Annotated in this window: 53 protein-coding genes and 2 pseudogenes (2 of these 55 running past the window's edge); 28 read left to right on the forward strand and 27 right to left on the reverse strand. The window is 35.4% G+C overall.

Translation table 11 applies throughout. The features are described from left to right. From QM746_RS10805 to QM746_RS10905, 21 genes and pseudogenes are all read right to left on the reverse strand, one after another. Positions 1 to 21, reverse strand: the beginning of a protein-coding gene (locus QM746_RS10805) for a BT4734/BF3469 family protein (protein WP_414984235.1). Its footprint begins 1062 nt before the window's first position; only the first 21 of its 1083 coding nucleotides appear in the window; its start codon is at positions 19 to 21; its stop codon lies off the left edge, out of view. After that, positions 9 to 281: a helix-turn-helix domain-containing protein gene (locus tag QM746_RS10810; RefSeq protein ID WP_414984236.1), complete on the reverse strand. Its 273-nt coding sequence runs from the start codon at positions 279 to 281 to the stop codon at positions 9 to 11. The genes QM746_RS10805 and QM746_RS10810 overlap by 13 nt, the downstream gene beginning before the upstream one ends. A 101-nt stretch (positions 282 to 382) precedes the next feature. Continuing rightward, positions 383 to 1510 (reverse strand): hypothetical protein, encoded by a 1128-nt coding sequence (locus tag QM746_RS10815; RefSeq protein ID WP_414984237.1) that lies wholly within the window; start codon positions 1508 to 1510, stop codon positions 383 to 385. Positions 1511 to 1523: 13 nt separating this feature from the next. Beyond that, positions 1524 to 2663 (reverse strand): tyrosine-type recombinase/integrase, encoded by a 1140-nt coding sequence (locus QM746_RS10820; protein ID WP_414984238.1) that lies wholly within the window; start codon positions 2661 to 2663, stop codon positions 1524 to 1526. Positions 2664 to 3578: 915 nt separating this feature from the next. Further along, positions 3579 to 3944: a helix-turn-helix domain-containing protein gene (locus tag QM746_RS10825; RefSeq protein WP_414984239.1), complete on the reverse strand. Its 366-nt coding sequence runs from the start codon at positions 3942 to 3944 to the stop codon at positions 3579 to 3581. A gap of 620 nt (positions 3945 to 4564) precedes the next feature. Then, positions 4565 to 5794 (reverse strand): type II toxin-antitoxin system HipA family toxin, encoded by a 1230-nt coding sequence (locus QM746_RS10830; RefSeq protein WP_414984240.1) that lies wholly within the window; start codon positions 5792 to 5794, stop codon positions 4565 to 4567. Continuing rightward, positions 5791 to 6096 (reverse strand): helix-turn-helix domain-containing protein, encoded by a 306-nt coding sequence (locus tag QM746_RS10835; protein WP_414984241.1) that lies wholly within the window; start codon positions 6094 to 6096, stop codon positions 5791 to 5793. The genes QM746_RS10830 and QM746_RS10835 overlap by 4 nt, the downstream gene beginning before the upstream one ends. A gap of 842 nt (positions 6097 to 6938) precedes the next feature. Then, a pseudogene (locus QM746_RS10840) lies at positions 6939 to 8447 on the reverse strand (helicase-related protein); the annotation flags it as partial. A 627-nt stretch (positions 8448 to 9074) separates the two neighbouring features. Continuing rightward, complete coding sequence (locus tag QM746_RS10845) at positions 9075 to 10307, reverse strand: efflux RND transporter periplasmic adaptor subunit (RefSeq protein WP_414984242.1); 1233 nt, start codon at positions 10305 to 10307, stop codon at positions 9075 to 9077. A gap of 16 nt (positions 10308 to 10323) precedes the next feature. Continuing rightward, positions 10324 to 11568: an efflux RND transporter periplasmic adaptor subunit gene (locus tag QM746_RS10850; RefSeq protein ID WP_414984243.1), complete on the reverse strand. Its 1245-nt coding sequence runs from the start codon at positions 11566 to 11568 to the stop codon at positions 10324 to 10326. A 2-nt stretch (positions 11569 to 11570) separates the two neighbouring features. After that, positions 11571 to 12833, reverse strand: a complete 1263-nt coding sequence (locus QM746_RS10855; RefSeq protein WP_414984244.1) for a TolC family protein — start codon at positions 12831 to 12833, stop codon at positions 11571 to 11573. Between the two features lie 5 nt (positions 12834 to 12838). After that, the gene (locus QM746_RS10860) at positions 12839 to 14788 is read right to left on the reverse strand and encodes an efflux RND transporter permease subunit (protein ID WP_414984245.1); all 1950 of its coding nucleotides are present in this window, start codon (positions 14786 to 14788) and stop codon (positions 12839 to 12841) included. Further along, positions 14772 to 16079 carry an efflux RND transporter permease subunit gene (locus tag QM746_RS10865; RefSeq protein ID WP_414984246.1) on the reverse strand — a complete coding sequence of 436 codons (1308 nt, stop codon included), beginning with the start codon at positions 16077 to 16079 and terminating at the stop codon, positions 14772 to 14774. The genes QM746_RS10860 and QM746_RS10865 overlap by 17 nt, the downstream gene beginning before the upstream one ends. 17 nt (positions 16080 to 16096) lie before the next feature. Beyond that, positions 16097 to 16708 carry a DUF3347 domain-containing protein gene (locus QM746_RS10870; protein WP_414984247.1) on the reverse strand — a complete coding sequence of 204 codons (612 nt, stop codon included), beginning with the start codon at positions 16706 to 16708 and terminating at the stop codon, positions 16097 to 16099. A 228-nt stretch (positions 16709 to 16936) separates the two neighbouring features. Beyond that, complete coding sequence (locus QM746_RS10875; RefSeq protein WP_414984248.1) at positions 16937 to 17110, reverse strand: hypothetical protein; 174 nt, start codon at positions 17108 to 17110, stop codon at positions 16937 to 16939. Further along, on the reverse strand, positions 17095 to 17385 hold the full coding sequence (locus QM746_RS10880) for a DUF3347 domain-containing protein (RefSeq protein WP_414984249.1): 291 nt from the start codon (positions 17383 to 17385) through the stop codon (positions 17095 to 17097). Before QM746_RS10880 ends, QM746_RS10875 begins: the two co-directional genes overlap by 16 nt. A gap of 93 nt (positions 17386 to 17478) precedes the next feature. Further along, positions 17479 to 17787, reverse strand: a complete 309-nt coding sequence (locus tag QM746_RS10885; RefSeq protein WP_414984250.1) for a heavy-metal-associated domain-containing protein — start codon at positions 17785 to 17787, stop codon at positions 17479 to 17481. A gap of 138 nt (positions 17788 to 17925) precedes the next feature. Then, positions 17926 to 18327 carry a hypothetical protein gene (locus QM746_RS10890; protein WP_414984251.1) on the reverse strand — a complete coding sequence of 134 codons (402 nt, stop codon included), beginning with the start codon at positions 18325 to 18327 and terminating at the stop codon, positions 17926 to 17928. A gap of 450 nt (positions 18328 to 18777) precedes the next feature. Next, entirely contained in the window at positions 18778 to 18921 is a 144-nt protein-coding gene (locus QM746_RS10895) for a hypothetical protein (protein WP_414984252.1), read from the reverse strand. A 40-nt stretch (positions 18922 to 18961) separates the two neighbouring features. Then, positions 18962 to 20050 (reverse strand): nucleotidyl transferase AbiEii/AbiGii toxin family protein, encoded by a 1089-nt coding sequence (locus QM746_RS10900; RefSeq protein WP_414984253.1) that lies wholly within the window; start codon positions 20048 to 20050, stop codon positions 18962 to 18964. Positions 20051 to 20077: 27 nt separating this feature from the next. Further along, the gene (locus QM746_RS10905; protein ID WP_414985144.1) at positions 20078 to 20821 is read right to left on the reverse strand and encodes a DUF6577 family protein; all 744 of its coding nucleotides are present in this window, start codon (positions 20819 to 20821) and stop codon (positions 20078 to 20080) included. Between the two features lie 122 nt (positions 20822 to 20943). Here QM746_RS10905 and QM746_RS10910 point away from each other — a divergent pair. The 28 genes and pseudogenes from QM746_RS10910 to QM746_RS11045 form a co-directional block, all read left to right on the forward strand. Continuing rightward, positions 20944 to 22164: pseudogene (locus tag QM746_RS10910) on the forward strand (TraM recognition domain-containing protein); the annotation flags it as partial. Between the two features lie 149 nt (positions 22165 to 22313). Next, positions 22314 to 22688 (forward strand): ArsR/SmtB family transcription factor, encoded by a 375-nt coding sequence (locus QM746_RS10915; RefSeq protein WP_414984254.1) that lies wholly within the window; start codon positions 22314 to 22316, stop codon positions 22686 to 22688. Next, positions 22685 to 23287: a mercuric transport protein MerTP gene (gene merTP / locus QM746_RS10920; protein WP_185229391.1), complete on the forward strand. Its 603-nt coding sequence runs from the start codon at positions 22685 to 22687 to the stop codon at positions 23285 to 23287. Before QM746_RS10915 ends, merTP begins: the two co-directional genes overlap by 4 nt. Then, on the forward strand, positions 23287 to 23493 hold the full coding sequence (locus tag QM746_RS10925; RefSeq protein ID WP_081457773.1) for a GDCCVxC domain-containing (seleno)protein: 207 nt from the start codon (positions 23287 to 23289) through the stop codon (positions 23491 to 23493). The genes merTP and QM746_RS10925 overlap by 1 nt, the downstream gene beginning before the upstream one ends. A gap of 79 nt (positions 23494 to 23572) precedes the next feature. Continuing rightward, a complete protein-coding gene (locus QM746_RS10930) occupies positions 23573 to 23911 on the forward strand; it encodes a hypothetical protein (RefSeq protein ID WP_185229390.1) in 339 nt (112 codons plus the stop codon). Between the two features lie 6 nt (positions 23912 to 23917). Then, positions 23918 to 24325, forward strand: a complete 408-nt coding sequence (locus QM746_RS10935) for a Fur family transcriptional regulator (protein WP_414984255.1) — start codon at positions 23918 to 23920, stop codon at positions 24323 to 24325. A gap of 59 nt (positions 24326 to 24384) precedes the next feature. Continuing rightward, positions 24385 to 24711: a DUF6660 family protein gene (locus tag QM746_RS10940; protein ID WP_274779629.1), complete on the forward strand. Its 327-nt coding sequence runs from the start codon at positions 24385 to 24387 to the stop codon at positions 24709 to 24711. A gap of 234 nt (positions 24712 to 24945) precedes the next feature. Then, positions 24946 to 29313 carry a CusA/CzcA family heavy metal efflux RND transporter gene (locus QM746_RS10945; RefSeq protein ID WP_414984256.1) on the forward strand — a complete coding sequence of 1456 codons (4368 nt, stop codon included), beginning with the start codon at positions 24946 to 24948 and terminating at the stop codon, positions 29311 to 29313. A 6-nt stretch (positions 29314 to 29319) separates the two neighbouring features. Then, positions 29320 to 30606, forward strand: a complete 1287-nt coding sequence (locus QM746_RS10950) for an efflux RND transporter periplasmic adaptor subunit (RefSeq protein WP_414984257.1) — start codon at positions 29320 to 29322, stop codon at positions 30604 to 30606. A 165-nt stretch (positions 30607 to 30771) separates the two neighbouring features. Further along, on the forward strand, positions 30772 to 31218 hold the full coding sequence (locus QM746_RS10955) for a methyltransferase family protein (RefSeq protein WP_198418292.1): 447 nt from the start codon (positions 30772 to 30774) through the stop codon (positions 31216 to 31218). Then, on the forward strand, positions 31218 to 33257 hold the full coding sequence (locus QM746_RS10960; RefSeq protein WP_414984258.1) for a heavy metal translocating P-type ATPase: 2040 nt from the start codon (positions 31218 to 31220) through the stop codon (positions 33255 to 33257). Before QM746_RS10955 ends, QM746_RS10960 begins: the two co-directional genes overlap by 1 nt. A 225-nt stretch (positions 33258 to 33482) precedes the next feature. Then, on the forward strand, positions 33483 to 34307 hold the full coding sequence (locus QM746_RS10965) for an RteC domain-containing protein (RefSeq protein WP_414984259.1): 825 nt from the start codon (positions 33483 to 33485) through the stop codon (positions 34305 to 34307). Positions 34308 to 34422: 115 nt separating this feature from the next. Then, the gene (locus QM746_RS10970) at positions 34423 to 34986 is read left to right on the forward strand and encodes a helix-turn-helix domain-containing protein (RefSeq protein ID WP_414984260.1); all 564 of its coding nucleotides are present in this window, start codon (positions 34423 to 34425) and stop codon (positions 34984 to 34986) included. A gap of 88 nt (positions 34987 to 35074) precedes the next feature. Further along, positions 35075 to 37486, forward strand: coding sequence for a heavy metal translocating P-type ATPase (locus QM746_RS10975; protein WP_414984261.1), 2412 nt, complete (start codon positions 35075 to 35077; stop codon positions 37484 to 37486). A gap of 99 nt (positions 37487 to 37585) precedes the next feature. After that, positions 37586 to 37807 (forward strand): heavy-metal-associated domain-containing protein, encoded by a 222-nt coding sequence (locus QM746_RS10980; RefSeq protein WP_002981097.1) that lies wholly within the window; start codon positions 37586 to 37588, stop codon positions 37805 to 37807. A gap of 264 nt (positions 37808 to 38071) precedes the next feature. Beyond that, positions 38072 to 38251 carry a hypothetical protein gene (locus QM746_RS10985; protein WP_414984262.1) on the forward strand — a complete coding sequence of 60 codons (180 nt, stop codon included), beginning with the start codon at positions 38072 to 38074 and terminating at the stop codon, positions 38249 to 38251. Between the two features lie 268 nt (positions 38252 to 38519). Then, positions 38520 to 39395 carry a DUF3347 domain-containing protein gene (locus tag QM746_RS10990; RefSeq protein ID WP_034735069.1) on the forward strand — a complete coding sequence of 292 codons (876 nt, stop codon included), beginning with the start codon at positions 38520 to 38522 and terminating at the stop codon, positions 39393 to 39395. Between the two features lie 14 nt (positions 39396 to 39409). Continuing rightward, positions 39410 to 39715 (forward strand): hypothetical protein, encoded by a 306-nt coding sequence (locus QM746_RS10995; RefSeq protein ID WP_002981094.1) that lies wholly within the window; start codon positions 39410 to 39412, stop codon positions 39713 to 39715. Positions 39716 to 39733: 18 nt separating this feature from the next. Continuing rightward, positions 39734 to 40933 (forward strand): HAD-IC family P-type ATPase, encoded by a 1200-nt coding sequence (locus QM746_RS11000; protein WP_414984263.1) that lies wholly within the window; start codon positions 39734 to 39736, stop codon positions 40931 to 40933. Between the two features lie 29 nt (positions 40934 to 40962). Continuing rightward, positions 40963 to 41382, forward strand: a complete 420-nt coding sequence (locus tag QM746_RS11005) for a hypothetical protein (RefSeq protein WP_371463846.1) — start codon at positions 40963 to 40965, stop codon at positions 41380 to 41382. Continuing rightward, positions 41379 to 42290, forward strand: coding sequence for an IS3 family transposase (locus tag QM746_RS11010; protein WP_414984264.1), 912 nt, complete (start codon positions 41379 to 41381; stop codon positions 42288 to 42290). Before QM746_RS11005 ends, QM746_RS11010 begins: the two co-directional genes overlap by 4 nt. 77 nt (positions 42291 to 42367) lie before the next feature. Then, a complete protein-coding gene (locus QM746_RS11015) occupies positions 42368 to 43297 on the forward strand; it encodes an HAD-IC family P-type ATPase (protein ID WP_414985145.1) in 930 nt (309 codons plus the stop codon). Between the two features lie 6 nt (positions 43298 to 43303). Next, a complete protein-coding gene (locus tag QM746_RS11020; RefSeq protein ID WP_414984265.1) occupies positions 43304 to 43969 on the forward strand; it encodes a DUF3347 domain-containing protein in 666 nt (221 codons plus the stop codon). An 11-nt stretch (positions 43970 to 43980) separates the two neighbouring features. After that, positions 43981 to 44505 carry a DUF305 domain-containing protein gene (locus QM746_RS11025; protein WP_414984266.1) on the forward strand — a complete coding sequence of 175 codons (525 nt, stop codon included), beginning with the start codon at positions 43981 to 43983 and terminating at the stop codon, positions 44503 to 44505. A gap of 24 nt (positions 44506 to 44529) precedes the next feature. Then, positions 44530 to 44946 carry a hypothetical protein gene (locus QM746_RS11030; protein WP_078797523.1) on the forward strand — a complete coding sequence of 139 codons (417 nt, stop codon included), beginning with the start codon at positions 44530 to 44532 and terminating at the stop codon, positions 44944 to 44946. A gap of 32 nt (positions 44947 to 44978) precedes the next feature. After that, a complete protein-coding gene (locus QM746_RS11035) occupies positions 44979 to 45434 on the forward strand; it encodes a heme-binding domain-containing protein (protein WP_414984267.1) in 456 nt (151 codons plus the stop codon). A gap of 13 nt (positions 45435 to 45447) precedes the next feature. Beyond that, positions 45448 to 47721, forward strand: a complete 2274-nt coding sequence (locus QM746_RS11040) for a multicopper oxidase family protein (protein ID WP_414984268.1) — start codon at positions 45448 to 45450, stop codon at positions 47719 to 47721. A gap of 261 nt (positions 47722 to 47982) precedes the next feature. Next, a complete protein-coding gene (locus QM746_RS11045; RefSeq protein WP_414985146.1) occupies positions 47983 to 48681 on the forward strand; it encodes an RteC domain-containing protein in 699 nt (232 codons plus the stop codon). A 37-nt stretch (positions 48682 to 48718) separates the two neighbouring features. Here the strand turns inward: QM746_RS11045 and QM746_RS11050 are convergent, their stop codons facing one another. The 6 genes from QM746_RS11050 to QM746_RS11075 form a co-directional block, all read right to left on the reverse strand. Then, positions 48719 to 53848: a helicase-related protein gene (locus tag QM746_RS11050; RefSeq protein WP_414984269.1), complete on the reverse strand. Its 5130-nt coding sequence runs from the start codon at positions 53846 to 53848 to the stop codon at positions 48719 to 48721. Beyond that, positions 53841 to 54518: a hypothetical protein gene (locus tag QM746_RS11055; protein WP_414984270.1), complete on the reverse strand. Its 678-nt coding sequence runs from the start codon at positions 54516 to 54518 to the stop codon at positions 53841 to 53843. Before QM746_RS11055 ends, QM746_RS11050 begins: the two co-directional genes overlap by 8 nt. Positions 54519 to 54592: 74 nt before the next feature. Further along, entirely contained in the window at positions 54593 to 55345 is a 753-nt protein-coding gene (locus QM746_RS11060; protein WP_414984271.1) for a hypothetical protein, read from the reverse strand. Between the two features lie 35 nt (positions 55346 to 55380). Beyond that, positions 55381 to 56100 (reverse strand): hypothetical protein, encoded by a 720-nt coding sequence (locus QM746_RS11065; RefSeq protein ID WP_414984272.1) that lies wholly within the window; start codon positions 56098 to 56100, stop codon positions 55381 to 55383. A gap of 14 nt (positions 56101 to 56114) precedes the next feature. Next, entirely contained in the window at positions 56115 to 56984 is an 870-nt protein-coding gene (locus QM746_RS11070) for a M23 family metallopeptidase (RefSeq protein ID WP_414984273.1), read from the reverse strand. Positions 56985 to 56988: 4 nt separating this feature from the next. After that, on the reverse strand, positions 56989 to 57671 hold the 3' portion of the coding sequence (locus tag QM746_RS11075) for a type IV secretion system DNA-binding domain-containing protein (RefSeq protein ID WP_414984274.1). The gene runs 1306 nt beyond the window's last position; only the last 683 of its 1989 coding nucleotides appear in the window; its start codon lies off the right edge, out of view — the gene reads right to left on this strand; it ends in the stop codon at positions 56989 to 56991.

Raw genomic sequence — 57671 nt, forward strand, 5'->3', positions numbered from 1 at the left:
GTTAAACATTAAATCTTCCATTTCTTCGAAATTTTAAAATTTAACATTGCGGCTACCTCTCGGGATTGTTCTACACTGCTTCTTCGTTTTGATAATAGATATTCATCTAAATCTGACATTTCAAAGTGGAATCTTCCATCTTTGTAAGATGCGATTTCACCTTTTCCTGCTTTTCTTCTCAAAGTTATTACGCTTATACCCAAATATAGTGCAGCTTCTCTTGAATTGAGTTTTCTCTTTTTTAAGAAATCTAAAGTTTCTTTGTTTGAATTTTCTACCATAATTCTATGTATTAATGTTAATTATGGCTCAATTTTCAAAAACCTCTCTCGGATATAAATTGAAAAACCCGAGATACATCTCGGGTCAAATTATACAACAACTATTTATTATATTCTACTATATTTTTTATGTTTGGATTTAAAGAATGTCCATCTCTTATTTTCTTCAATGGATTTTTTAATGATTTACCAACGTCTTCAACAATATTACTATCTTTTTTAAAACAGAAACAATTACCCAATGTGATTCTAAACTGTCTTTCATCGGCATAATCTGGTTTTACTAATAATTCTACTAAAGTTAAGATTGATAACCATCTACTACTAACTTTCTTCCATACAATCGGTTTAACATCTTTAAATTTTGTTTCTCTGAAAATATTAATGAAATCTATAGAATCCATCTCATTAATAAATTCTTTTTTTACCAATTCATTAAAAATCTTTTCTAATTCTGTATCAGAAAAATCACTATAATAACTTTGATTACTTTTTAACTTGTACCTCGGTAATTCTTCTAAATCACGTTTTTTAGACTTCAAAAAGGAGAGATATTGATAACTTCCATACAACAAACCGATTCCTATTGCTGTAGCAAATATATTTTCAATTTTATCTTTATCTTTTAAATTAAAGAAACTTACATCAATAGTTAAATCTCCAAAATAGTTTGAATAATCGTTTAATTTTCTGTTTAAACCATAGTTTCCAACAGTACTTTTGATGTTTTCTTCTACACGTTCAATTTCTTTGTTGATATTTTCCAAATTTGGAAATTTCCTATCATAATCTGATTTATAATCATCATAGATGTAAATAGAAATTTCATCTTTCTTATTCTTTAATTTTTCATATACCCATTTTGAAGTATATTTTAAATATTTTTCGATTTGATTTCTTTCAGGATATACATTAACACGAGCTTTCGTAATTCTACCCTCAAAAGAAATCAAGTGTTCTATCAAAGGAGATTGTTTATATTTCTCCCAAACTTCTAATTTTTCTTTATAAGTAGTTTTTACTCCGTATAATTCATCATTAATTTTTAATATTGAATCTTTATCTAAACTTTCTTCGTCTTCAATTAACAAATTGTAAATCTGTTTTATGTTATCAAAATCAACAATTACATCATCTACTCTTTGAGAATCATATGAAGAAGGTATTAGCATTTGAAAAAGTAAATCCTCATCATCAATCAACTTACCTGTTTCATCATAATAATCCATTAATTCCTATTTTCTACAAATATAAATCAGGAATTTTAGATACAGCATCTATCTTCTTTTTATCAATCACTTTTGTATAGATTTCTGTAGTTTTCAGATTTCGATGTCCTAATAATTTACTAACTGTATAAATGTCGGTACCCATCGTTAATTGTAGTGTAGCAAAAGTATGTCGTGAACTGTGGTAAGTGATGTGTTTATCGATTCCAGCTTCTTTTACCCATTTATGTATTTTTTTGTTGTTTGGGGCACTATACTTTAAATTCTCAAACAATGAAATATCATCAGCTTTCTTCTCTCCAAGAAGTTTAACCGCCTGCTCATTTATCGGTAGGTTTTCTACTCCTTTGGTCTTCTGTTGTATATATTTTAGAATCCAACCATTCTCAGAGTCATAAAACAAATCTCTCCATTTCAAATTTTCAACATCGCAAAACCTTACTCCCGTCAAACAGCTGAAAATAAAAGCATCTTTCATTATTGGTAGTTCACATTCGGTTTTTACTAACATTTTTAATTCTTCCAAAGTGAGATATTCTCTGTTGGTTTCTTTCTCCTTTATCGTTTTTACTCTCACTACTGGATTATCCGAAATCATTTTACTTCTATGAGCCTCTTTTAACGCAGTTCTTACTTTATTAAAGTATGATAACGCCGTATTCTGTGACAATCTTCCTCCGTTATTAGAGATTTTTTCTTTCAAAAGATATTCTTTAAAATTCTCCAAAAATATTTCATCTATTTTGGAAATCTGAATATCTACTCCTTTACAAAAAATAGTTAGATGTTTCAAAGTACTAAACCAATTTCCGTGAGTTCCCTTTGAATCATATTTCTTTTCAACCAATTCATTAAAGTAGTTCAGAAATCCAATCTTACCACTTAAATTACTTACAAATCCGTGTTTTCTCGAATTAAACTCTAATACCTTTTGAGCTTTTATAGATTCAGCAAGTTGTAATGTTTCTTTGTTGTGGTCTTTCTCAATTATCGTTTTCGGTTTATCGTAGATATAAAGTTTCAAAAATTCATAACTCCTTTTTTGAGTTAAACTATCGTGGAACATCAAAAACAAACTATTCATTTTTACTCTTCCTTTTTCAATACTTTTTTTACTGAGTTTCCCCTCTCTGGTTTTTAAATAAACTTTCATTTTTCTTAGGTTTTGTTACTAATTGTGGTGTAACATTCCCCCTAACTCGCTTCGGAGACAACAGTAAACGTGTGGTATTAACCTAATTACATTGTTTCAGAATTTCTAAGTTTACTTTCTCTATGTGAAACTAACCACATTCTTACAGCGGTTAAATAGTGGTAGTCTGTATCAGTTGTTTACCTAATTTTTAAACAAAAAAATCCAAACATTTCTGTTCGGATTCTCTTTACTCATTAAAACTTCGACTCCCTCAATTGTAAAGTGGTGTAAAGTTCTACCTTTAATTTTGAAAATACAACTACTGTTTTTAAAAAGTTCTACATCGTAAATTTTCTTTCATTACAAATTCATCAACTTTGATATTAAAATCATTCTAACATCCTTTTCTGTTTGTCCTATAATATCATTTGATACTATCATCTTTGTAATATTTTGAAAATCAACTACAAAATTTCAAACCTCACAGCAGAAATCTCCTCTTCGGTTTGAAATTTTCTCCTTAATTTTCAGTTCGTTTTTTGAAATTTTTGAAATTTTCGAATTTTTCGGTTAATTTTCTTTATATATCCTCTTAATTTATTACTGTTTTAACTGATTTTTCCTCTACTACTACTACTACTACTACTAAAAATATCCTCTTTATAAATATCCTTTTATATTATATATAATATATATACTTATATAAAATATTTATATTCAATGGTATATAAGTATATAGGAACCAACAAAATTCTAACAAAAAGGAAATAAGAAACAACTCCTATTAAGAAAATAACACTCAAAACACCATTTACGATTTTAAAGAAGTTACAACAATTTTAATTCGTTTCTCTGTGTAATTCCATTGAAAATTGTTTAAATCCGATTTTTGAATTTATTACAACGTAAATTTTGAATATTTGATGATTAATCTCAGCGGAAATTATTCAAATCTGATTTCAAAAGAAAATGTTTCTTACCAACACGGATTGTTTTCAATTCTCCATTCTTAATGAGTTTTCTGATTGTAGATTCAGAGATATTCATAAGTAAACAAACTTCTTTTATTGTGAGATATGTTTTCTTCTGAACATCTTCAATAGAAACTACTTTCAGTTGTTTCAGTTTTAGCTCCGTTTGAAATTCTTTTTTTGATTTTTGGAGTTTCTCCTCTTTAACTTTCTTCTTATAATCCTTTTGATTACATCTGTGAGAACAATATTTTGTGGAGAATGTTTTAGCGATGAATTTCTCTTTACAGAAGATACAAATCTTCTCAATCCTAATGTTACTGCTCATTTGATACTTTCCAATTTTCTTTATGTTAATAATCTCTCTCAGTATTTAGCGGTATTTACGTGTATCTACGATTATTTACCGTTTAAATTTTTCTTAGAGTATCCTAAAATTCATTTTTTTAGAGATTAAAAACAACGGAGTATCACATTTAGTAGTATAAAATATGTCAACAAATGTCAGAAAATGTCAATTAACACTTTCAGATTTTCCATTATTAATGCGGGTTGTATAGTAGAAATATAGTACTTAGAAAACAGCGATTACTTTCCGATACAGTATTTAAAGAAGTGTTTATTAATGGTGGTTTATACAATACAAGGTGTACAAAAGTGGTACAGAATTAAGATGCTGCAACATCTTTTTTTTCTACTTTTCCGCACGAATCTCGTCACATTAAACAGCTGTAAACCAATATTTTACAATATTCTACAATAAATTTTAAAATACATTTGTACTACTTCTGTACACCTCCAACCTTGTAAATAACTGTAAATCAAATAACTAATATTTCCCGAATGCCACAGTGATCTTTGATACATTTCGCCAGTACACCTCAATTTTCATCTATTTTTAGGACGAAAATAATTTCTAATTCTAACGTTTAAAGCTCAAATTTTATATTAAAATGTTTTAATTAATCTACTTATTAATTCTCTGTTGGATTTACTAACTCCAAAATCTTTTGATAGGTTTGTCCATTTACTTAGTGTGGAAGCTGTCTGCTTAATAACATTCTCTATGAATTCTTTTGAAAGATGAGCTTCTATACCCAATTTTGAAAGATGTTTTAAGGTTATATTTCTACCCTCACCCAATACCATAGTACTTTGTTCGCCACCAGGCCCGTTTGAAAAGGTAAGGTCATAAGCTGGAGATAATTTCCATTCGCCCAATTCATTCATCAAAAACGAAAAATTCTTTGCATGGTCATCTTGATTATGTGCCATGACATTGAAAACGGCTAATCGAAACATTTTTTCCACCTCTCGAATATCTTTCGTTAAATAACTTGTCAAAGACAATAAATCTTCATAATCAAGAGAAGGAAATCTAAAATTACTGTGAATTAATCCACTAACAGTGTGCATGTGAAGGCGTTTATTTCCTTCTCTGTCAAAACGTTTTACTGCAAAATAACCATTTCCTTTTTGTGATGAAAATAAATGAACTTTTGGCATTGCAATTCCTGCTTCTGTAGCCATTAAAGCATATATATATTCAATCGCACCAGAATCATTGCCATCTTGTGAGTTTTGAAATTTTACTATCCAAGGTTCAAAACCATCTCTTAACTGATGAGCTCCATACGAAATATTTTTTCTTTCTTTATCTACGCCAATCAACGCTTTTGGCCTTGCTCCAGCTGAAGAACCATTCAATGCCAAAAGTTCTGCAATAACTTCATCAGACCCTCCTTCTAAAACTTCTTTTGTTTGCAAAGCCAACACATCTAAATCTATCATTTCATTATTAGCGTCAGGACTTTGGTCTGGCTCATAAACCAATGCACCCAAACCTTGTAAACCAACATAAGCCAAACGATCGAGAGGAGTAACTTCTGATGGTAAAATACCTTCAGTACGAAGCATACGGTCAAAAAGCAATCTTCCCCAACCATCGGGTAAACTATCATTAAATACACCTGCTAAACCTTCAAAATGGTTTACAGGAAACTCTATTAAACCTCGTTTTAAAGGAAGTTTAATAGGTGAAATTTCTATTCCTGTTTGCAAAAAATCATTGTCATACTCAAAATAGATAATGCCATTCCGAATTGCCAAACGTCCAACAGATTGAACACCAGTGCCAAAATCCAATCCTACTTTTATTTCTTTAATCGCTGTTTTCATTTTTTCCTGCCCCTTTTTTTGGTGATTTCTGCCTCTGTTTTTAAGACTTCGTCAATTGATTTAAAATTAGGTTTGCTAGGTTTTAAAGCGTTGATAACTTCCTCTAAACCGCCAATTACGGAAAGTAATTTTAAAAACGATTCTAAAGAAATACTTCCTTTTTGTTCAAATTTCCTCAATGTGGACAAAGACACACCTGATCTCTCTGCTAAACCTTCTTGCGTAAGATCCATTTGTAACCTTCTTTCACGAATATTTTCAGCTAATTTTTTTTGCGCTTTTGAAGATGAAATAAATAACATAATAGTAATATTTAAGTGTATTTATTTGCGATAAATAACATTATTATATTACAAATATACTAAAAACAATTAACATTAAGCTAGGTTAATTCAACTATAAATATTAAAGATTTTCTTAAAAATTAAAGACTTGAATTCAGTAAAGTAGTAGACAATAATTCTATTTATTTTTTTCAACTCAGAAATAGTGCTATAATAAAAAATTTGTTACAAAATGATTTCGTCTAATTTTTAACATCAATTTTAATCAACAAGCAATATATTAGGAATTCACAATTTTTCCTAAAATAATAAAAAAAACTTCCATAATGTCAATTGACTATTTCAAATTCGATATAGATTTGGAGTTGACTCTCTGATTATTCACGAATATTTTCATATAAAACAGATATCTCATCAACACTAGCATAACTTAATGTACAGAGAAAATCACTTTATAGCTGGCTATGGGCGCACCAACATAGTTATAACCACTGATTGCCTCAATAGTCCAAAGTGAAATTTTCTACTAAGAATTGAACATCTTCATATGATATTGAGTTTTTCAAATCTTAAACTAGTAAAGTCTTGAAACTATCAAGCCATAGATTGGCTTTTCTATTTTAAATCTTTTTTATAAAGCTTGGGATCTTAGCATTGTTAATTAGATTAAGAACTTGTCTTCAGCAAAGAAAAAAACAATAGAAACATTTACATTATACAATGCTTACTAAATTATTTCATAAAATTCAATTGTAAGCATAAATATGCTTCTTTTACCTTCTCATTACATAAGATTTTAGTTTATCTTCAAAAGAGATTAAATTGCTTTTTCTTTCAATTATTCCTAATTGTAATGCAATAAATAATTCAGAGTTTTCAACCTTTCTCTCTTCCATATAGTCTTTATTTTTATTAATCTTCAATTGCATTTCCTTTTCTTCTTGGTACTTAGAAACCAATTCCTCTCGAACATTAGGCAACTCATCCAATTTTTCATCCAATTCTTCAATCTTATTTTCAGTTACTTTTTTTTGATATTCAATCTCAGAAACATTTACTCCTTTTTGCAATAAATAATCAATCTCCTCTTGCACTTTTTCTTTTGCTAAATCAATTGACTTTTTATAGAATTGCAATTGATTTCCCCAATATTGTGAATTATCTCCTTCCTCATTAGAATAGCCTAGAATTCTGTTATAATTATTCTGAGCTTTGATAACTTCTTCTTGTACTTTTAAAAAATTCTGATGTTTTCTTAAAACAAATGCAATATCAGCAAGGTGTTTATTTTTCTCGCTTTCAATTCTCTTCTTCATCAACTCAATTTCAATATTTGCTCTAGTTTCTGGATTAGTAATGATTGCTGTTTTTAACTCTTGAGTGCTAATGTCAGAAATATCCAAAACATCTGCACCTTTTTTCATTGCTTCCAAATATCTTGCTTGTTTAGATTGCAGTTTTTGAAGCATAAATACATCAATACTGTCATTAGTCAGCATAAAATTGATTCGAACATTTTCGTTTTTGTTTCCTTGTCTCCACGCTCGTCCTTCAACTTGTCGCAACGAAGTGAAATTATATGGCAACGAAAGCATATAAATATCAGTTGTATTTTCCTGAAGATTCATTCCTTCCTGAATAGCTTCACTTCCAATAACTACCTTTATTTTTCCAATATTAAAATCATTTTGAATAGCAATTCTTTGATTTTTATTTGTTGCTCCTGTAATAATTCCAATTTCTTCAGGTTTAAAACCAATTTCTTGAATAAGATATTCTTTGAGTTTTGGAAATTCAGCAACTGCCAATTCAGAATAAATAATTTGTCCAGACTTTGGAATATCTTTTTTATTCTGTTGAATTAAATCCATCGTTTGTTTCAATTTCGATGAATTTTCAATAAACTCTTTAACCGAAGGATTTCCGTCATTATAATAAGGCGATAAATATGGAGAAATTGCAATTAGACGAGCATTAAGAATATGAGTAAGGATTGCTCCTTTCTGAGTTTCATTAAAGCTCTCACTAAGCAAATCGTATTGCTCTTTCGTTAAATCATTTTGCTCAATTTTATATTCTTTATTGATTTTGTTAGGGCGTTTCAGTTCTGGATTGTCTTCTTCTCCTTTAATATCAATAAATTCAGACAAAAGTTGTTGAAAGAGAGAATTATTTTTAAATCTTCTAACGTTGGCTTTAAATTTCACATCACCTTTTGCATCAATCTCCATATCATTATCTGCCTCCATAAAGGTTTCAAAGAAAGTATTCACATTGAAATACCCCGATTCTTCTAAACGCTTGTTAGCAATAAGTGATAGTATTGAATAATATTCTAGGGGTTTATTGGTAAATGGAGTTGCAGATAGTGAGGGAAAACCACTCTCTCTTTAAATCTCTTTATTTATCGACATTTTCTGAAATCAGGTTTCAGCTACTCACCGAATGACTCACTTTGAAAATGCAGGTTTTTGATTCGTTTTATTATGACAAATTTACTCAAATTAATTTAACTTAAACATCTTCAAATAAAAATTTTTAGTTTCAGAAATTTCTCTTAAATTATTTAAAATTAATTTGTAACTTGCTTCAAGGCTGTTTATAATCGTATTTGATTGGTAGTCAATGCAATATACTAATCTCTAGTTATTTGAGCAACCTTTTTTATAATGCACTACGAGTGACTAATATAATTTTTTGTAGAATTTATTAAAAATATTTAATTTTTTCAAATTATAAGTTTAGATCTAATAGAGACTTTCACATAAATAAATAAAATATGTATGTTGAGATTTCTCTAAATGAAAATACCTCTCATTTAGGAATATTAAAATCATCAAAAAAGGCTGTTCTCAATTTTTTTGAGACAGCCTCTTGTTTTTCTGTTACTAGAAAAATAATACAAACTTCATTAAATATAAGTAAAAAACAGATTATAAAACTTAATCTTTTTTAATAATTATTTTAATTCAACATTATTCTGTTATTTTCAACATTTACATCTTTTTCATATCATGCCCAGCCATTGGATCAGCCCCGTTTTTAAAGATATATTCGCTATTGAGCAAATAAACACCCGAGGTTACCACAACATCGCCCTCTACTAAACCTGAAAGTATTTCTATTTTACCTCCGGTTTCCAATCCTGTTTTCACCATTTTATTTTTAAATTTTCCTTTGGAAACCTGCACCCAGATATTAGCTGATTTCCCGTCTCGCAGTACGGCATCTGTGGGAAGGAAAAACCCTGATTGTTTTGATTGTTGAAATAAAATATATGCTGGCATACCGGGTCTCAGCATATTGTTTTTGTTGGGTATTGAAATACGCACAAGATTGATTCTTGTAGAAGGATCTACCTCTGGGTTAATAAATGAAATATGCCCTTCAATCGCTATATTTCCCATATCAGGGATCTTTACTACCACTTTACTATCAGGTGCAATAGCTGACATCTGACTGATATATACCTGCGCTTCTGCCCATAAGGTTGATAAACTGGCCAGATTCAATATAGGAGAACCTTCCATTGCATATCCGCCTTCCACCACATCTACCGATACGATATATCCTGATGCCGGACTGTAATAGGTCGTTAAAGACTGGCTTTTTTTACTTTGTGCAAGCTCCTTTATCTGGCTTTCCGTCATGCCCCATAACAGCAATTTATTTTTAGCACTTTCTACCAATTGTTGCAAATTAACTACTGTGACTGCCCCATTTTCAAAGGTTTTTGCTCGTTCTAAGGCATGGATATATTCTTGCTTGGCGTTATTTAATTCTTCGCTGTAAATAGCAAAAACAGGAGCTCCTTTCTGAACGAATTCTCCATTATTTTTATAATATAACTTTTCAATACGTCCCATCACTCGTGCACTGATGGCAATTTTTTTATCCTGATCGAAATTTAAAATTCCGGTGGTTATAAGCTGATCTGCTAAATTCCCATTTTTCACTGTGTCAGTATGTATATTGCCCAGCTGTATCTGCTGGTCACTTAACTGTAATATATCTTTCTCATTGTTATCTTTTTTTACAGCAACCAGATCCATATGGCATATCGGACATTTACCAGGTTTGTTTGCAACAATCTGTGGATGCATAGAACAGGTGTAATAAGTGCTTCCTGCTTCCATATTTGCCATATCATGTCCGTACTCGTCATGTTTTTTCTGTTTGCAGGAAACAACGATCAACAGCGCTGTCAATATAATAATTAAATTTTTCATTCGATATAATTTTGAATTAATTATTCACTTTAATAAAACTTTCACTATCCATGAGATACTGAGCATTTTCGGCAATTTGATCATTGCCATCTAATCCGCTTATAATCTCTACCATTTGATCATTAGCAATACCTATCTGAATTTTTTTAGCTTCAAAAGTGCCCTCATGCTTCACAAATACAATTTTGTCTAACCCAAGCGACAGTACCGAGGTCGAGGGTATCCAATCGGCAAGCTTCATTTCACTCGCAAAAGAAGCTTCCACTTGTGAACCTATCGGGAGCTTATACTGTGCATTATTGAAATAGACACGTACCGTGACCGTTTTGGTTCCGTTTTGGTAAAAAGGTTCTATAAAATTTATTTTACCTTCAATCATTTTGCTTTTTGCTACATCCGGAACGATATTTACCAGTTGTCCTACCTTAATTAGCTTCATGTCCTGCGGATATATATTGAGTACTACCCAGGCTTTTGAGGGGTCATACACATTGAAAACAGTTTGTCCTTTTTGGACATACATTCCTTCTTTTACGGAGAGTTCAGCCGTTTGCTGCGAAACATTACTCATAGCCGAAGTAGCTTCTCTCGGCATTCCTCCCTGCACATCTTTGATATATCCGTTATAATTGCTAAATACAGAAATACTAAAATCAGGTTTTCCTTTTTTGATGACCTCCTGTAATTGCTGACCAGACATACCAAGTAACAATAGCTTTTGCTTAGCCGAGGAAATCATCATTTCGTTAGAAGGGTCATTTCTTAATACCATCAGCAGATTTTCCTGAGCGGTTAAGATTTCGGGACTGTAAATATCCATTATACGCTGTCCTTTTTTTACCTGTTGATAACGGCTTCTGACATACAGTTTTTCTATCCTTCCTGATATGTTAGCGGATACGCTTCCCATCTGCCGTGTGTCATAAGAAACCGCACCCAGTGCTTTCAATGTGAGGGGTAAATATTTATGTATAGTCTTTACGGTAGGAATGGAAGAAATAGCAAATTCATTGGTAGGTTTTAACAAGGCAGACAATGCCGTATCTTTTATAGCTTGCTTTTCTTTACCATCTTCTTTTGGTACCAGTTTCATCCCGCAAATAGGGCAATTGCCTGGCGCATCTTTAATAATTTGTGGATGCATGGGACAGGTGTAACTTTCTTTGATCTCTGTATGTCCCTTGTGCTTATCTGCTTCGTTTTTGCATGCCACAAAAAATACGGACAGGCTAAACAATAATATTATAATCTTAAGATTCATAACTACTTCATTTGATTTTTTTGAATTAATTGATCTAATGCCACCTGCATACTGAAAGCCTTTGAAAGAATATCAAAATATTCTATCTGGGTCATATTCAGTTTTTCCCAGGCATCATACAGCATAAATAGTTCTTCTGTGTTCTGTTCGTATCCCGTTTGCATAGATCTGTAATTATTCTGAAGTGCGGGGATGATTTCCAGTTCATACAGTTTGAGCTGATTTTGGTTTAGCTCAAATTCGTTGCGCATACCATAAGCCATGCCACTGTATTCATTGGCCATCATTTCCTTTTGCCCTTGCAAGGCGTCTTCTTTCCATTTCAAGCTCTCTATATTGGCTTTGTTCATTTTAGAAGACCATTTTGCCATCGGTAGTTTTACCATCACCATAGCAGAATACTGCATCGGTTGACCGCCAAATCCAATCGCATTGTCAAACTTTACTCCGAATTCAGGTTTCAGGCTTTGTTTTTCAAGTTCTTGCTTCAGTTGGGATTTATTGATTTCATTGTCCAATGCTTTAAGGTCACTTCGATTTTGATAGAAAAAATCTTTGTCAAAAAGCAAATCGGAATAATCGTTGAACTGGTAAGCGGAATCTATTTCTAAAGAAGACATAGGGTCTCTGTTCATAAGGGAATTAAGCCTGATGCGTTTTTCTCGGATATCATTTTCATACATCAACTGCATGTTTTTAGAATTTCCCAAAGCCGCCTTGGTTTTATAATAGGCGCTGATTTTATCTAATCCGTTTTTGTACCGTAACTCTGCATTACGAATCATAAATTCCAAAAGTTTTTCATTTTCTTTGACTACTTTCAGTTTTTTATCCAGTATGATCCATTCAAAATACAACTGTTTGGCATTGCTTACCAGATCATTGATTTTCGCTTCCTTCATTTCCTTTTCGGTAGCGGACATCGCATTCATATAAGCTTCATTTGCATCCAGCTTTTTTTTGTTCGGAAACATTTGTTCTGCAGATAACATTACAGAGCCCATCCCCTGCATTTCTCCTCTTTTTTGCCACAGATTGACATTATATGGTGTCATAAACTGACCGAAGCCTATTTGCGGAGGCATCCAGCTTCTCGCTCCTTTTGCTGCCTCATCCATCGAACGAATCTCACTATCATACATTTTGACCACAGGATGCCTAAGCCTAATGCTATCGAGAATATTATTAAGACTCATTTTCTGTTTCTGTGCCTGTACCGATATAACCAACAAGTACAAGGCAATTATGCTATATATTTTCTTCATATCTTCTAATGTTTTGCATCTAAAACTTCTATTTTTCCGAACTTTCTCAATTCGTATTCTTTTGTCATCAGAAAGATAATTGGTGTAACCAAAAGAATGTGGATTGCAGACGTGAAAACACCACCAACCATAGGAAGTACAATAGGTTTCATCATATCGCTGCCCACACCGTGGCTCCATAAAATAGGAACCAGTCCAAATAGGGTAACCGCAACCGTCATAATTTTTGGGCGAAGTCTTTTGGCTGCACCAGCAATAACATATTCTCGCAAATCTTCCTTCGTAATGGTTTCACTGGAATTTCCTTTTAGTGTTACGAGTTGCTGCATGGCATCGTTGAGATAAATGACCATCACAATTCCAGTTTCTACCGCCAAACCAAATAATGCAATAAATCCAACAGCTACTGCAATAGACATATTAACACCCCAAATTGAGATCATAAAAGCACCTCCAATCAGAGCGAAAGGAATACTGATCAGGCTGAAGAATGCTTCTCTGAATGAATGGAAAGCAAAATACATAGACAAAAAGATAATGAACAGTACCACAGGCAATATCATTTTAAGGGTTTGCTCGCCACGGATAAGATTTTCATACTGTCCGCTCCATTCCACATAATAGCCTTTAGGCATTTTTGAAATCATGCTATTGAGCTTTTCTTTGGCATCACTTACTGTACTTCCCAAATCTCTTTCCCTTACGTTGAAAAGTACTGCCCCACGCAGCATAGCGTTTTCAGAATTGATCATTGGAGGGCCTTCGCTCAAGCGTACATCTGCTACAGCTTCCAAAGGAATACTACCGAACTGCATAGTTTGTACTGGTAATCTTTTTAGAGATTCAAGGTTATTTCTGAAATCCTGCCCATATCTTGCATTGACAGAAAAACGTTGTCTTCCTTCTATAGTGGAGGTCAATTTCATACCTCCCAAAGCAGATTCTACCACGGCATTCACATCATCCACACTAAGGTTATATCTACCTATTTCTGTTCTTTTAACCGCTATATCAACATATTTCCCTCCAGTAATAGGTTCCACATACATATCTTTGATACCGTCTATTCCCTGTAATTCTTTACTGATTTTTTGTGATAAAGTATAAATACTGTCCAGATTTTGACCATATACTTTGATTCCTACATCCGTTCTGATCCCGGTAGAAAGCATATTGATTCGGTTGATAATAGGCATTGTCCAGCCATTGGTAACACCAGGCATCTGAAGTTTTGAATTCAGTTCATTGATAATATCATCTTTAGTCATTCCGTCACGCCACTCAGCCTGCGGTTTGAGCAAAACAATTGTTTCAATCATACTGATGGGGGAATTATCGGTTGCCGTAGCAGCTCTTCCCGCTTTTCCTAGTACGTGATCTACTTCTGGAACAGACTTTATAAGCTTATCTTGTACTTGTAATATTCTTTTTATTTCCGAATTGGAAACATCTGGAAGCGTAACCGGCATAAAAAGAATAGAACCTTCATCTAAAGGAGGCATAAATTCCCTGCCCAAATTCATCACCAAAGGAATACTGATAAGCAACGCCACTATGTTAATTCCTAATACTGTCTTTCGCCATTTTGTACACCAACGTATAATAGGCTCATAAACTTTTTCTAATCCTTTATTAATAGGATTTTTATCATCTCCTTTGAACTTTCCTTTCATAAAAAAGGAAATCAATACAGGAGCAAGCGTTAATACCAAAATGGCATCTACTACAAGGATAAACGTTTTGGTGTATGCCAAGGGATGGAATAATTTACCTTCCTGCCCAGTCAATAAAAAAACGGGTAGAAATGAGGTAACGATAATGATGGTAGAAAAGAAAACGCCTCTTGAAACCTGCTTACAGGACTGCTCAATGATTTGCATTCTCGTTTTTTCTGGAATGGTATCGCTGTTTTCCGAACGTCTTTTTTTGAATATATTATTAAACCATTTTTTCATGGGAATCTTGTTTAGTGGTTGAATGATTGTTTTTTTGCCAAAGCGAAAGGCTTCGGTAGGCATTTTCGGACATGATAATACCATTATCCACGATAACACCAATTGCCAGTGCAATACCTGTTAATGACATGATATTGGATGAAAGTCCAAAAGCATTGAGCAATATAAAACTGATGGCAATAGTTACGGGTATTTGTATAATAATACTTAAAGCACTTCGCCAATGAAATAAAAACAAAATGACAATGACTGCTACTACAATGATCTCTTCTATGATTTTTGATTTAATCGTATCTATTGCTGCTTCGATCAGTGTACTTCGGTCATAAGATGTCTTGAACTTTACGCCTTCTGGCAAGCCTTTTTCCACATCTTTTAGCTTTTCTTTCACGGCTTTAATCACCTGATCTGCATTCTCGCCGTAACGCATCACTACAATGCCACCTACCACTTCGCCATTACCGTCCGCATCAAAAATACCGAGCCTTAGGTCACCACCCATTTGTACTTGCCCAATATCTTTTACACTGACTGGTATGCCGTTATAATTGCCTAAAGCGATATTTTCAATATCTTCTTTATTTTTAACATATCCCAAACCACGTATGATGTACGCCATATCGCTCATTTCAAATTTTCTGCCGCCTACATCGTTGTTATTGGCCTTTACTTTGTTCATTACATCCATTAGTGAGATGTTGTAATATTGTAGTTTTACAGGATCAACAACCAGCTGATATTGCTTTTCAAAACCTCCGTAAGATGCTACTTCCGCAACACCCGGAACTGTCTGTAAGGCAAATTTAACATACCAATCCTGTAATGCCCTTTGTTCACCTAAGTCCATTTTGGGAGCGTCAAGATGATACCAAAAGATATGTCCAACACCTGTTCCGTCAGGTCCTAAAGCTGGAGTGACACCTTGAGGAAGTAATCTTTGGGCGTAGTTGAGACGTTCCAACACTCGTGTTCTTGCCCAATATACATCTACATCATCTTCAAAAATCACATAGACAAAGCTCATCCCAAACATAGAAGCTGCACGAATGTTCTTTACTTTAGGAACCCCTTGAAGGTTACTTACCAAAGGATAAGTAACCTGATCTTCCATAACCTGTGGACTACGCCCCATCCATTCAGTGAAAACAATTACCTGATTTTCACTGAGGTCTGGAATGGCATCAATGGGATTTTTTTTGATTGCAGATATCCCCCAAACAAAAAGCCCGATCGCCAACAATAAAACAATATATCGGTTTTTGAGAGAAATCTCTATTATTTTTTGTACCATTTTTTCATGAGATTAAATTAACGGATAATTTCTTTTACTTCACCACAGGTTAACATTTCCTTACCATAGAAAGGATTTTTAATTTCTTTACTCTGACTAATCCACACACCTCCTTTTCCTTCATTAAACATTGGACAAAAATCTTTGTACAATGTTTGTGATGATCCAAATAGCATTATTAGTTCATTAATATTTTGGCTAAGTAACTCAAAGTACTCTCTCTGATGAGATATATTTTCAACATTTTTGGCAATATGATTAGAATTTTCAGCAATAAGCTTTGCTATTTCCATATATCGCTCATGTCTTTCACTTGGTATTGCTTTCATATCAATATTGCTGGTAGAGGCCAGCAATAGTTTTGCGGCAATTGCAGCTGATGATGCATCATCTGATACAAGAGCATCTTTTAAATTTAAGTAATTTTCAATAAAAGGCTGTGAAAGTTCCTTTGTCTGAGAATTTCCATGAAATGATTTATTGTCAATAGAATCAGAATCTAAGGGTTTATTATCATGATTCATTTCCATCATATCTGTCATTTTTAAATCTTTTTTTTCTTTATTGTTATTACATGCTACAAGCGCAATTAATAAAATAGTGGCTAAGCCAAAGATTAAATTTTTCATTTTTTTATAAATTAAATTATTATTGATTTGAATTAAATTTTTCTATAAATCGTCCTGATTAAAGAAATAGGTATTATTACTCAATAGAATTACACACTTATATAATAATAAAGTGTCAATAGGTTTAACAAAGACTACACCAGTAACAAGAGTAAATTGCTATCAGGTTATACTCTACTGCCAACACATGGTTCTAGATAATTATACTATTTTATAAATTATATAAAATTACCTAATCGTTTCAATGGTTCTACCACAAGTCAACATTTGATCCCCAAAATATGGATTTTTAATAATATTCTCTTTTCTTAACCAATTTGCTCCTTTACCACCATTGTACATAGGGCAATACTGGTAATAAATTATAATTTCAGGATTTGTATTCTTTATGAGTACATACATATTACTCGAAAGAGATTAAAATGTTTTCGTTGATGTGCCACATCTTTTGTTTCAGAAATATGTTCAGAATCAAATAATAAATCTTTCATTACCTTCATCCATACATTATGACCTTCTGTGTTTAACTTATCCATTTCAATAGTTTTGATAACATTAGTTAATTGGATTGCTTTTTTAGAAGCTGAAATTCCATCAGATTTTACTAATGCATCTTTGATTGAAAAATAGTTATCTAAAACTAGTTTATATTGTTTTACTGAATTTGTAGAAGGCATTACTAGTTTATGATTTGAACAACTATCTCTTTTAAAATCATTTTGATGAGTAACAGCCTTCAATTCTCTTTTATACTGGCAACATTTTGGAAGTTATAAATAAATATTATCCGAAGCTCTGAAGTTTTCATTATCATACCCAGCTAAGGCAATTCTTTGAAGAATTTCATCCTTATTAGTCTTTAAACTATCATATTTCAGTGTAGCTATTTTGGCATCTAAATTCCAAATCACATTGGCTACATTTTGTACATTGCCAGCATTTTCAATATTTGACTTACACATGCCGCAATTACCATTGATTTTAACAGTTTCCGTTCTTGCATTTTTGATTTGTGCGAAACTGCTTATAGATGATAGTAATACAGTGATTACCACCAATATTCTTGATACTGATTTCATTATATTTAAAATTTTGGAAACAGACAATTAATAACAAACCTATTATGGTTTGATAATTGAAAAAATAATACTAAATATTGTTTTCATTACAAAAAATTGATTTTGAAAACACGCATTTATGGCTATCAAGCCATAGATTTAGCTTATTTTAGGTGGTTGCCAAATGAAATAAAAGCCTGAAGAAATATAGTCTTTTTTATACGAGAATTTTTGTGTTTTTTCCAAAGAGAAACTTCTATATTCTGTATTTATATACTGAGGAATAAATAAATAATTAGAATAAAATGTTATACAACGACATGAAGAATGACCGCATTTACCATTGCAACTTCCATTATTACTATTACAAGGATGGTCTTTTTCACATTGATTATTTTTTACATCTCTTATATGCTTTTGATGTGATTTTTCCTTATTTAATTCTCTTATAGAGCATTCTTTTGCAACATTATTTGATGATTTACTACACGCATAAGTAACACTTGGTGTCAAAAAGAAACCAAGAATAAAAATGAGTAATAAGTAAATATTTTTTAACATTACCCTACAAAGGTAATTATTTTTTTTTATATTAGTTAGTATAACCTTTAATTTTTTAATATCTAATGTCCACTTTTTGCTGACGATTTACAGGCATCCAGCCCAAAGAAAAACTTCCGCCCAAAGCATTTCAACCAAAATACAGTTGTTGTATAGTTGGCAATTTGGTGAGCATTGCGACCTTTGATTTGCGAGGTCCACCACGTTGGTTTTTGGAGATGAGCCGAAGCCAGCCAACGCATAAAAAATAGATTTTGGGTAAGGGAAATTATGCCCAAACGTGAAGGAAAAGCACCAATTTCGCCCACAAAAAAAAGACCTTTATAGAAGTCTCTTGAAATATCTTCTAAAAACTTTACGGTAAATCCATAACGCTGAAAAAGCTCCCGAAGCTTCCGTTCAACAGGAGTTTCATCTCATGTCCTACGGGCCAAGACGAAACTCTGGTTATTATCGGTAGTGGTTCTTTTCAGTCGTTCTGTTGAGCGTTGGCTTGGTAGCTCTTTTCATTTTTTGTCTAGCTTTGTGCGGTTGGAAAAATGCAAATGTAATAGAAGTTTTAGAAATGCCATAAGCCAACAGCAAATCGAACAAGAAATTTTCATTTGAAAAATTTTCGAATATGGTTTTTACATTATGTTCTATTTCGTGGCGCTTTAGTGCTTTTCAGTTCATAAATTTTATACCAATAGAAAAAAGCTTCAGGATTGGATTTTTTAAGTTTGTTTAGCTTTTTATTCAGTGGCTCGTCAATTTGCCAATCTTTCATTTGAAGTGGATTTTCAAATTTTTCAATCGTTTTTGCATCGTGCTGTATCAAAGCTGAAAGATAAGCCGCCTTTGAAGCGTGTGCAATCGCTTTTTCAATGTGATAAACTTCTGAAAAGATAAACGGTTTTATACGTAAAATTCCCTTTTGCAGTTCGTCAAAGTTTCCATTTCCATCAGTTCCTCTGCTCACAATAGAAAGTGCGGTTTGGTATATATCTTCCAACACATCACTTTCTGTAATTTCTTCTGAATTTCTATAAGCAATTTCAGTTTTTGCAAACTGATAAAACGTAGTTTTAATAATGTCTAAATCTTGTGCAACATCAAACAAATTTCCTATGTCATATAGTTGTTTGATGATTTCCATACTCATACTATCCTCTTTTTTGAAGTACGGAATACCTATGGTATTTGGTGCAAAAGCGGTAAGTTTATCACCTAAAATATCTTCTAAGCTTGGTACATTTACTTGCAACGGTTTATCCGATTGAGGAACAAAATCGAATTGGATGGGCAAAGAAATTATATTGACGTAATTTACGTCTTCAAAAAGAATGTCCAACAAAACATATTCTTCGTCCTTTTTTGTTTTGTGTAAAGGTGTGTAAAAAAATTTATAATGTTCTTCTTTGATTTTTGAGTTTGTGCTTCGGTGTTGTAATTCTTTTCTCAAAAAACCTTGTTCTTCTGCAATAGCGTCTAAAATGCTTTCCAAATTTTCAATTTCATTCGATAGAATAATATCAATGTCGATAGATAAACGCTTTGCTGAATTGAAGTGAAGCATCAAAGCTGTTCCTCCTTTAAAAATAAATGGTAGATTTTTCTCTGCTAAACCTTCCAATAATAGCAATGCTCGGATAACTTTTTCAACAAGAATTTTATCCGCATTTCGGTGTTGTTTTGATATTTTATTAAGCCATTCGGCTGATAGTTCACTTTGGTTTATCATAATCTATATTTTGGCACTGTATTTATATTATTGCCATAAATTTGAAATTGTTTTTATAAATTGATTTAATTCTTCTTTCTTTCTACGTCTATCTGCATAGCGAAGCATTTTACTTTGGTTTATTGTATATTTTTCAAAAGCATTTTTAAAAATAGTTCGCATTTCTCCACCTTGTTGAGCCGAAAAAATAACGTCATCGCAAAAAATATCCACTAACATTTTTTCTATGGTTACCGTTTCTATTCCATTTATATTTTGTGTTGGGGCTTCTGAAATAATTGGTTTGATGATGAATGTTTCTCTTTCGTTTAAGTTGTATTTTTCTAAAATATCGTTAGTAGGCTCAATAAAAACCGACTTTTTAATTTCTCTCAAAAAGTAAAAAACGGAATTGGTTGTTTCTTTGTCTGTTTCTACCAATATGAAAAAATGGTTGGGTTGGTGTTGCATAAATTCATTAAGAACAGACGTGTTCCAAACACAAATGTTTGTATAAGGAAATTCTATTTTTAGTTTTTTGAAAACAGTTTTTATTGTTGATGAAATTTCGGGAGTATATTTTTTTTCTTCACCTATAGTAAACTTCCCTCTACCGATTCGTTGTAAAATACCATTTTGAACCAAATCGTAAATTCTCCAATTTATGGTTGTTGATTTTATGTTGCCGTCAATTTGTTCGTAAAAGGCAATAATATCCTTAGTTTCAAAAACAGATTTGTTCTTGAAATGGCTTTTTAGTTTGTTTGTATTTAGTTTATCCGTTGCGATGATTTAAAAATTTTAAGCAAAGATAAAAAAATTCTATGAATTGGCAGCAATGCGTATTAATTGCCAATATTTAGAATTTAGAGTAGTGAGTGGGCTTGGGTGCGTTGGGGCAAAATTAAATGGTATTTTACGTGATAAATTTCGACGACCCACGCAAGAGCCACCGTTGCAACCCGCTCAATCCCGACTTTATGACGGATATTTCAGATGCCTACGAAGCCGCATATACCATAATGCTGAACCTTAACAGGTCGTGGATACAGAAGCAAGGGGATTTTTTCGTGGAAAGCCCAATTATCTTATTGGCTGCTATTATTTGGTATCTGAAAATCTATGAGGATGGCAAGTATTGTACATTCCCACACGCTATTGAATTACTGAATAAAAAGTATTCGGACGTATTCACGATTTTAACATCATACCCCGATTTGGAAAATTATTTGTCGCCCTTTATGGATGCGTGGCAAGGCGGAGCGCAAGACCAGTTGCAAGGACAAATAGCATCGGCAAAAATTCCGCTATCAAGAATGATCAGCCCGCAACTATACTGGGTAATGACAGGTGATGATTTTACGCTTGACATTAACAACCCGAAAGAGCCGAAGATTTTATGCGTTGGTAATAACCCCGACCGTCAAAATATTTATTCAGCAGCGTTGGGTTTGTACAATTCAAGGATTGTAAAACTGATTAATAAAAAGGGACAGCTAAAGAGTTCGGTTATCATAGATGAGTTGCCCACGATTTATTTCAGGGGACTGGACAATCTTATCGCAACGGCGAGAAGTAATAAGGTTGCGGTATGTTTGGGTTTTCAGGATTTTTCGCAGTTGACGAGGGATTACGGCGATAAGGAAAGCAAGGTAATTCAGAATACCGTTGGCAATATATTCAGTGGTCAGGTGGTTGGAGAAACGGCAAAAAGCCTATCGGAACGCTTCGGGAAAGTATTGCAGAAACGTCAGAGTATGACGATTAACCGCAATGATAAATCTACCTCTATCTCCACACAGTTAGACAGCCTTATTCCGGCTTCCAAAATATCCACGCTTACACAGGGTATGTTTGTCGGAGCCGTTTCGGATAACTTTGATGAACGTATCGAGCAAAAAATATTTCACGCTGAAATTGTGGTGGATAATGAAAAGGTAGCGGCAGAAAGCAAAGCCTATCAGCAAATACCGCAAATCCTTTCTTTTGTGAATGAGGAGGGCGAGGATAAGATGAAGCAGGAAATAGAAAACAATTACAAGCAGATAAAATCAGACATTCTGAATATTGTTGTTAGTGAAATGGAGCGTATCAAGAATGACCCTAACTTACAGCATTTGGTGCAGAAAGAATGATTATACTAAATATTTTTGTGATTTTTCTATTAATATATTGTTAGAAGAATTAAAAGTAACAGCACCATTACGTCAACATATAAAATGCCAAATTTTAATACTCATAATTTAGCATTTGCTTAAATAAACAAATTAGTTACATTTGCATTATGGATAATACTTCTTGTACACGACAAAAGGCAGACATTAAACAAATTAATCGCTGTAAAGAACGAGTTTCAGAACTCCAAGGTTCGTTTGACTATTTGTCTAACGGACTTGAATTGGCGGGAAACAATGTAAGGTTGAAAATTCTGTTTCTTCTTTATGAAGAAAAACGACTTTGTGTTTGTGATGTGAGTGAAATTCTTGGAATGACAATTTCAGCAATTTCTCAGCACTTGAGAAAACTTAAAGACCGAAAGCTTATTGAAACCGAAAGAGAGGCGCAAACCATTTTTTACTCGTTGACGAAAGAGTATGAAAAAATGTTGGAACCATTTTTTAAAATACTTGACGATAACAAAATTTTAGAAACAATATGAAAACGGACAACAAATTAGTCGGGACTGGACTTTTGACAGCAATTGCAGCTTCATTGTGTTGCATTACACCTGTTTTAGCTCTCATAGCAGGGACGAGTGGACTTGCTTCAAACTTTTCCTGGCTCGAACCTTTCCGACCATATTTTATCGGTTTAACAATTTTAGTCATTGGTTTTGCTTGGTATCAAAAGTTGAAACCGCAAAAGAAAATTGACTGTAAATGTGAAACAACTGAAAAAACAAATTTTATGCAAACAAAATCATTTTTAGGAATTATTACCCTTGTGGCGGCTTTACTTTTATCATTTCCAATTTACGCTCACATCTTTTTTCCAAAGCCCGAAAACAAAACAATTATTACCCAAAGTTCCAAAATTCAGAAAGTTGAGTTTACAATTAAAGGAATGACTTGTTCAGGTTGTGAACATCATATTAAAACAGAGATTAGCAAACTAAAAGGAATTATCGAAGTTGTCGTTTCCTATGAGAAAAGCAACGCTATTGTCAAGTTTGATAATAAGCAAACCAGTATTGCTGAAATCGAAAAAGCTATCAATTCGACAGGTTATAAATCACTAAAAAGTAAAGTTATATCATAATGGAAATTAAATTACAATCAATAATAACTTGCCCAAAATGTGGGCACAAAAAAGAGGAAACAATGCCAACTGATACTTGTCAGTATTTTTATGAATGTAAAAATTGCAAAACAAGGTTAAAACCACTACAAGGCGACTGCTGTGTGTATTGTAGTTATGCCAGTGTTCCTTGTCCACCAATACAAAAGGAAAAAAAATGTTGCTAAATAGAACGCATTTTATATAAATCACATAAAAAATCAGTAGGTTTTACTAATTATTTTTAAACAATTGTAAGAATAACTTATGGCATCAACAGAAAAAACATTATCAGAGGTAATTGAAATATTAAGACTAAGAGGTTATACTGAAGATTTTAACCTATTGGAAGAAAATATCTCATATAAAACAGGAGGTGAAAAGGTCAATTTAAGTGACATAGTTATTGATAAAATTTATCGTTTTACAGGACTGAATGACTTGGAAGATGAAGCTATCTTGTATGCAATGAGAAACCAAAAAGACGGAGCAAAAGGTATTTTCGTAAATGGCTATGGCACTTACTCCGACAGTGTAGCAAATAGCATCATAGAGCAAATAGCAGTTAACGAAGATGATAACAATGATTGGACAATAGAAATTTGAATTAGAATGACAGAATTAGAAAAAATTTTAAACCAAAGAGGCATAAAGCCTACCGCTATGCGTTTGTTGGTAGCAGAAAAGCTATTGAAACAACAATATGCAGTAAGTCATAAAGAATTGGCGGAGCAATTTGAAAAAGCTGATAATGTCACTTTATTCAGAACGCTGAAAACTTTTTTAGAGCACAAACTTATCCATACTATTGACGACGGAACAGGAGTTGCGAAATATGCACTTTGCCAATCTGGGTGCAGTTGCAAACCTTCAGAACAGCATACACATTTTCATTGCTCCAAGTGCCAGCGAACTTTTTGTCTTACCGATACGGAAATTCCAAACATCAATATTCCACAAAACTTTAAATTAGAAGGTATCAATTTGGTACTCAAAGGACGATGTGACAGATGCAACTAAAATACTATGAAACTTTGCAATCGGATTGCAAGGATTATTTTTCTATATTTGCACTATAAATGAGATGGATAATCACAATATGGACTTTTTACCTGATGGTACTTTCTTCATTGCCTTGTAGCGATGGAAGCAATCAGTGTGAGGATACCATTCCTAAAATTGAAACCGTTCAATCTCACGACCACAATCAAGATAGCGATGACAATTGCAGTTCTTTTTGTTATTGCAATTGTTGTAGTATAAGTATTGCTACTTACCATTTCAAACCTTTTGAAATCAAGCAACCTAAACCCACTATTGTTGTTAAAAAAATTACACTTCGTGATTTTACTTTAATTTCCTTCTACTCAGGAAGTATTTGGCATCCTCCCAAATTTACTGTTTAATTTTTTCAGATTTTCTTAATGCTATTGATGGTTTGTTGCAAGCCTCAGTAATTGTATGCCTTTTATTGGCTTTACGGTACTGTTAGCGTGTTCGTGTTATGTATTTTCTATGAATGTTTGTTTATAGAAATAATTACAGGCATTATCCACTTCATCCAATAGTTATTTGATTATCTGTTGGCTTCTTATGGCAAGAGGTAATAATTTATTTATCAAAAAATTAAACAGATACACGTGTTAGATAACATTATAAAATTCAGCATCAAAAACAAGCTCGTCATTGGGATAATGACCTTGTTACTCATCATTTGGGGAGTGTGGAGTGCCACAAAACTACCCATTGATGCCGTACCCGATATTACTAATAATCAGGTGCAAATAATTACGGTTTGCCCCACATTGGCAGGACAAGAAGTAGAACAATTAGTAACCTTCCCTATTGAGCAAAGCATTGCCAATATTCCAGATATAGAAGAAACAAGGAGTATTTCAAGATTTGGCTTATCGGTAATTACAGTAGTATTTAAAGATAAAGTAGACATTTATTTTGCCCGTCAGCTTATCAACGAAAAACTAAAAGAAGCAGAGGAAAATATACCTAAAGGTATTGGCAAGCCAGAACTTGCACCAGTAAGTACCGGATTGGGAGAAGTCTATCAATACATCATCCATCCGAAAAAAGGCAGTGAAAAAAAATACAATGCAAAAGACCTACGCACAATGCAGGATTGGATTGTAGCAAGGCAATTATATGGAACTCCCGGAATTGCCGAAGTAAATAGTTTTGGTGGCGAACTGAAACAATACGAAGTAGCAGTAAATCCCAATCGCTTAAAAGCTATGGGGGTAAGTGTTACCGACATTTTTACTGCATTAGAAAAAAATAACCAAAATACAGGCGGTGCATACATTGATAAGAAACCGAATGCCTATTTCATCCGAGGTATCGGTTTGGTAACTTCATTGGATGATGTAAAAAATATCAGTATAAAAAATGACGGTGGCAGTATTCCTATTTTTATTAAAGATGTAGCCGATGTAAGATTTGGAAGTGCGGTAAGATATGGCGCAATGACTTATAACGGCGAAGTAGATGCAGTTGGCGGTGTGGTAATGATGTTGAAAGGCGAAAACAGCAATGAGGTTGTAAATCGCATCAAAGAGAAATTACCAGTTATTCAAAAATCCTTACCCGAAGATATAATTATTGAACCCTATTTAGACCGTACAGAATTAGTTGGCCGAGCAATGAGTACTGTAGAAAAAAACTTGATAGAAGGTGCATTGATTGTCATTTTTGTTTTGGTTCTTTTCTTGGGGAATTTTAGAGCGGGATTGATAGTAGCATCCGCTATTCCTTTGGCAATGCTGTTTGCTTTGGCTTTAATGAATGTGTTTGGCGTAAGTGCCAATTTAATGAGTTTGGGAGCAATAGATTTTGGATTAATTGTAGATGGTGCGGTAATTATTGTAGAAGCCACATTGCATCATTTAGGTTTAAGGAAATCTACACAAAGGCTCACACAGCAAGAAATGGATAATGAAGTATTTACCTCAGCTTCCAAAATTCGTAATAGTGCAGCCTTTGGTGAAATCATTATCCTAATCGTTTACATTCCTATTTTGACTTTGGTGGGTGTTGAAGGAAAAATGTTTCGGCCAATGGCACAAACAGTAGGTTTTGCAATCTTTGGAGCGTTGATTTTGTCTTTGACCTACATCCCGATGATGTGTGCTTTATTCCTATCTAAGAAGCCAGTACACAAAGAAACTATTTCGGATAGGATGATGAATTGGCTACAAAGAAAATACCAGCCATTGTTAGAAAAAGCCATCAGAATAAAATATTGGCTAGTAGGTATAACCGTTGCCATATTTGCTTTTAGCCTTTTTTTATTCAGCCGAATGGGTGGCGAATTTATACCACAGTTACAGGAAGGAAATTTTGCCTTTCATTGCATTTTGCCACAAGGAAGTTCATTGAGCCAGAGTATAGAAACCTCAATGCAAGCTTCAAGAATTATTAAAGAATTTGACGAAGTAAAAATGGTAGTAGGCAAAACCGGAGCCGCAGAAGTACCAACCGACCCAATGCCACCTGAAGCGACAGATTTAATGGTTATTTTAAAACCGCAAAGTGAATGGAAAAGTGGCAGAAGTTATGATGAATTGGCAGATGCTATCAATGAAAAATTAGAAGCAATACCTGGTGTATTTTTCGAAAAGAACCAGCCAATACAAATGCGTTTCAATGAGTTGATGACAGGTATTAGGCAAGATGTTGCAGTAAAAATATTTGGAGAAAATTTAGATACGCTTGCCTTGAATGCTGATAAGGTTAGTAAGGTTATACAAACAGTAGAAGGCGCTACATCTCCACAAGTAGAACGTGTGAGTGGCTTACCGCAAATAAATGTGGAATATGACCGTACTCGCTTAGCCAATTACGGAATAACAGTGGAAGATGTGAACAACGTGGTAAGCACTGCGTTTGCAGGTAAAAGTGCAGGAGTAGTTTTTGAAAACGAAAGAAGGTTTGATTTGGTCGTACGTTTAGACAGTACATATCGTAGTAGTATAGAAGATGTAAATAATCTGATGATACCCACTTCAACAGGTAATCAAATACCATTATCACAAGTAGCAAATATTGATTATAAGTTAGGTCCGGCACAAATAAGCCGTGAAGCTGGAAAACGTAGAATTGTAATCGGATTCAACGTTGCAGATAGGGATGTACAAAGTGTGGTAGAAGAAATTCAACAAAAATTAAATACACAGGTAAAATTACCACCGGGGTACTATTTCACGTATGGCGGTCAATTTGAAAACTTGCAGGAAGCCAGTAACCGATTAATGATAGCCGTTCCTATTTCCTTGTTATTAATTTTTGTGTTGCTCTATTTCACGTTCCGTTCCTTTAAGCAAGCAGGTTTAATATTTACCGCAATTCCGATGAGCGCCATTGGTGGCGTATTGGCTTTAATGCTTCGTGGAATGCCTTTCAGCATCAGTGCAGGAATTGGTTTTATCGCCTTGTTTGGTGTAGCCGTTCTTAACGGAATTGTATTGATAGGCACTTTCAACCAATTGGAAAAAGAAGGAATAAAAGATGTTTTCAAACGAGTAATCGAAGGAACAAAAATAAGACTTCGACCTGTATTGATGACGGCAACCGTTGCGAGCTTAGGATTTTTACCGATGGCACTAAGTAGCAGTGCAGGTGCAGAAGTTCAAAAACCTTTAGCAACCGTAGTAATCGGTGGTTTGGTTACGGCAACTTTCCTTACGCTGTTCGTTCTGCCTTTACTCTACATCATTTTCAATTCAAAAATTAATTTAAAAAGAAAACCCAAAGTGAAACCTATTGCAACTATCATTGTATTGCTTCTGTCATTAACAGGCTTTACAGCAAATGCACAAACACAGCATTTATCAAGTGTTGATGATGCGATAAATATTGCGCTTCAAAATAATCAAGCCATTAAAGCTTCAGATTTAGAAATTGATGCCAGCAAAGCGTTGAAAAAAACAGCCGGAGAATTACCTAAGTTGGATATTAATGCACAGTTGGGACAATACAACAGCACCAAATTCGACCAGTCTTTTCAGGTGTCACAAACCATTCCTTTTCCGTCATTATTCGGAGCAAAAAAGGAGTTGATTAATGCTGAAATTAAAGGTAAAGAATTGCAGAAGAACTTGAGTGTTTTAGAATTAAAAAACCAAGTACGTACTTATTATTATCAAATTTTGTACTTGCAACACAATCAAAAACAACTACAGGAATTAGACAGTTTGTACAACAATTTCATAGGCATTGCAAAGCTTCGTTACAAAACGGGCGATACCAAAAAAGTGGACATCAGTACGGCAGAAGCCAAGAAAGGCGAAATCAATTTGTTATTAAAACAAAATGAAGTTTTCTTAAATAATGCCGTTGCCAATCTGAAAACATTGATGAATACGAAAGAAGATTTTACCATATCAGGAAATGGAAATTTTCAGCCTTTACAAATTTCAAATTTGTTGGATAATGATGCAGTAGCCAATCATCCTGCTATTCAATCTTTGTATCAGGAAGCAGTTATTGCGGAAAAAACCAAAAAAGTAGAACGGGCACAAGGTTTACCCGATTTTACGATTGGGTATGTCAATCAGTCTTTAATTGGTTTTCAAAATGTGAATGGAGCTGAGAAGTTTTTCAATGGCGGAAACCGGTTTAATTCTGTAAACATCGGCATTGCAATTCCCATTACTTACGGTGCTACCAAAGCCAGAATAAAATCTTTGGATTATAGAAAGCAAGCAGCCGAAGCCAATGCACAACAGCAACAGAGAACGTTGGCAACGCAAATGCAAAATGCTTTGTTGCAATACCAGCAGGATATGAAGCAGTTCAATTATTTTCAGCAAGAAGCTTTGCCTAATGCTAAAGAAATTGTTTCAGCAGCACAATTAGGTTACAAAACAGGCGACATCGGTTATGTAGAATATCTTTTTGCCTTGCAAACCGCAACCGATATTCAGTTGAATTACCTCAAAAGTATTCAGCAGGTCAACCAATCTGTAATCAATATTTATTCATTCATCAATCAATAAGTACAAATGAAATTCAATATAAAAATAATCACGTTGATGACAGCCATAGCTGTTTTACTATTTGCTTTTTCTGCCTGTAAAAATGATAAGAAAGCAGAAGATAAATCTGCCGAAACCAAAACTGCAGGAAAAGAAGAAGCACCACACGAGGAAGAAACGCCAACCATTGCCACACTTACCGAAGAACAAATAAAAACGGTAGGCATACAATTAGGCACCATTGAACACAAGGAATTAACAGCAACCATCAAAGCAAACGGAAATCTGAAAGTTCCCAATAACAATAAAGCCAACGCCACTTCTTTGTATGGCGGTGTGATAAGAACACTGAAAGTTCAAATTGGAGATTATGTAAGAAAAGGTCAGGTTATTGCAACCATTGCCAATCCGCAGTTCATCCAATTGCAGGAAGAATATTTGAGTACAGCAAGCAGAATTACGTTTGCAGAACAGGAATTAGCAAGGCAAAAAGAACTGAATGAAGGCAATGCAGGTGCAAAGAAAAATCTGCAAAGTGCTACTGCCGAATTAAGCAGTTTAAGAACCCGCAGAGCTTCCTTGCAACAGCAGATACAATTAATGGGCATCAATCCAGGTTCGGTATCAAACGGAAATTTAAAATCCGCATTGGTCGTAACCAGTCCGCTGAATGGTACGGTTAGCAACGTTTTTGCCAAAATTGGAAGTTATGTAGATGTTTCTTCGCCGGTTATCGAAATTGTAGATAACAGTTCATTGCATTTAGATTTACAGGTGTTTGAAAAAGATTTACCACAGGTAAAAGTTGGACAAACTATTCATTTTACTTTAACCAATAATCCTACTGCTGAGTATGATGCTACAGTTTTCAGCATTGGTTCATCCTTTGAAAACGAGAGCAAAACCATCGCCGTTCATTGTCGTGTAAATGGTAATAAAAGTGGTTTAATTGATGGAATGAACATCACTGGTATTGTCAGTCTTAGCAATGTAACAACTCCAGCTGTACCCAATGATGCGATTGTAAATGCCGATGGTAAATACTACATTTTTGTACAAACCAATAAAGAAGCAGAAGCCCATCACGAAGAAGGCGAAAAAGAAGGCGACCACAAAGAGGGCGAAGAAAAAGACCATAAAGAAGATAAAACTGCTAAGAATTTTGAAAAGGTAGAAGTGCTGAAAGGCGTATCTGATATGGGTTACACCGCTGTAACTTTTGTAAATGAAATTCCTGCCAATGCTAAAATTGTAGTTAAAGGTGCGTTTTTCGTCAATGCAAAACTAAGCAATACAGGTGGTCACGAACATTAAAAATTGAACGCTATGGTTTGGTTAAAATTTTATTTGCCGGTGTATTTGGTGTTGTATATTATGGTAGCTTTTGTGCTACCATAATACCGAACCTACAAGCAAACGGGCATCAATCCCATAACTTTTGGCAAAACAGATATTGCACACGACTATATCGGTTTTGTGATGAAAGTATTGATAGCATTGCTTTTCGTTGCGGTATTCATCTATTCGTTCAGCGATAAAATGTATCAATATTTAGTACCGATTTCTTATTTAATGAAAGACGTGTTTTTAATCATTGCATTAATACTGATACACCTTTCATTACTATGGATTTCAGTAGCGCAATATCAAATGAGTAACAGTTGGCGTGTCGGTATTGATGAAAATAACAAAACCGAATTAATCACAAAAGGATTATTCTCTTACAGCCGGAACCCGATTTTTTTGGGAATGATAATCAGTGTTGCAGGAATATTTTTTATACTACCCAATACACTTACATTTTTCCTGATGCTTACTACCTATATCGTTATTCAAATTCAGATAAGACTGGAAGAAGAGTTTTTGGAAAAACAACACGGAGAACAATATTTAATTTATAAAAAAACAACTAAAAGACTACTCTAATGGAACACAAACATAAATACGATGCACAAGGCAAACAGCTTTGCTGCACACCACAGGAAGAAAAAATATATACCGATGCTAATGCTAAAAAATTATTAGAAAAGCATCACAACAATGACGGTCACAACCACGAACACAGCGATGATGACGGTCACAACCACGGAAGTACCGACAAATCTACCTTTCAAATGTTTTTACCTGCCATTATCAGTTTTGTTTTACTGATGATTGCTATTGCTTTTGATAATTGGCTACCGCAATCCTGGTTTACAGGTTGGGTAAGAATTATTTGGTATGCAATAGCCTATTTACCTGTTGGATTTCCTGTAATTAAAGAAGCATTTGAGAGCATCCGCAAAAGCGATGTATTTTCAGAGTTTTTATTGATGAGCATTGCCACTATCGGAGCTTTCGCCATTGGCGAATACCCTGAGGGTGTTGCTGTAATGTTGTTTTATGCCGTTGGCGAAGTATTCCAGACTTTGGCAGTAACAAGAGCTAAAGCAAATATTAAAACGTTGCTCGATCAAAGACCAGATGAAGTAACTATTTTAGAAAATAATCAAGCTAAGACCATAAAAGCAGAAACCGCAAGTATTGGCAATATAATTCAATTAAAACCCGGAGAAAAATTAGGACTAGATGGAGAATTATTATCCGAAACCGCTTCATTCAATACAGCAGCACTAACAGGAGAAAGTAAGCCCGACACCAAAACCAAAGGTGAAACCGTATTGGCGGGAATGATAAATTTAACGACCGTTGCACAGGTAAAAGTAACGACTGCTTATACTGATAGCAAACTTTCTAAAATTTTGGAATTGGTACAAAATGCCACTGCACAAAAAGCACCAACAGAATTATTCATTCGAAAATTCGCAAAAATATACACACCGATTGTTGTATTGTTGGCAGTGCTAATTACCATAATTCCTTATTTTTTTGTGAGCGATTATGTATTTAGTCAGTGGTTGTACAGAGCATTGGTGTTTTTGGTTATTTCTTGTCCTTGTGCTTTGGTTATCAGTATTCCTTTGGGTTATTTTGGTGGAATTGGAGCAGCTTCCAAAAATGGAATTTTGTTTAAAGGAAGCAACTTTTTAGATGCAATTGCTAATATCCAAAATCTAGTAATGGATAAAACAGGTACAATGACCGAAGGCGTTTTTAAAGTGCAGGAAGTAGTTTTTGACAATGATTTTAATCAAGCTGAAATTTTACAAATGGTAAATGCATTAGAAAGCCACAGTACACACCCTGTTGCAACTGCCATTCACGAATATGTTGGAAAAATAAACAACGAAATCAAACTAGAGAATACAGAAGAAATCGCAGGACACGGGTTGAGAGCTATTATAAATGGCAAAGAATTATTGGTAGGAAATTTTAAACTGATGAATAAATTCTCTATCCCTTACGGCATTGACCCCAATAGCATTGTTTACACAGTAATCGCAGTGGCTTATGATAAAAAGTTTGTCGGCTATATCACGATTGCCGACAGTATTAAAGAAGATGCACAGCTAACCATTGATAAACTCAAAGAATTAGGTGTAAAAACCACAATGTTAAGTGGAGATAAAACCACTGTTGTAAAATTTGTTGCAGAAAAATTGAACATTAATAATGCATTTGGCGATTTATTACCCGAAGATAAAGTAAATAAAGTAAAAGAAATCAAAACCAAAAATGAAACAGTTGCCTTTGTCGGTGATGGCGTGAATGATGCACCCGTTGTGGCATTAAGTGATGTTGGTATTGCTATGGGCGGTTTAGGAAGCGATGCCACCATCGAAACGGCGGATGTAGTGATACAAGACGACAGACCGAGTAAAATACCTATGGCAATTAATATTGGAAAACAAACTAAAAAAATAGTTTGGCAAAACATAGCTTTAGCATTCGGAGTAAAAGCTATTGTACTAGTTTTAGGAGCTGGGGGCTTAGCGACTATGTGGGAAGCTGTTTTTGCCGATGTTGGGGTTGCCTTATTGGCTATACTAAACGCAGTAAGAATACAACGGATGAAATTTTATTAACAGTTATAAATTTTATTTAATCACTGCAGAATATGATATTTCAAAAGTATGTATGTTTTAAATTGATTGATTTAGACTGTACCACGATAAAATCTGTATTACAGTGATTGCTTTTCTCCGCTATGTTAAACCAACAATGAATTTTAGGAATAATCCTAAAATTCATTGTTTAATATTTTGTTGCGAATGTTTTTCTTCGTTAGCAACGATAAAAAGCCCTAATGTATGGATAAATTTTACAAGAAAACGCTTTATGAGTTGGAATTGGCAATCAACGAACTGGAGATTGAAACTGATTGCCCTATTCAAAGAATTGAAGCCGTGATAGTCATTATTGTTAGTTCTCTATCCAAACTAAAGCAATTTGTCCTAAAGAGGGATTTTATAAATATTGATGAGGAAATTCGTTTTTTTAAACATCAAAAGCCAGTTATTGTTTCGAAACTCATTTATTATAACGCCATTTATAAAATAGAAACAAAGAAACCTTACGGAGCAAAGCCAATTAGAAAATACCTTAATGAGGAGTTGAATAAACTTAAAAGGTTCTTTGATAACAATCTCGAATTTTATAAATACTACCGAACCAACAATTCCTTTATAGACGAGAAGTTGTTTGTAAGGGGTAAGTGTGATATAAGACTATGGTTAGACACTTTTTATTTTGAGGCAGACCATCGCTTTTCTACTTCGCACGATTATAAGGTTGCCAAGATAATTGCTAATGACCTGATACAGGTATATTTGGAAGACAGGTTAAATAACATCAACGTTAAAAAGGTTTCAGATAATTCGTTGATATGGACAGCAAGCAAAACTGCACTCACGGAACTCATTTATGCACTGTACTCCCACGGTGCATTTAACAATGGGAATACAGAAATAAAATTGATAGCCAAAACGTTTGAAGATGCCTTCAATATAGAGTTAGGCGACTTTTACCATACGTTTATGGAACTTAAAGCCCGCAAAATAAACCGAACGAAATTCCTCGACAGGCTGTGTGAAGCACTGATAAAGAAAATGGACGAACAAGATGAAAAACAGTAAGTATATATGTACACAGGCTTTATTCCTCTTGGCAAGAAGTCAGAGTAATTAAACTTAAATTGTAAATTTGTTTATTGCTTATGTATTAAATACTAAACGTAGTCAGTAAATAAATATGAATACAATCTTTATTAAAAATATGGTTTGCGACCGTTGCATTATGGTGGTACAAAACGAATTGGAAAAACTGGGATTAGATGCTAAAAATATAAAACTGGGCGAAGTTATTCTTTCCAAAGAAATAACATCTCTGGAAAAAGAGAATTTGTCCAAAACTTTAGAGCCATTAGGATTTGAAGTAATTGACGATAAAAAAGGCAGGATAATAGAAAAGATAAAGAACATTATCATTGACCTGGTACACCATCAGGATAGTGATGTAAAAACCAACCTTTCCGATGTATTGAGTGACAAATTGCATCACGATTACAATTACCTGTCCAATCTGTTTTCAGAGGTAGAGGGTAAAACCATTGAAAAATACTTTATCGCCCAAAAGGTGGAGAAAGTCAAAGAATTGTTGGTGTATGATGAGTTGTCATTAAGTGAGATTGCGAACCGCCTAAATTATTCGAGCGTGGCATATTTGAGTAACCAGTTTAAAAAAGTTACCGGGCTAACACCAAGCCATTTCAAACAGATTAAAGAGGATAAAAGAAAACCGTTGGATAAAGTGTAAGTAAATCTTACAAATCAAATCCAAAATTTCACAACAGTACCCATAAATATAATAGCCAATTTTGTATTGTAAATTAAAGCAGGCAAATATGGCGACAAACAGAGAAAATATATACATTCCATTGGAGGATGTAGAAAGCGAACACTGTGCATTAATCGTTGAAAAGGGATTGGCACAGGTAAAAGGCGTAGAAACCCATAAAGTAGAGCTGAACAACCGAAGGGCAGCGATTACAGTAGATAGCAATGAAACCGTAGGCGAGGCTGTTAAGGCAATTAAAGATTTAGGTTACGGAGTTCCTACGGTTAAAAGTGCTTTTCCGGTATTGGGCATGACCTGTGCATCCTGTGCGGGCAGTGCCGAAAGCATTGTGAAATACCAACCGGGAGTAGTTAATGCTTCCGTGAACTTTGCAACGGGCAATCTTACCGTGGAATATCTGCCCAATATGACCGATGCCTCCACCCTGCAAAAAGCGGTTCAGGGAGTAGGTTACGACCTATTGATTGAAGACGAAACCAAGCAGCAGGAAACGCTCGAAGCCATCCACGAAAAGAAATTCCGAACCTTGAAAAACAAGACCATTTGGGCAATTATCCTTTCCCTGCCCGTGGTAATCATAGGAATGTTCTTTATGGATATGCCCTATGCAGACCCGATAATGTGGCTCTTTTCCACGCCCGTTGTAATATGGTTGGGCAGGGATTTTTTTGTAAACGCTTGGAAGCAGGCAAAGCACCGTTCCGCCAATATGGATACGCTGGTGGCATTGAGTACAGGTATTGCCTACCTGTTCAGTGTTTTCAATATGCTGTTTGCCGACTTTTGGCATCAACGGGGACTGCATGCTCACGTATATTTTGAAGCGGCTACCGTTATTATCGCATTCATCCTCTTGGGAAAACTGCTGGAAGAAAGAGCCAAAGGCAACACCTCTTCAGCCATTAAGAAGCTGATGGGCTTGCAGCCAAAAACGGTCATCGTGGTACAGGCGGACGGAACGGAAAAGCAGACCGCTATCGAAGACGTAAGCGCAGGCGATGTGATACTCGTAAAGCCCGGTGAAAAGATTGCGGTAGACGGCATGGTCATATCGGGCAATTCGTATGTGGACGAAAGCATGTTAAGCGGTGAGCCTGTACCTGTATTGAAAAAAGAAAAAGAAAAAGTATTTGCAGGAACGATTAACCAAAAAGGCAGCTTTCGGTTCAGGGCGGTAAAAGTGGGCAAAGAAACCATGCTTGCCCACATCATCAAAAGGGTGCAGGATGCACAGGGAAGCAAAGCACCCGTACAGAAACTGGTCGATAGGATTGCGGGCATCTTTGTTCCCACAGTGATAGGTATTGCCATCCTGACATTTACGCTATGGTTGATTTTGGGAGGCGAAAACGGGGTTGTTCAAGGTCTGTTGGCAGCCGTTACGGTATTGGTCATTGCCTGCCCCTGTGCTTTAGGCTTAGCGACACCCACCGCTATTATGGTAGGCGTTGGTAAAGGTGCTGAAAATGGCATTTTGATAAAAGATGCAGAAAGTTTGGAACTGGCCAAAAAAGTAAATGCCATCGTTTTGGACAAAACCGGAACCATCACCGAGGGAAGACCACAGGTAACGGGCATTAAATGGCTGAACAATGAGGACACTGCAAAAGAAATCCTTTTGAGCATCGAAAAGCAATCCGAGCATCCATTGGCAGAAGCCGTAGTGAAGCATCTTGACGATGTAGCGACCACCTCTTTATCCATGTTCGACAGCATTACGGGCAAAGGCGCAAAAGCAGACCATGACAACGAAACCTATTATGTAGGCAACAAAAAGCTATTGGCAGAAAACAACATTGCCATTGCCGGCGAATTACAAGACCAGGCCGAAGAATGGGGCAAACAGTCTAAAACCGTTATCTGGTTTGCAAACAGCAAAAAGGCTCTTGCTGTAATCGCTATCGCCGATAAGATTAAGGAAACATCGGTGCAGGCTATCCGGGAAATGCAGGAAATGGGCATTGACCTGTATATGCTGACCGGAGATAATGAAGCTACCGCTAAAGCCATTGCGGAGCAGACAGGCATCAAGCATTACAAAGCCGAAGTTTTGCCACAGCATAAAGCCGACTTTGTGAAAGAACTGCAAAGTAAAGGAAAGGTAGTGGCAATGGTGGGCGATGGTATCAACGACAGCACCGCATTGGCAACAGCCGATGTAAGTATCGCAATGGGCAAAGGCAGCGACATCGCAATGGACGTAGCCAAGATGACCATCATTTCGTCCGACCTGACCAAGATACCACAGGCAATACGCTTGTCCAAACAGACCGTAGCCACCATCAAGCAAAACCTGTTCTGGGCGTTTATCTACAACGTAATCGGCATTCCGGTAGCGGCAGGCATCCTTTACCCTGTTAACGGCTTCCTGCTCAACCCGATGATTGCGGGTGCGGCAATGGCATTGAGCAGCGTGAGCGTGGTCAGTAACAGCCTGCGGTTGAAGTGGAAGAAATAAAACAGTAAATCTCACAAATCAAACAAGAAATTACACAACAATACTGAACTGAATAGTACGGAAATTTGCATTATCAGATAACTCTAAAATTTATTAACAATGGAAAATAAACAATTTCAATTCAAGACGAACATCAATTGCGGAGGTTGTATCGCATCTGTAAAACCGCACTTGGACAAGGCAGAGGGTATCTGCCATTGGGAAGTGGACACTGCCAACAAGGACAAGGTACTTACAGTGAAGTCCGAGGGCATTACCGAGCAGGAAGTAATATCGACCGTGCAAAAGGCAGGCTTCAAAATTGAACCTTTGGACGCCTAAGCCAACAACTTTTTGAAATGCCCTTTTTCCGACCGAATTTTCTATGAGGTTGGGTTGCTGAAAAAGGGCATTTTATCAATTCTGAAAAAAGGCGATAGGTTATTGCGTATATGGCATTTTTTTGTCCATATAGCAAAAAAAAACGTAAAACGATATAAAAAACCAATCTAATTTGTAACTTTGTTGCGTTGAAAAATTATAGAATACATATAGGCATTTTGACATTGTTCTGTTTGGTTTTCTTTATGATGCCAAGTCAGAGCTATGCCTGTTCCAAAAATTCAACAAAGACCGAGCAGTCTTTCTGCTCAAAGGAGAAATCCAAAAAATCAGAACATAAAAAAGGTTGCAAGGGCAAATCCTGTAAAAAATGCAAAAGTGACAAATGCGGGGGCGGCTGTTCACACAGCTCTTGCAGGTGCGGTGCTTCAACCACTTCCCTAAATGTCCCAACCATAATCGAATTAAAGGCAAAAAATCACTTAGCAGCAGCTAAAAAGCAAAAATTCGGTTTCAAAGAAGCCTACTATTCTTCGGACTTTTTCTCCATTTGGCTACCGCCTAAAATAAGCTAAAACTATGGCCTGATAGCCATAGGTATGTCCTGTCAGAAGCTGTTCCGGCTTTTGCAAATCCCCTATTTGTATCATTTATTTAAAATTTAAAACAGAAATGGGTTTATCAATCCCCCGTTTCTCAAAATGTAATTATTATGAAATCATTATCAAAAATAGTGATGGTAATCGCCGTATTACTATCATCAATAAACGGCTTCGCACAAATCAAGAATGCGAAAACAGAAACCGTAAAGATTTACGGCAATTGTGGTATATGCAAAACCACCATCGAAAAGGCAGGTAACGTAAAAAAGGTAGCCAGTGTGGACTGGAACAAAGATACCAAGATGGCTACGCTCACCTATGACGGCGACAAAACAAATCAGGATGAAATCCTGAAACGTATCGCTTTGGCTGGTTATGACAGTGAGAAGTTCCGTGCGCCGGATGACGTATATGCTAAACTGGCTGGTTGCTGCCAGTATGATAGACCAGTGAAGACGGTTGCCAAAAACAAGGAGGCGGGAATGGACATGAATGCCGGACATGGCAATCACGACCATAGTCAAATGGCAGCTAACAAAGATGCAGCCCAAAACCAATCACAGCTAAAGGCTGTATTTGACAACTACTTTTCAGTGAAAGATGCTTTGATAAAAACCGATGCGGCGACCGCATCTGCCAAAGCCGCTGAATTGGCTGCATCCCTTAAAGCAGTCGATATGAATAAGCTATCGGCAGAGGAACATACGGCTTGGATGAAAGTGATGCAGGACTTGACGGCCAATGCGGAAAGCATTTCAAAATCAAAAGACGTTGCAAAACAAAGAAGTGCTTTTGCGGCACTTTCGGGAAGCATCTACACACTGGCTAAAGTGTCTAAACAGGACACCCCCGTTTATTACCAGCACTGTCCTATGTACAATGGAGGTAAGGGAGCCAATTGGCTAAGTAAAGAGAATGCTGTTAAAAACCCATATTATGGCTCACAGATGCTTACCTGCGGCAGTACGGTCGAAACCATTAAATAACAGTTCTGAAAGCTATGGTACAGTACAATGACATGGTGCAGGCGCTTAAAGACCTAAGACAGCGTGGATACAGTATGGACTTTAGTCTGTTGCCGGACTGCCTGTACTGTGCGTCAAGGAGCCTGAAACTAAAACCGGAGGATTTTACGGTTACGGAAACCCATAGGTTTGAAAGCCTCGACAGCAGTCCTGATAACAATGCCGTGATTTATGCCATATCGTCCAATGATGGTAAGAATAAAGGCGTACTTGTTGATGCCTATGGTGCTTATGCCGAAGAAATGACCCATGAGATGGCAAAAAAATTAAGTGCAACATAACTTTTAAAACCCCTTGTTATGAAAAAATATACTTGTCCTATGCACCCACAGGTGCTAAAAGACGAACCGGGCAAATGCCCGCTCTGTGGCATGGCATTGGTTCCCGTTGGCGGTGCGTCAGTTTCTCATGAACACACATCAGAACATGGGCATTCCGGGCATTCTCAACATGGCCATGCTGATGAAAACTTTAATAAACATGAGGGACATCATACAGGTGATTTCCTCACACGTTTTTGGATAAGCCTTGTCATTACAATCCCTATCCTACTCCTGTCACACATGATACAGCAATGGTTAGGTTTCTCGCTTGCTTTCAATGGCGATAAATATGTGTTGCTGGCATTGGGTACGGTGATTTATTGCTATGGAGGCTTACCATTCCTAAAGGGAATGATTGGCGAGGTGAAAGCCAAAGCCATAGGGATGATGACACTTGTTGCTATCGCTATATCCGTAGCCTATGTCTATTCCGTAGCCGTTGTATTTGGCTTGCAGGGCATGGACTTCTTTTGGGAACTGGCTACGCTTATCGACATCATGCTGTTAGGGCATTGGCTGGAAATGCGTTCCCAAATGGCTGCTTCACGGGCTTTGCAATCATTGGTTGCTTTGCTGCCTAACGATGTCACGGTGGAGCGAAACGGAGAAGCGGTAAAAATAAAGCTTGAAGACCTGCAAAGCGGTGAAACGGCTATCATAAAACCGGGTGAAAAAATTCCAGCCGATGGATTGGTACTGGAGGGGCTTTCGTATATCAACGAGAGCATGCTTACCGGAGAAAGTATTCCCGTGAAAAAGGAAAAGGACGGAAAGGTCATCGCAGGCTCTATCAATGGCGATGGTGCGCTGAAAGTTAAGGTAACAGCCGTTGGAAAAGACAGCTACCTGAACAGGGTTATCAATCTTGTGCAGGAGGCACAAGCTACTAAGTCCAATACGCAAAACCTTGCGGACAAAGTTGCCAAATGGCTCACCTTTATTGCCATTGCCGTTGGCATAGGCACATTTGCCTATTGGTATGCAAGCAGTGGAGATATTGCCTTTGCGCTTGAAAGAATGGTGACGGTAATGGTAACGGCCTGCCCGCACGCATTGGGCGTGGCTATCCCGTTGGTGGTCGCCATTTCCACAACGCTATCGGCGACCAATGGTCTGCTCATCCGCAACCGCACAGCATTTGAAACCACCCGAAAACTTTCCACTGTCTTGTCCTAAAATAGCTTTACACAAAAAAGTGTAAAAGAATGAACAAACGACAAATTATTTTAGGATTAAAAAGGCCTAGTGAATTTACTTTATCTGAGCGGCAACAAATAGTTGAAGAGTACCTATTAACAAAATGCAAAAAGCGAGATATTTGGGAAAAATATACAGGCGAGAAAGAGGAACACGGTCAGATATTACGATGGATGCGTCAATTAGGCTATGAAATTGAACCAAAATACAGTAAATTAGCTATAAATAAAACTGATATTATGGCTAAAAGAGATTCCAAACAAACTATAGAAGAGCTTCAAATGAAAGAAAAAATCAAGCAATTAGAACAGGCATTGGTTAATTCAGAATTACGAGCTACCGCTTTGGAAATGATGATTGAAGTTGCCGAAAAAGAGCTAAAAATCAATATAAGAAAAAAGTCCAATACCAAACCATCTTCAAAATGAAAGAGCGTAAACCTAACTTAGGATTAAGCAAAATATGCCGATTGTTTGGTGTAACAAGACAGGCATATTACCAATATTTTGAGCGGAATATTGACACAGAATTAGAACATGAATTGATTATAACAGAAGTTCTTAAAATAAGAAGACAGAACCCAAGAATAGGAACTAGAAAGCTTTATGTTATGTTGGAATGTTTTATGCATGAGCATCAAATCAAAATGGGAAGAGATGCTTTATTTAATTTATTATCTGTAAATAATTTGTTGATTAGACGCAGAAAAAGGTTAATAAAAACAACGCAATCTCAACATTGGTTAAAGAAATATCCAAATCTAATAAAAGGATTTTTCGCTTCTAGACCTAATGAATTGTTTGTGAGCGACATAACGTATTGGAAAACAAAAAATAAGGTGCTTTATATTCATTTAGTAACAGACGCTTACAGTAGGAAAATAGTTGGACATTATTTGTCTCAAACACTGGAAGCAGAGCATAGTGTAAAAGCATTACAAATGGCTCTCTCTGCCTTTGAAGGGGCAGAGAGCCATTTGCCCATAACGCATCATTCAGACAGAGGAGTACAGTATTGTAGTCAAAAATATGTAAACCTATTACAGGCTTATAATATCCAAATTAGCATGACGGAGAATGGAGACCCTCTTGAAAATGCTATTGCAGAACGTGTAAATGGAATTTTAAAAGAAGAATATTTAAACAATTATGAGGTTGAAAACTATAGTCAAGCAAAAGAATTACTAGATGCTGTAATTAGAATTTATAACAATGAAAGACCTCATATGAGCATTGGATATATAACTCCAGAAAAAGTTCACTCAAATGAACTTGAGCAGGGGGATTGTAAATGGAAAAATTATTACAAAAAAAAGGAGATTGTAAATCTATTTTAGGATTATATTTGAACTGTAAACGAATTTTAGTATTAATATAAAATGTGTAAACTTTTTTTAGGACGTGACACACTGTCATTTTTGATAAGACCGGAACGCTCACCAAAGGTTCCCATGCCGTAGAAAAGGTTATACCGTTAACAGACGAATATAATGCCGATGAGGTTATCCAGTATGCTGCCGCAGTACAGCAAAATTCGGAACACCATATCGCCAAAGGCATTATGGCTACATTGAAAGAAAAGAGCCTTGCCTTATGGAAGTCTGAAAACTTCAGCTATATGCAGGGCATAGGTGTTAAAGGTGTTGTGAACGGAAAGAGTGTCGTAGCTGGCGGCCCGAATTATTTCACCGAAAACCACCTTTCCCTGCCTGAAATTCCAAACGAAATCAATCAAGAGGCCGAAACGGTCAACTTTGTCCTCATTGATGACCGGGTAATCGGCATCATTACTTTGGCAGACAGCATCCGTGAGGGTTCGGCACAGGCGATTGAGGAACTCAAAAAAATGGGCATCAAGTCCTTTCTGCTCACCGGGGACAACGACAGGATTGCTGTTGCCGTAGCCGGAAAATTGGGTATGGACGGGTATTTGGCTAATGTGCTTCCGCACAACAAGCAGGAGAAAGTAAAGGAGTTTCAGGCAAAAGGCGAAATCGTAGCAATGACTGGTGATGGTGTAAATGATGCACCTGCACTGGCACAGGCAGATGTGGGCATTGCCGTGGGTTCCGGTACGGACGTGGCTGCCGAAACAGCGGATATCATATTGGTAGACAGCGACCCGAGGGATGTGGTCAAACTGATTGACTTCGGCAAACTTACCTACAAAAAGATGGTACAGAACCTGATATGGGCGGTTGGCTACAACGTGGTGGCAATACCGCTTGCGGCAGGCGTACTCTATCCGAATTTTGTTTTAAGTCCCGCTATGGGTGCTGTGCTGATGAGTGTAAGCACCATTGTAGTGGCTATTAACGCAAGTTTTTTAAAAATCAAAAAATAAATAAAAATGAAAAATCTAACATTATCAATCATTGCTGTTATCATGGCATTTGTAACAGTATCATGCAATCAGGCATCCAACAAAAACGAGCAGTCTTCAAGTGATACTGCTGTTGTATCACAAGAACAGTCAGCTTCCCAACCAAAAGAGGATGATACGGTAGCTGCGCCCGTTGTGAGTGAAACTCCGAGCGGTCAGGAAGCAAAAGCAACAGGAAAAGAAGAAGCAAAAAACTTTTCTATTGCGCCCATAGTTACCGATTATCTGTCCTTAAAGAACGCCCTTGTTTCGGACGATGACAAAGCCGCCGCCAGTTCTGGGAAAAAGCTGTTAGCTACCCTGAATAAAGTGGACATGAAAGCCGTTCCTGCCGATAAGCACAAAAAGTACATGGACATAGCGGACGATGCTAAAGAACAAGCAGAACATATCGGGGAAAATGTCGGCAACATCCACCACCAGCGGGAACATTTGGCCTCGCTTGGCGAAGATTTGAAAGACCTGATTGATTTGTTCGGTACATCGCAAACATTGTATCAGGACCATTGTCCGATGTTCAATGACGGTAAGGGTGCTGTTTGGTTCAGCGAAAACAAGGAAATCAAAAACCCTTACTACGGTTCTAAAATGCTGACCTGCGGTAAGGTGGAAAAAACAATTAACAGCAAATAAAATTCAGGGTTATGGAAAATATGCAAAACAGTCACCATGCGGGTCATTCCTCGGAGCATGGCACGCACAATACAAAACATGCTTCGGCCATGTACAAACGCTTTGCGGTGATGGCTGTCGCAATGTTCGCAGTGATGTATTTTATCATGTACGCCATGATTGACGGGTGGCAGAACCTGATACCCAATATCAACAATTTGTACATGACCCTGCTGATGACCTCGGCAATGCTGCTTATCGAATTAGCGATAATGAAAGTAATGTACCCCAACAGGAAGATGAATTGGGCGATAGCCATCATCTCGGTTGCTGTTGGCATCTTTTCATGGTTTGGTATCAGGGAACAAATCAATGTCGGGGACAATCAGTTTGCAAAGGGTATGATACCCCATCACGCAGCAGCCATATTGATGTCCGAAAAGGCACACCTGACCGACCCGGAACTGATAGAGCTGCAAAAAAACATACTTAAAACCCAAGCGGAAGAAATTGAACTGATGAAGCGCAAGCTAAAAGAGTTTGAAGAAAGTAAATAATAAAATTTAAAAAACAGTTTCGACATGAGCAAAATAATAATCGGCTTTATTTCCTTATCAGCCCTGCTATTCACCGCTTGCGGACAGGTAGGGTCAAATAAGGATGAAGCGACACAGCATTCGCAGGCAACTCCGGAAAGCCACGGGCATAGTAACCAAATAGGTGAATTGGTTCCATCGGATGAAGTCTGCATGGTCAACGATGCCTATATGGGCAAAAGGCAGTTTGACGTAAAATTTGATGGTAAAACCTATTACGGATGTTGCGAAATGTGTAAGGAACGTATTCCAAAAGATGCGACCGTGCGGATGGCGATAGACCCCTATTCCCATAAGCAGGTAGACAAAGCTAATGCGGTGATTGCTGTGACAGGAAATAATGGTGAAGTTTCTTATTTTGAAAACAAGGAGAATTATGCCAAGTATGTGAAAAAACAGTAGACACAAAAAGATGAAGCCACAATAAAATAATTATGACCATAAAGAAGAAAATCATATTGGGGCTGGCTGTCGTCCTGATTGCCATACAGTTCTTTCAGCCCTTACGGAACCACGCGGTTGAAGTGCCAGCCACCCATATCGAAAGGGTGTACACCGTACCCCAAAATGTAAAGGCTATCCTTGTTCAGTCCTGTTATGACTGCCATAGCAACAATACCCATTATCCGTGGTACAGCCGTATCCAGCCCGGCGCATGGTACATGGCAGAGCATATAAAAAAGGGGAAAGAGGAACTCAACTTTAGCGAATTTGGCGACTATTCTGTCCGCAGGCAGCGAAACAAGTTCAGGGCTATGGCCGGGCAGGTTAAGGACGGGGAAATGCCGTTGTCATCATACACACTAATTCATCGCAATGCAGTATTGTCACCGGAGGATAAGCAGGTTTTGATAGCGTGGTTTAGCACAATGGAAGACAGCATTAAATAAAATTTTTCAAATCATGAACAGATATAATAAAATACCTATAAGAATTTTGCAAACAGTGCTGATACTGCTTTGCACGCAAACGCTGTTTGCACAGAGAGTGGTGCATTACGAGCTGTATGTAAAAGATACGCTTGTCAACTATGCAGGTAAGCAAAAAAGGGCAATTGCCGTAAACGGGCAAATCCCCATGCCCACCCTTACCTTTACCGAGGGCGACACTGCCGAAATAGTGGTGCACAACCAATTGAAAGAAAGCACATCACTGCACTGGCATGGTGTGTTCCTGCCCAATAAAGAAGACGGTGTGCCCTGGCTTACACAAAAACCCATCGCACCGGGTACAACCTACACCTACCGTTTTCCGATTATCCAGCATGGCACGCACTGGTATCATTCGCACTCAGGCTTGCAGGAGCAGATAGGCATGTACGGTAGTTTTATCATGAAGAAAAGAAGCGATGATAAGACATTCAGAAAAGGAATTGATGATTTGCCGACCGTTCCAATTATATTAAGTGAGTGGACAAATCTTAACCCCGATAATATCAACCGTATGCTACACAATGCAAATGATTGGGCGGCCATTAAGAAAGGCGCAACACAATCATATGTTGAAGCTATTAAGGAGGGAAAATTAGGGGTAAAGGTAAAAAACGAGTGGAAGCGGATGCTGGCGATGGATGTCAGTGACGTTTACTATGATAAAATCCTAATAAATGGTAGCCATAGCACCGATTTGAAAACAATTGATAGTAAAAAGCTAAAAGCAGGCGACAAAGTCAGATTGCGTGTTTCCAATGGAGGGGCGTCTTCATATTTCTGGCTACGGTATGCTGGAGGAAAAATTACAGTAGTAGCTAATGATGGGAATGATGTTGAGCCTGTAGAGGTGGACAGGTTAATCATTGCCGTTTCTGAAACTTACGATATTGTAGTGACTATCCCTCAAGATGGTTTGGCTTACGAGTTCTTAGCAACAACCGAAGACAGGACACAATCTGCGAGTTACTTTATAGGTGATGGGGTCAAACAGCTTATTTCTCCACTCCCACGATTGAAGTATTTCGAGGGGATGAAGATGATGAACGATATGATGAAAATGAATGGCGATTTGAACGATATGGGCATGAAGATGAGCCTTAACCAAATGGACATGAATGTAGTGATGTATCCCGAAATTACCGGAGATGCAACAAAAAAAGCAGACCACAGTAAGCATGAGGGTATGGATATGGATAACGACGCTAACCGTTACAACGCTAATGCCTTGGGAGACATCAAAACATTAAATTATGCTATGTTGCAATCACCTTATAACACCTCTCTTCCAAATGATGCGCCCGTAAAAGAGTTGAAATTCACACTTACTGGCAACATGAACCGCTATGTATGGAGCATGGATAATAAAATACTTTCGGAAACTGACAAAATACCTGTAAAAAAAGGAGAAATTCTACGGATTACCATTTATAATAATTCAATGATGCGGCATCCAATGCATCTTCACGGATTTGATTTTAGGGTGATAAACGGAAAAGGCGAAAAATCGCCGCTTAAAAATGTGTTGGATATCATGCCTATGGAAACAGATACCATTGAGTTTTTAGCAAATGAGGAAGGTGATTGGTTCTTTCATTGCCATATATTATATCACATGATGGCGGGAATGAACAGGGTCTTTGAAGTTGGAGACTACAATAACCCCTATCTACCCGACAAGGCAAAAGCCTATAAAGAATTGCAAAGAGAAAGTAATATGCCTCATTTTATGGCACAAAACGATTTTGCAACCAATGGTAATGATGGAGAAGCTATGCTAATGAATGCACGCTACCAATTAGGAACAGAATGGCGTTTAGGCTATAATAGTATGCACGGTTATGAAGTAGAAACCCATTTAGGTAGATACATTGGAAAGATGCAATGGTTCATGCCCTTTGTAGGTTTTGATTACCGCTACCGTAAAATGGGAGAAGATGAACACGAAAAGAACATATTTGGACAAACCAACAAGAAAGACACCCGCAGGGCGTTCAGTTTAGGGTTTATGTATACGTTACCTATGCTGGTCAATTTTCAGGCAGAAGTATATCATGATGGAATTGTGAGATTGCAGTTAATGCGTGAAGATATACCAATTTCAAAAAGACTAAGAGGTGGTTTTATGGTGAATACCGACTTAGAGTATATGGGAGAACTTAGGTATATCATTAATAAGAATATAGGTATACGTACCCACTATGATAGCGATATGGGCTTTGGTGTGGGGCTGGCATTGACTTATTAAAATTAAATAACTAAGGGTTGTAAACTGCATAACCGTAAAAAAATATCGGTAAAAAAAAGGAGGTGATGCAGGTGTAATTCGCAAAGACTAACCTGCATCATACTACAACCCTTTAAAGTATGCAACAAAAATCTATCTATCGTTCCATCATCAATACGGTAGAGGTTGAATTTTTTTAAGCAGTAATTGCATCATAAGCTAATACGAACAGTGTTAGCTTTTCTGTATTAACCAATAATATATTACATCAAAATGAAGCGAATGGATAAATTTTACAATGAAACATATCTTAAATTGGAAACTGCAATCCAGGAACTGGAGATTGAAACCGACTGCCCCATAAAAAGAATTGAAGCCGTTATACACCATATTATACAAAGCCTTGCCGACTTAAAGGACTTTGTACTGAAAAATGACTTTAAGAATATGGAAGAAGAAATCCATTTTTTCAAGTATCAGAAACCTGTTATTGTTTCAAAGCTCATCTACTACAATGCCATCTATAAAATCGAAACAAGAAGACCCTACGGGAACAAGCGTACCAAGAAATATTTTACCAAAGAACTGAAAAAGCTAAAAAGGTTCTTTGAAAACAACCTTGATTTTTACAAGTATTACCGCAGCAATAATTCTTTCGTTGACGAAAAATTCTTTGTGCGTGGCAAGCACGATATAAGGCTGTGGTTAGACACATTTTATTTTGAAGCAGACCATCGTTTTTCTACTTCACACGATTATAAGGTTGCCAAGATTATTGCCAATGACCTGATACAAGTTTATTTGGAAGACAGGCTCAATAACATCAATGTGAAAAGGGGTTCGGACAATTCATTGAAATGGACGGCAAGTAAAACGGCACTGACGGAACTCATATATGCACTGTACTCCCACGGTGTATTTAACAATGGGAATACAGACATAAAATTGATAGCTAAAACTTTTGAAGAAGCCTTTAATTGAATAAGTTTTGATTTAATCTGACAGTTGAGCAATTGATTTATCTCTTGTTATAATATTTTTTATTTACATCATCAATTTTCATTAATTTAATTTTTTTTTCAATCAGTCCTAACTTCGAGCAACTAAATAACACAGAATTTTCTACCTTTCTCTCTTCAATATAGTCTTTATTTTTATTAATCTTCAATTGCATTTCCTTTTCTTCTTGGTACTTAGAAACCAATTCCTCTCGAACATTAGGCAACTCATCCAATTTTTCATCCAATTCTTCAATTTTATTTTCAGTTACTTTTTTTTGATATTCAATCTCAGAAACATTTACTCCTTTTTGCAATAAATAATCAATCTCCTCTTGCACTTTTTCTTTTGCTAAATCAATTGACTTTTTATAGAATTGCAATTGATTTCCCCAATATTTTGAATTATCTCCTTCCTCATTAGAATAGCCTAGAATTCTGTTATAATTATTCTGAGCTTTGATAACTTCTTCTTGTACTTTTAAAAAATTCTGATGTTTTCTTAAAACAAATGCAATATCAGCAAGGTGTTTATTTTTCTCGCTTTCAATTCTCTTCTTCATCAACTCAATTTCAATATTTGCTCTAGTTTCTGGATTAGTAATGATTGCTGTTTTTAATTCTTGAGTGCTAATGTCAGAAATATCCAAAACATCTGTACCTTTTTTCATTGCTTCCAAATATCTTGCTTGTTTAGATTGCAGTTTTTGAAGCATAAACACATCAATACTGTCATTAGTCAGCATAAAATTGATTCGAACATTTTCGTTTTTGTTTCCTTGTCTCCACGCTCGTCCTTCAACTTGTCGCAACGAAGTGAAATTATATGGCAACGAAAGCATATAAATATCAGTTGTATTTTCCTGAAGATTCATTCCTTCCTGAATAGCTTCACTTCCAATAACTACCTTTATTTTTCCAGTATTAAAATCATTTTGAATAGCAATTCTTTGATTTTTATTCGTTGCTCCTGTAATAATTCCAATTTCTTCAGGTTTAAAACCAATTTCTTGAATAAGATATTCTTTGAGTTTTGGAAATTCAGCAACTGCCAATTCAGAATAAATAATTTGTCCAGACTTTGGAATATCTTTTTTATTCTGTTGAATTAAATCCATCGTTTGTTTCAATTTCGATGAATTTTCAATAAACTCTTTAACCGAAGGATTTCCGTCATTATAATAAGGCGATAAATATGGAGAAATTGCAATTAGACGAGCATTAAGAATATGAGTAAGGATTGCTCCTTTCTGAGTTTCATTAAAGCTCTCACTAAGCAAATCGTATTGCTCTTTCGTTAAATCATTTTGCTCAATTTTATATTCTTTATTGATTTTGTTAGGGCGTTTCAGTTCTGGATTGTCTTCTTCTCCTTTAATATCAATAAATTCAGACAAAAGTTGTTGAAAGAGAGAATTATTTTTAAATCTTCTAACGTTGGCTTTAAATTTCACATCACCTTTTGCATCAATCTCCATATCATTATCTGCCTCCATAAAGGTTTCAAAGAAAGTATTCACATTGAAATATCCCGATTCTTCTAAACGCTTGTTAGCAATAAGTGATAGTATTGAATAATATTCTAGGGGTTTATTGGTAAAAGGTGTTGCAGATAGTAAAGTAACATTTCGTCCATCATTTTTATCTTGAATATATTGTGCAGCCATCCAAGTATTAATCCCTAGTTTTGAAGTTTGTTGATTTTGACTTCTGAAATCTGAAGCAAACCTTCTATCTTCAATCTTTACTTTTCCGACAATATGGTTGGCATTGTGAACTTCATCAAAAGTTAGATGGTCAAAACCAAAATCTTCCCAATCATAGATTTTTCCACGCTTCATTTTCCCTTCTGTTTCTTTCACTTTTTCAAGTTCTTTTTGAAAATCTCTTTCACTAATAGAGTTTACGCTTTTTAGCTCACTTTCAGAAATGTAAGAAAATTTTGAAGCTAGATTTTGAGTTATGCTTTCTGAAAAACCTATGTTATTAAAACCTTCGTATGTAACAATGGTAATTTCTTCATCCTTATTATCAAATTTTGATAGGTTGTAATCTTTCCCTAGATTTCCTAAAACATTCACTTTAGCATTCGGAATGGTTTCAAAAATGGTTTCCACCCATTGTTTGAGAATGCTGTCATTTGGAACTACAATCAGAGGTCTTCTCGCATTTCCACGTTCCATGGCTTCGTGCATTGAAAGAATACCTGACAATGTTTTCCCAAAGCCGACTTCGTGTGCGAGTAACCCAACACCTTTCGTAGTTTGTCTTCCAATTCCTGCTTTTTGAACTTCAGTTAAACGTAGTCCTTTTCCTTTAAAGTTTTGATGAATTTTTGAAAATAATGGAAATTTAGAATAATCAGGAACGTGAATGTTATTATAATTTTTATTGAAATCTTTAACGAATCTTGTTCTCAAATCTTCGGGCAATTCTTCCCGAACAAACTTGTAAAACAAATCATTTGCAGCAGCTTTTCGTCTTTCTCTGACTAACGCATTTCTTTCTTTATCACTTCCTGTAACCGTTTCATTATTTACAAAACTTCTCACTTCCCAAGCTGAAGAACCCGCAAAAGCATCACTAGATAAAGTCCCGACAAAATCTTTGAATTTTTCTGCCAGATTGTAATTTTCTGTGACAGATTCTGTTTGTCTTGTATTGGGATTCCATCGGTCTTTATCTATTGTTCCTAAATCAAATTGGTGTACAAATTCGTGATTCGGACTGATGATAATTTCATCTAAGGATTTTGGTTTAGGTAAAACACTTTCTAACAATTTCTTTTGTTTTTCATATTGGTTTATTGTTCCACCAACTGAAAATTTATCTTTGAAATCTAGTTCTAACTGTTCTAATTTTTTATAAATATTTCCCTCAGCATAATAAAAATCGTGAACCCATTTTCCATCAATATAGTTTGCATACTGAGAATGTTTTCCATGATTATTAAGCGTTCCGTCATAAGAGGTATCCCTGAATGCATCAATTTGTTCTTTGGTAATATCTGAACTATTTTGTAATGAAGCATTTACGATTTCATCGGGCTTTGAAAATTGATATTTTAGAATTCCTTTTTTGATTTCGGGCTTTGATTGAATTTCATACTCGTTCTGATTTTTGGTATTGTGAATAGAAATTATCCTATCACTTTTTTCAATGAGTTCTTTTAAATTTTCTTCTGAAAACGATGTTGGTTTTGTGGTTAAATCTTCACGAAGATTTTCATATTTTCTTATCTCTGAAATAATTGTAGGCGATTTAAATTTGATATTATTGAGTTGAGAAAGTACCGTTTCAACTTTTTCTTGAGCCAAATCAAACTCTTTTTCATCGTTTTGATTCTCAATTTTCGTTTCATTATCGATTTTTGTGTCAAATTTCTTATCAATTTCAGATTCAGAATTTTCTAAAAATAAATCTTCAAAAAGATTTCCGATTCTTGCGGTTTCCTTTTTGTTTTTAAACTGTTCAATCTTAAAAAGAGCATCTTCTAAATTTCCGTGAACATAATTTTCTAAGCGTCCGAAACGATTGGTTTTTTCTCGTATTTCCCCTAAAACCCTTGAAGGGTTCAATTCAAAATAATTGGAAATATCTGTAAAAACTTTTTGAGATTTTTTTTTAAGAATTATAATATCCGTTCCGATTTGAGTTCCTGCAAAAGCCCCGTTAGGTAAACGAAAGCCATCAACAATAGTGGCATCTTGTAGATTCTTTTGTCTATTCAACCAACCTGAAGGAAGCACCATTGCTAAAATTCCGTCTGCTCTTAAAGAATCTAAAGAACGTTTCACAAAATAATCTTCGTATTTAGAAATTTTTGGTTCTTCACCTAAACCTTTGTACAAGCCTCGATGTTCACCGTAAGGTGGATTTCCGATGACTAAATCATATAGTAAAAATTCATCTTTTTTATTTCCTTTTTCATCAATAAATTCGGTTTCAAACGAACGCAAATATATTTCACTTTCGGGATGCAAGATTTTTGCAATCTTTGCTGTAGTTTCATTGATTTCAAAAGCGGTTATAATTGATTTTAGCGCTAAATCTTTAGTGGCATAAAGAAAATTTCCCGTTCCAACGCTTGGTTCTAATACCGAAATTTCTATTTTATTTTGTAATTGATCTTTGACTAAATTACGAACGGCATTTACAATTTTATCATCGGTGTAGTATTCATCTAAAATCCCTCTACCTTCTTTTGCAGTTCCGCCACTTTTGTATTGGTTGCAGATTTCTTTTAAATCATCAGTAATTTTGATGTTTTCTTTCAGAAGAATTTTCTGATTGTTAGAAACAAAACAAGCTGCAGAAACGACTTCTGCAACTTGTTCATTGGTCAGTTTCTGACCTTTATATTTTGAAATAAGAATGTCTAATTCCTCATAATTTGTGGAATTTAATTTTTCTCTATCGGATACAGTTCTCCTGGATATGATTCTCCCCAAGGAATCTTCTCTTCCTTCATTTTTTTCATCATCATTCTGTTGTGTTCCATTAATGTTACTTCTTGGCTTTTCTCTGTCTCCGACCAAATGCTTCCAGATTGTGTCTGCAAGTCCATTTCCAACATCATTGCTGCCCAATCTTTGTCCACTTGTGTGATTTTCATTTTGTTCGGATTGGCTGTTTTCACCAAATTCTCCAATATTTCTTCCAGTAGATTCGGATCCCAAGTACTTAGTATTGGAAATTCCTTTGGATCTAGTATTCTCTCTTTCATTTTGTGCTTTTTTTGATTCAACTAAAGTAATATTTTTATTTTGAAGATCGAGTTTGTGTTGTAAATATTCATTCAGGTTTTGGTTTCCATTATCAGAAATACCATATAACGTTCTGACATCCTTAATGTTTTTGTTTCTAAATTCCGTAAGAATTTTAAGCGTCTGCATATTTCCTGTTCTATCTCCCTCTAAACAAAGAAATATTTTACCATCATAGTTTTGAAATCTATTGATAAATTTTTTAGAATTTTCATCAGCATTGAGAGTTACTAGAGTTCTGTTATTATTTTGATTATTCAACTTCAACAGTTCCAAAAAAGATTCTTTGTCTTTACTATTCTTAAAGACAATCAATTCATTTTTATTTCCTTCGTCAACAGAAATATCATCAACAAAAGGACTCAAAATTTCTTTGTCACTCACTTTTTCTGTTATTTACAAAATTGTTAAACTCAAATATTTCTTTCGCAGTGTGGTCCCAATTTTTTCTTGGAATTAGTTGAAGGGTTACAAAGATGTCCTTCTTTTTATCATAGGAATCTATTCTTTCAATTCTACCTTGATAATCCTTTTCAGCTTCTTTGTATAGCGAATAAGGCAAAATCGTATCCGTCGGATAAATGTAATATCGGGTATAATTCCAAGGTGAATTGATTTCAAAACGTTTGTAATTCTTCTTGAAAAGGACAGTGTCACTTAATTTCCTGCGGTTTCTGTAATTGAGAAGTGGGTCTTTTGTAAAGACAGCACCAATAGTTTTGGCATACACCGAAGTTGGTTTTTTCTTTTTTTGCAGTTCTGATAAAACGGTTGAAGTGTTATTATTCAAATCATAAAAAACAGAATCTCTGATGAAATAAGAAGCAGTCGTTATTTCTGGAAATTCTAAATCAGGCACCAACTCTATCATTAACTCTCCACTGTAATTCATTCTTGACAAATGAAAACTTTGCATTTTACTCAGACCTTTGGAAGCATCAAAATACACGTTGGAAATAATATCTATTCCACCTTTTTCAGATTTAATTTCCTTGCGACAGGAAATCAACACTAAAAAAAAAATAAAGAATAGAAATATAAATTTTAGTTTCATATCAATAGGATTTTAAAAAGCGGCAAATCTTTTCAGACTTACCGCTTCTGGTAATGTTTTGGTAAGTGAAATCGTTATCGTTTGATGCTTTGTTCTCTGACATTCGCTATTTCATGCTTATCTTCATGATCGATACCTTCCAATGGTTTATTGGTATTGATTCGGTTCATATCAGAATCATACAACTTCAAGTTTCTGTTTTGAGGATCAAGAATGGCTTTTCCTTCTATCATCTGATCATTCATGTTGAATTTTACCTTTACAACACTTCCCTTTTCTAAAGATTTGATGGTGTTTTCTTTGTATTCAGGTTTATCAAAAACAAGGTTGGATTTCTCAACAATTTTGTCAGTCTCCACACCGTAATTTTTATAGAAATTTTGGAACAGATAATTTCCTTTTTCTGTTTTGGGTTCTCTAAAGTTGAACTGGACAAAAGCGGTTTCCTGTTGGTCACTTTTCGGATTATGAAATTCTATTTTTACGCTTCTACCTTCTAAAAGATTGATGGCTTCTTTTGCAGTAAAAGTATTTTCTCGGTTGACTGGGAAATTATGAGAAATCTCCTCATTTCTTTCGTTCGTCAATTTTGCGTTGTACGAATTAAGAAAAATGCCACCATTATCTGTTTTGTTAAATTTCAAGGCAAAATCAACTTTATTTCCTGGCAAAGCTTTGTCGGAAGTGGTCTTGATTTCAAATTGTTGATTTTTGGAATTGATACCTTTTTCTAAATCTTTGTGAAGTTTTTCTCCTTCGCCGAAACCAAGATATTTCATCTGATTTTTTAGATACTCTACTTGGTCAAATTCTTTTTTTGTTTCCATAATGTTTGGATTTTAATTGTTAATACTTTTTATTATTATCTTCTGAATCCACGCTTTTTTTCATTTTCTTCAGATTGTTCTTCGTTTTCCTCTCTAAGTCTATTGGCATCTTCATACGCGTCTCTGTCATTCACGTTGAGTTGAATATTGGAATCACCCGTTTTAGTGCTTTGCTTTTCATTCCTAGAAATGCTTTTTACTGAGTTTATTTCTTTCGAAACAATGTTCAGATCATTCTTAATCTTTTTGGCAATTTCAGGATATTGGTCTATTTTTTTTAAAAAGAAACTTTTTAGCTTATACAATTCATTTTTATATCGATTCAATTCATGAGCATCTTTTTTATCGGCAATAATTGCGGTAAGCTCTTTAGCATTTTTAATAAAATCAAACTCAACTATTTCATTTGTTTTATTGTTATAAACAAAAGCTTGTCTTGAAAAGTTCAATTGTGCAGAGTTCTTAGCGTCATTGATTCTGTATTGTCCTTTTATTTCAGAATACTGAATTTTTTCTTTGCTCTTTTTCAATACTTCTGACAAACTTTTATCCCTTTCGAGGAAAATAACCTTAAGCTTAGTATTATTTTCTGTGAGCTGGAAAGTAGCTCTGTTTTTTTCATTGTCAGCAACAATAGTATATCCTTTCAAAAACTTCTGTATATCTTCAGCACTAAGTTTTTTGGAGAAAGTAAGGTCTTCGTTAATAATTCCAAACTTTTTCAATTCGTCTGTCGGTAAATTGTTATATTCCATAGAGTAAGTATTTTTTATGGTGTAAATGAAGACTTATTTGCTTCATAATATTTGGCTATTAAATTATTGGCTTTAATGAGGTCATTCAGAAAGCGTATAGGACTGATATATTTCCCATTTTCAGTGACAGAAAAATGCAAATGTGAGCCAGTAGAGTTTCCTGAATTCCCACTTTTTGCAATTATGAATCCAGCTTTTACAGACTCTCCTACTCTGTAATAGATTTCTGAGAGATGCATATAAGAAGTTACAAATGAATCGGAATGTCTAATCTTAATATAATTCCCTCCGCCTCCCGAGTCCCAACCCGCTTCTGTAACATAACCATCCATTACAGCATGAACATCTTCATAGTGCGCTTTTAGATCAATACCATTGTGCATTTTTGAGGTTCCGAAAATAGGATGCATACGCCATCCGAAAGGAGAAGTGATGGTAATTCTATTACTCAGAGGCATACTTATTTTTGATATAAACTCTTCTTCATTGATAAGATCAAATTTTTTAATTGGTCTTTCTATTCTATTTTCAATGGAATATCCCCTCTTTCCGAATCTCTGAAGCAGAGAATCTTTATTCTTTATAGAATTCAAATTCTGCTCTTCTATTTTTGATAAGCTGTATTGAAGCATCAATGTTTTTAAAGAATCTATTTCCTTTTTTAAATCTGCTTTTGTAGGAGCTTTGAAAAGTTTACTGATGATGTTCTGTTTTTTTTCTTGCTTTTTCTTAATAGGATTATTTTCTTTCTTAATATCCTGCTTTTCAGAAAGAGTTTCCTTCGGTTTTATCTCAGTTCGAGTAAGAGTATTGAATTGTGCAAAAACCAATATCTGAGAACATAAAATTCCAAAAATCATGAATAATTTTACTATAAATTTCATTTGATTATGCTTTAATATTTTCGTTAACGATGAGCTCTATTTCTTTGTTGATTCTTCTGAAATTGGTCATCAATACTTCTTCTTTGCGATTGATTCCTGATTTATCTACAAATGAGTAGTATTCAGGCATTGTCACATAATTTTTTTCTTCATCTTTGATGGCATTCATATCCAGATTAATCTTCCCGCTTATTGCAGAAGTCTTATACTCTTCGGCATTGTTCTCTTCACCCTGCGCAATCATTCCCACCATTTCTCCAGTTTTAAGAGTAGCTATTTTTCCGGCAGGAATCATATTGTCCATTTTCTCGTTAATACTGGTAGTTGTTCCTTGCTGAGAAATAGACTGGGAATAGGTTTTTTGCTTAATTTTTCCAAATATTTTTTCCAACCAGTCCAATGTATTTTTATCTCTTGCAGAACCAGAAATAATGTTTCCCATAATTGCAGAAATAGTATCAGCAACCTCTTTTTTGTAGAATTGACGAAGTTGAGGAATCTCTTGAAGACCTAGTAAAACGGCTACCTTATTGCTTCTTGCTGTTGCCACTACATTGTCGATTTTATGAATATAAATCGTAGGAAACTCATCAGCAATAATACCTCCCGGTAAATTGTGTTTGGAATTGATCAATCTTAAAGTTCTGTTCAAAATCGAAGAATACAAAGCGGAATTAATATCCTGTG

Origin of the sequence: Cloacibacterium sp. (assembly GCF_047601505.1) — a bacterium.
Classification (GTDB): Bacteria; Bacteroidota; Bacteroidia; order Flavobacteriales; family Weeksellaceae; genus Cloacibacterium.

Bases quoted from the DNA above. Each gene is read 5' to 3' on its own strand.
- QM746_RS11020 (WP_414984265.1), top strand. From the start codon at position 43,304: ATGAAAAATCTAACATTATCAATCATTGCTGTTATCATGGCATTTGTA.
- QM746_RS11055 (WP_414984270.1), bottom strand. From the start codon at position 54,518: ATGAAACTAAAATTTATATTTCTATTCTTTATTTTTTTTTTAGTGTTG.
- QM746_RS11060 (WP_414984271.1), bottom strand. From the start codon at position 55,345: ATGGAAACAAAAAAAGAATTTGACCAAGTAGAGTATCTAAAAAATCAG.
- QM746_RS11045 (WP_414985146.1), top strand. From the start codon at position 47,983: ATGGATAAATTTTACAATGAAACATATCTTAAATTGGAAACTGCAATC.
- QM746_RS10965 (WP_414984259.1), top strand. From the start codon at position 33,483: ATGGATAAATTTTACAAGAAAACGCTTTATGAGTTGGAATTGGCAATC.
- QM746_RS10975 (WP_414984261.1), top strand. From the start codon at position 35,075: ATGGCGACAAACAGAGAAAATATATACATTCCATTGGAGGATGTAGAA.
- QM746_RS10940 (WP_274779629.1), top strand. From the start codon at position 24,385: ATGAGATGGATAATCACAATATGGACTTTTTACCTGATGGTACTTTCT.
- QM746_RS10830 (WP_414984240.1), bottom strand. From the start codon at position 5,794: ATGAAAACAGCGATTAAAGAAATAAAAGTAGGATTGGATTTTGGCACT.
- QM746_RS11025 (WP_414984266.1), top strand. From the start codon at position 43,981: ATGGAAAATATGCAAAACAGTCACCATGCGGGTCATTCCTCGGAGCAT.
- QM746_RS11065 (WP_414984272.1), bottom strand. From the start codon at position 56,100: ATGGAATATAACAATTTACCGACAGACGAATTGAAAAAGTTTGGAATT.
- QM746_RS10990 (WP_034735069.1), top strand. From the start codon at position 38,520: ATGAAATCATTATCAAAAATAGTGATGGTAATCGCCGTATTACTATCA.
- QM746_RS10985 (WP_414984262.1), top strand. From the start codon at position 38,072: ATGCCTGTTCCAAAAATTCAACAAAGACCGAGCAGTCTTTCTGCTCAA.
- QM746_RS10960 (WP_414984258.1), top strand. From the start codon at position 31,218: ATGGAACACAAACATAAATACGATGCACAAGGCAAACAGCTTTGCTGC.
- QM746_RS10950 (WP_414984257.1), top strand. From the start codon at position 29,320: ATGAAATTCAATATAAAAATAATCACGTTGATGACAGCCATAGCTGTT.
- QM746_RS10925 (WP_081457773.1), top strand. From the start codon at position 23,287: ATGGAAATTAAATTACAATCAATAATAACTTGCCCAAAATGTGGGCAC.
- QM746_RS10970 (WP_414984260.1), top strand. From the start codon at position 34,423: ATGAATACAATCTTTATTAAAAATATGGTTTGCGACCGTTGCATTATG.
- QM746_RS10820 (WP_414984238.1), bottom strand. From the start codon at position 2,663: ATGAAAGTTTATTTAAAAACCAGAGAGGGGAAACTCAGTAAAAAAAGT.
- QM746_RS10845 (WP_414984242.1), bottom strand. From the start codon at position 10,307: ATGAAAAATTTAATTATTATATTGACAGCGCTGTTGATCGTTGTTTCC.
- QM746_RS10815 (WP_414984237.1), bottom strand. From the start codon at position 1,510: ATGGATTATTATGATGAAACAGGTAAGTTGATTGATGATGAGGATTTA.
- QM746_RS11035 (WP_414984267.1), top strand. From the start codon at position 44,979: ATGACCATAAAGAAGAAAATCATATTGGGGCTGGCTGTCGTCCTGATT.
- QM746_RS11000 (WP_414984263.1), top strand. From the start codon at position 39,734: ATGAAAAAATATACTTGTCCTATGCACCCACAGGTGCTAAAAGACGAA.
- merTP (WP_185229391.1), top strand. From the start codon at position 22,685: ATGAAAACGGACAACAAATTAGTCGGGACTGGACTTTTGACAGCAATT.
- QM746_RS10900 (WP_414984253.1), bottom strand. From the start codon at position 20,050: ATGATAAACCAAAGTGAACTATCAGCCGAATGGCTTAATAAAATATCA.
- QM746_RS10880 (WP_414984249.1), bottom strand. From the start codon at position 17,385: ATGCCTTCTACAAATTCAGTAAAACAATATAAACTAGTTTTAGATAAC.
- QM746_RS10810 (WP_414984236.1), bottom strand. From the start codon at position 281: ATGGTAGAAAATTCAAACAAAGAAACTTTAGATTTCTTAAAAAAGAGA.
- QM746_RS10825 (WP_414984239.1), bottom strand. From the start codon at position 3,944: ATGAGCAGTAACATTAGGATTGAGAAGATTTGTATCTTCTGTAAAGAG.
- QM746_RS10875 (WP_414984248.1), bottom strand. From the start codon at position 17,110: ATGTATGTACTCATAAAGAATACAAATCCTGAAATTATAATTTATTAC.
- QM746_RS10870 (WP_414984247.1), bottom strand. From the start codon at position 16,708: ATGAAAAATTTAATCTTTGGCTTAGCCACTATTTTATTAATTGCGCTT.
- QM746_RS10915 (WP_414984254.1), top strand. From the start codon at position 22,314: ATGGATAATACTTCTTGTACACGACAAAAGGCAGACATTAAACAAATT.
- QM746_RS10860 (WP_414984245.1), bottom strand. From the start codon at position 14,788: ATGAAAAAATGGTTTAATAATATATTCAAAAAAAGACGTTCGGAAAAC.
- QM746_RS10855 (WP_414984244.1), bottom strand. From the start codon at position 12,833: ATGAAGAAAATATATAGCATAATTGCCTTGTACTTGTTGGTTATATCG.
- QM746_RS10955 (WP_198418292.1), top strand. From the start codon at position 30,772: ATGAAAGTATTGATAGCATTGCTTTTCGTTGCGGTATTCATCTATTCG.
- QM746_RS10935 (WP_414984255.1), top strand. From the start codon at position 23,918: ATGACAGAATTAGAAAAAATTTTAAACCAAAGAGGCATAAAGCCTACC.
- QM746_RS11005 (WP_371463846.1), top strand. From the start codon at position 40,963: ATGAACAAACGACAAATTATTTTAGGATTAAAAAGGCCTAGTGAATTT.
- QM746_RS10850 (WP_414984243.1), bottom strand. From the start codon at position 11,568: ATGAATCTTAAGATTATAATATTATTGTTTAGCCTGTCCGTATTTTTT.
- QM746_RS10865 (WP_414984246.1), bottom strand. From the start codon at position 16,079: ATGGTACAAAAAATAATAGAGATTTCTCTCAAAAACCGATATATTGTT.
- QM746_RS10835 (WP_414984241.1), bottom strand. From the start codon at position 6,096: ATGTTATTTATTTCATCTTCAAAAGCGCAAAAAAAATTAGCTGAAAAT.
- QM746_RS10980 (WP_002981097.1), top strand. From the start codon at position 37,586: ATGGAAAATAAACAATTTCAATTCAAGACGAACATCAATTGCGGAGGT.
- QM746_RS11040 (WP_414984268.1), top strand. From the start codon at position 45,448: ATGAACAGATATAATAAAATACCTATAAGAATTTTGCAAACAGTGCTG.
- QM746_RS11030 (WP_078797523.1), top strand. From the start codon at position 44,530: ATGAGCAAAATAATAATCGGCTTTATTTCCTTATCAGCCCTGCTATTC.
- QM746_RS10885 (WP_414984250.1), bottom strand. From the start codon at position 17,787: ATGAAATCAGTATCAAGAATATTGGTGGTAATCACTGTATTACTATCA.
- QM746_RS10890 (WP_414984251.1), bottom strand. From the start codon at position 18,327: ATGTTAAAAAATATTTACTTATTACTCATTTTTATTCTTGGTTTCTTT.
- QM746_RS11070 (WP_414984273.1), bottom strand. From the start codon at position 56,984: ATGAAATTTATAGTAAAATTATTCATGATTTTTGGAATTTTATGTTCT.
- QM746_RS10930 (WP_185229390.1), top strand. From the start codon at position 23,573: ATGGCATCAACAGAAAAAACATTATCAGAGGTAATTGAAATATTAAGA.
- QM746_RS11010 (WP_414984264.1), top strand. From the start codon at position 41,379: ATGAAAGAGCGTAAACCTAACTTAGGATTAAGCAAAATATGCCGATTG.
- QM746_RS10995 (WP_002981094.1), top strand. From the start codon at position 39,410: ATGGTACAGTACAATGACATGGTGCAGGCGCTTAAAGACCTAAGACAG.